We start from the raw sequence: 56,536 nt of genomic DNA, 5'->3' as shown, positions 1-56,536 counted from the left end.
GTGGTTGGTCGGGGCTTTCCACGATGCCCTTATAAAGAACGTTACTGCCGAATAACTCCAAGAAGCGGTCATGTTCTGGGATATCTGCGCCGAGCATTTTCATGCGTGTAAACACCATGTCAGAGACAATATGGGCTTTTTCAATTGCGTCAGGGCCACTAATGCAAAGTGTGGTGAGGATTTTATAGCCTTTTGAGAAGGACATGGAGACCTTGAAACTGTCTGTTGGTGGAAGGCCTTTGACACCATGAACCTTCACTCGGTTGGGCCCATCTTGTGCCATATGGATTGAAGTAAAATCTGCAATGCAATCGGGACTGAGGTAACGCGCCGGATCACCAAGCTCATAAAGTAGCTGCGAGGTGACGCTTTCCACATTTATCAATCCACCTGTGCCGTCATGTTTTGTGACGACAAATGAGCCGTCCTCATATGCCTCGACAACCGGAAAGCCGATATGTGCAAAATCTTGAACATCCCGCCAATCAGTATAATTGCCGCCGGTGCATTGGGGGCCACATTCAATGATATGTCCGAGCACGGTGGCGGATGCGATTTTGTCGAAATCTTCAAAGGACCAGCCAAACTCATAGACTAGCGGGGCTACGGCAAGAGAGGGATCGCTGGCTCGTCCGGTAATAACAATATCTGCCCCTTGCTGAAGCGCTTCAACAATTGATGCCGCACCGATATACACATTGGCGCTGATAATATCGTTTTTAACAGAAGCCAAAGCTGCGCCGGTATCCATGTTTACCAGCTCTTCGCCTGCATTTGTCAGCACATCTAGTTTGTCGAGAATGTCGTCACCCTCAACAATGCCGATGCGGATACCCTCTAGACCAATCTCTGAAAGCGCTTGTTTTGTAGCGGCAAGGCAGGCCGGTGCATTTACGCCCGCCGCATTGGCAATTAATTTGATGCCTTTATCTTTGCATTGCGGCATTATAATTTTAAGCATTTTAATGAAATCACGCGCGTAACCTGACTCTGGGTCGCGCATTCTTTGTTTTTGCATGATGCTCATTGTAATTTCGGAGAGATAGTCGAAAGTCAGGTAATCTACCGGTCCTTCTTCAACCAGCCTTTTGGGGCCGAGCAGACTGTCTCCCCAGAATCCTTGAGCATTTGCTACTCTTATCATTTTTTTAGGTGTATTCACTGATGCCTCCAGCCCTCAATTTAAAAGCCCGCCCCTTAATGTCAATTATAAGTTTACTGAGACGTGGGAGTGTTTTTAAAGTAGGTTGTCTTTCTTATTTAATCGTTGAACGGAAATAAAAAGTGATAGGAACCCCGCCCCGCTTGGGAACGATTTATTCTGGTTGGATTGTTTTATCTGCCTGTTTTGTATCTGCTATGCTGATTGTTGGCTCTACAATTTACAGCTTCCAGCTTTTTGTCATCCCCGTCACTGAAGAGTTTGGTATATCGCGTGCTACCGCTAATAATGCCTATATTTCAATGCTGGTCGGACTTGCTATTTGGTCGCCACTGGTTGGTCGACTGTTGGATAAATTTGATGCGAAATATGTGATCATGTTTGGGTCGCTTAGTTTTGGAGGTGCATTCACGCTTGTTGCTATGGCGCAAAGCTTAATGGTGATGATGGTTGGTATTTTTGTGATGCTCAGTATTTCGGTGTGTTCTTGTGGCGGGCTTGCAGGCAATGCTGTCACAGTGCGCTGGTTTCAAAAACGCCGAGGGCGCGCATTAGGGCTCATGTCTGTGACGTCGTCTGTTGGCGGCGCGCTCATGGTGCCAGTTATATCTTTTTTTATAACCTCTTATGGCTGGCGAATGGCGATGCTCCTCACAGGCTGGTCAGTGGCGATTATTATATTTGTCCTTGTCGGACTTTTTGTTAGGGGGCGTCCAGCACCGGCAGACATTAACGACTTTGATGAATTTGATACGCAAGAGGATGTGTCACGGAAAGAGGCGCCGACAGGTGACAAAACTCTGAGCCTAAAGCAGATTGTGACAACCCGTAATTATTGGCTAGTAGCTATGGGGTGTGGCCTTTTGCTTGCCAGTGATCAAGCAGTTCTCACATCAAAATTCCCGTTTCTGGTAGATAGTGGGTTTACAGTTTTGCAGGCCACGACGATTATTTCTGCTATGACGATTTCCGCAGTCGCTGGAAAACTCATTATTGGCTTTATGGCTGATTATTTTGATGTCAGGCATTTGTTTGCTTTGGTTGCTTTGTTTCATTTTCTTCTTTTGGTTGTTTTTTTAATGCGGCCTGATTACTGGAGTTTGCTGATTTTTGTTTCGATTTTTGGAGCTGCTGTCGGCGGCATTTACCCGGTCTGGTCATCGCTAACGGCTTCTGCATTTGGCCCAGCCAGCATAGGCTCGGTTCTGGGGTTTATGGCCCCGGTTATGCAGGGTCTTTCAATAATTTTTGTAAGTTTTATTGGAGTGATGCATAGTCAGACAGGCGCTTATGATGCTGCATTTCAAGGGTTTATGGTGACAGTCGTGATGTCTGTTTTCTTTATTTATGCGATGAATTTTCGCACTAAAACTTCAGCTGACTCAACAAGAGGGTAGTCAAAGAGGTTGCAATCATTTTTGCTTTGGGGCATAACCCGCTATGATATCTAAAATAGTTGCGGGCGTAGCTCAGGGGTAGAGCGCAACCTTGCCAAGGTTGATGTCGTGAGTTCGAATCTCATCGCCCGCTCCATTTTTTTGGAATTCTTCAAATCATAATAAGCGGTGAGAGAGTTCGGAGATAAAAATTATTAGGGGTATTGAAGTGAAGCCACTTATAATCATTGTTACTTTGGTTTTATCTTCGCTTATGCTGGCGGCGTATAACAGTCCCTCTAATAGGTTATCTGAAAACATAGGGCCGACTAGGCAGGACTGCCAAGAATTGGCCATGGGTGCCGGTGCATTGCTAATTGAAGCTGACAAATTTTGGGATGAACTCAGAAGTATTCCTGAAAATTCTGCCGACACGCTCGAACCTGCTGCTAAAATCAAATGGCTGACTGATATAGCTGCTAGTTATTCTGTTTATTATGAAACATTTTGTAAGTAAGAAAATGTTTAAAGATTATTCAAAAGTTAATGCTTTGCGACCAAACCCAAATTCATCAATGCCGCATTCTTTCCAAGCCAGACGCATTAACCGATTCCATTCTTCATCTGTTTCCCAAAATGATTGATTTGCTTCAAAGGCTTCGTAATTTTCAGTCATAACGAGGCAGCCCTGCCTGCCTTCTAAATCTTTTCCACACCTTACATATGTGCTATTTGGCGCATTAGCTTCAACATAAGCTACAACCTTTTTAAGATATTTCATGGCTTCCTCATGATTATCACATTTACTATCTGTCATCATGGCAAAACCATATTCACGAAAATCTTTAGCAATGCCTGAGCCGCCAAAGATTAATGAAAAAATTAAAATCAAAATTCTCATAACTGCCTCTTAATAGATATTTAATATTAGAACTTGAAAAAATTTATCCAACACTCCTTAATATAATAGTTTTATAATAGATAGGATTTTCTGGGATGAGCTTTTCGAAAGAAGAAATCAAAAATCTAAAGCAACTTCTAGAGGTTGAAAAAATCCGCTTCCTGAGAATGAAATATAATCAATTGATTGACTCCCGCGATTTAAACCAGCTGGTCAATTTATTCACTCCTGATGGTATCTGTGAGTTTGGCCCATATGGGTCATGGAAGGGAAGAGGAGAGATATATAAAAACTATTTTGAGGTTTTTTGAGGATAATTGGATGCATAAATTCAGCTCTATGCATTATAATACTAATCACTTGGTGGATTTAATTGATGATCACAGCGCGCGGGGAACATGTTATCTTTTAAACATTGACGCCAGAAAAAGCCCGAAAGAAAACCCCCTTATTTGGTTGGCCTTTTATGATGAAACTTATGTGAAAGTTGACCAGGAATGGAAAATATCTAAATCAGCGATTAATTTTGTATGGCCAGAAAGAATTTTGAGTTCATTGGAATAGTATTAGTATTAATTTTTTGCGGAATTAGAATTTTTGCAGACACAATTTATGCATAAAAAATTAATGAGGCGTTAAATAATGAAACCACTCCTCCTCGCCACCGCACTGCTTTTCTCGACGCCAGTTTGGGCTGCTGGAGGTTATGGTTATGAACCAAGTGTTAGCAAACTTATCAATGACGCAAAGAAATTAATAAAAAATGATAAATATGTGCGTGCAATTAAAAAGTTAAAAAAAGCAATTCAAGAAGAGCCTGATAATTCCGATATTTACAATTATCTCGGTTTTGCTCATCGCAAAATTGGTGATTATGACAAAAGTAAAATTTATTATGAAGAAGCTCTATCTATTAAGCCTGACCATAAATTAGCCCTAGAATATCAGGGTGAGTTATTTTTAAAACTTGATGATGTGGGTTCCGCTCAATCTAATCTTGTAAAATTGAGAATGCTATGCCCTGAAGGCTGTGATGAGCTTACAGATTTAGATATTGCAATATCTAAATATTTGAGCAGTCAGTAGCAAGTATTATGTGTCATCCAACTCCTGATTACTTAAACTAAGTAAAAATTATAGCTTAACTTTTCTATGGGCATAAAATGTATATTGGTTTGTTTCTAATTTTAAATGCTATGGTTCTGGGCTTTATGTTGCTTTTTCTGACTGTAATAGCCCCATCTGTTTTTGCAGCACTTGATGAAACTAATGCAGGCAAGCTGCTTCGGAAATTATTCCCTAGAATGTTCATATATGGCCTGGTGCTCACACTATTAGCAAGTGTTTTCGCATATCAGGCTGGAAGAGGTGATTTAGTGATACTGACTATGGTTTCAACCTTCGGTTTTGGATTTAACTCCTTTTATTTAACTCCATTAATCAATGAAAAAAGAGATGCATTGCTTCAAGAGCCTAATGCTTCCAGCAGGAGTTTTGATTTATTGCATCGCCTCTCAGTAAGTATTTTTATGGTACAAATGATAATTTCTATTGTTGCCTTAGCTTGGGCTCATCATTGAGACATGGCGCTAATGAAAAATTAATAGAATACTTGAGATGTAAAAAATGAAACTAATAATCCTCACCATTGCAATGCTCTTCTCATTGCCAGCTTGGGCTGAAATTGAGCAGCCAAATTATAAGGTTATTCTTGAAAAGGGTATATTTGCAATCAGAGATTACACTTCTGTGATGGCTGTAGAAACTGAAGTTTTTTCTTCTCGGAAAGAGGCCGCCAGTGATGCGTTCCGCAGATTGTTCAGATACATCAGTGGCGAAAATGAAGATAATTTAGAAATATCGATGACGTCACCTGTAGCACAAACATTAGCCAATCAGAATTATGATGACTCGGCAGAGAGATGGATCGTTCGTTTTTTTCTTCCAAGAAATATGGCTGAAGAAAATATACCTTTACCAAGTGAAAAGGGCGTTACAGTTTCAAAGCTAAAGGCCCAACGATTCGCCAGTGTGTCCTTTCGGGGATCGCAAAGTGATAAGAAGATTGAAGAAAACACAGCCAAGCTTAAGGCGTTTATTGCTCAAAATGGATATGAGGCTTCTGGTCGACCAATTTATGCTTTTTATGACCCGCCATTCATTCCCTGGTTTTTGAGGGATAACGAAATTTTGCTGCCGGTTAAATTAAATCAACAAAATATTGAAAATCCTGGAGGAAATAAAGCAAAATGAAACCACTTCTGCTCACTTTAGCAATTCTTTTTCAACGCTTGCATGGGTCGTGTGTGAGGGTCTTTAGTGTTTAGTGGCCTCAAATGTGGATTTTTGTCTTCAGAAAATTATCTAGAACCAACATGAGGGTAACATGTCTGAAACTCATCGCATTCTTCTATCTGTCAAAGGCCACCCTTATGAGCGTCAGGCGTTCTACGATATTTTTGACAACATGGATAATCTAGACTGGACACTAGTTGAGCAGCCTGCTTCTCAGGCTTTGTTTAATGTCAAACAAGCCGAGGTTTATGATGCTCTGGTGCTATATGATATGCCGGGCATTTCTTTCCATGAAAATGCGCACCCAGATATTATATCTCCATCTGAAGCCTATCAAAAGGATTTCCAACAGCTTGTTGATGCAGGACACGGGTTTGTTTTTTTGCACCATGCAATTGCCGGTTGGCAAGACTGGGAGGCCTATAGCGAGATTATTGGGGGGCGATTCTTCTATCTGCCTCGCGAATTACGCGGCGAGCTGCGCCAAGATAGCGGATATCGCCATGATGTGACGCATCAGGTGGAGGTGCTTGCCGACCACCCTGTTACTGAAGGCCTGCCGCCGAAATTTGAGATTACAGATGAGCTATATCTTTACGAGGTGTTTGAGGATGATGTTAACCCGTTATTACGCAGCGATTTCAGTTTCACGGCAGATAATTTTTACTCAGCCTCCGCTGCAGTTCGTGATGGCAGATTAAATGATAATAGCGGTTGGCAGCATAAACCGGGAAGTTCTCTCGTTGGCTGGACAAAAGAAATCGGTAATAGTCGCATTGTCTATCTACAGTTTGGTGATGGCCCTTCGGCCTATGTAAATCCGTTTTATCGACGGCTTATTGCAAATGCTATTAAATGGGTCAGCCTTAAAAATAGATCTTTTGAGGTTTAGTTTCGCGCGCAAAATAAAAATTTTGTTGATGCCTCAGAAGAAAAATCTATGTAATTATAGATGTAAATATTGGAGGCTCAAATGCTTAAATCCCTTACACCATTTGTTCTAGCGTTTTTGATGATGGGCTTGATTTATGCACCATCAGTTAATGGATATACCACTACCTCAAATCTTGAAACTTCCACGGGATCATTGATGCTTGCCGGGCATTGCAATGGCGATCACGGCGATGGCGATCATGGCGATGAAGAAGAGACAGAAGGGGGTGAAACCAGTAACGCCGGAACAACCTATACGTCATAAAACCAAATAATGATGACCTAATTTTATGCCCCGCCTTTTGGCGGGGCTTTTTTTATGTTTTGGGCATTTAAGGAATTGTTTTAAGCGTCAAAGAAAGTCGTGGGTGTTTTAAATATATTCACAATAATAACGCCAAGCACAATCAGGCTTAATCCAAAAATAACCTGCCAGTTGAGGCTTTGTTTGTAAAAAAAATAGCTGAGAAGTGTCACCGAAAAAACGCCAAGCCCAGCCCAAGATGCATAGACAATAGACAGGGGCAATTTCTGAGAGAGATAGGCAAGTAGATAAAAAGAGATTCCATACGAAACGAGTGTGATAGTACTTGGTATAAGCTTCGTAAAATTTTGCGTGGCGGGAAGTAGCATCGTCCCTATCACTTCAAAGCTGATGGCGGCAAATAATAGAAAATATAAATTCATATGTTCAGTCTACATGATTGCTCAGTATTATTGCCAAGTTTATAGTGTTGTTTATGAGTGATATTTGGATATTTTTGATAAAATTTAATCTCCAATATCTATATTTTCAGTAGCAATTTTGCTCCACGCCTGTTAGCAATATTGTGACGGGTAGTTTAAGGCATGTTTTAGCCCGATCCCAACTCTTGTTTTTCAAGTTTTTGGTAAACTGACAAATTTTGCCTAACTTGGATTTAAGATGATCAAAGGAACTTGTAAGTGGTTTAACGCCACAAAGGGATACGGATTTATCGCCGTTGAAGGTGAAGATGACGTATTTGTGCATATCTCAGAAGTACAAAAATGTGGTATTACTCTTGAAGAAGGTGCCGTTGTTACTTTCGAGAAGCAGGTTGGTAACAACGGTAAGCAATCAGCTTGTAATCTAGCGCTTGCTGAATAGTCGCCTCTAATCAGGCTTTTTAAGACTTGCCCCTTATTAATGCGTACCGTTTAATGGGGTCTTGTTGATTTTGGCTGATTTTATACCTCGAATAATTTAAAACACGCCTTTTTACCGGGGCGTGTTTTTTCGTTCTGAGCCAAATGTATGGGCAACGTAGATCTAGTTGCGAATAGTAATGCTTATCAGTTGCAAGCCATTGTTTTTAAACAATTTTTTCTTTCCTTTTTGCGAATAAGGATTATATATATAAGTATAATTTAAATCTATGTTCTGAAAAGGAAAGCATTATGAAGGGCAGTCAAGAGGTAATTAAGCACCTCAATACTATTTTAAAAAATGAGCTGACAGCAATTAATCAGTACTTCTTACATGCGCGCATGCTCAAGGATTGGGGCTTTAATGTTCTGGGTGATAAGATTTATCACGAAAGTATTGGCGAAATGAAGCATGCAGATATGATAATTGGTCGCGTTCTTATGCTTGAAGGATTGCCAAATCTGCAAGATCTGGGGCTGTTAAAGATTGGACAGAATGTTGAGGAAATATTTTCTGCCGACCTTTCCGTCGAAATGCTTAATCAAGGTTGTCTCAAAGAAGCTATTCTTTTGTGTGAAAACGAACGTGATTATGTGACGCGTGAAATTTTTCAGAATATCCTAGACGACACGGAAGAGCATATTGATTGGATTGAAACACAGCAGGGCTTGATTAAAAAAACCGGCATCCAAAACTACCTGCAAGAACAGATTGGTACTGAGGCGTAAATATTTTGAAGTTTCGGTTTTAAGCGTGTGCGGCAGCCGAGACCGGGGCGTCAGTCGATTCCAGCAACTCTAACATCCGTTCTGCACATCGCCCGCATTGGGGCTTTGTGCCGCATTGGGAGTAAATGTCATCAGGTCGTCTGCACCCGCTGGTGATGGCGGTTTCGACTTGTTTATCAGTTAAGGCGTTGCAAACACAGATGTACATAGTAGCTCCATTAGTTGCTAATGATTATCAAAAACACTTAATGACAGCAAGCATTTTTTTATGTTTGCGGTTTAAATATGTGCATAACCACGTGCAGGTATATTTGTCTTTGGAATTTTGAAAGCGCTTTTAACCTTGTGTTATTTGTAGATAGGTAATCACTATATTGGCCGTCTGCTCGCTGGCAGTCAGTGAAATCTGGTGATACACCTCTCCGCCAGCCACGGGAATAACAGCGTCGTTCAAAATCTCGAAACCATTCTCAAGAAGATAGTCTCGGGTTTCGTTAATATCTTCCACTTCATACACAATAGTCAAAATGCCCTGACCATTTGCCGCTAGAACTGGATCCAGCACACCGCCAGGAACCGGCGCAACCAATTCCGTGCCAAGGTCAATATTCATTAGTGACAGAGAGCCAAATGGGCGCGTTTGCTCTCTGTGGTCGATAAATTTTGTATTAAGCAGTTTTGAGAAGTTAGCCTCGGCTTCTTCAACATCATTAACGAAATATTCCACTCTATGAAGTCTAAGGATTTTCATCACTCCCCCCTAAATGTATTAAGCAATAATTATATTATTAACCTGCAAGTTGCCCGCCATCCATAGTGAAGAGTGACCCTGTGACTTTGCTGGCTTCCTGACTGGCAAGATAGGCGAATAGGCTGGCAATATCTGATGGCTGACACGTGCCGTCGAGAAGCTTAGGCGCGTTTCGCATAATCAAATTAAAATCAATATCGCCATCTGGGATATTTTCCTGTATTTGGGCTGCCATAGGTGTGTCCACGTGACCAGGGCAAATCCCATTAACGCGCACGCCCTTTGCGCCATATTCCAGAGCAAGACCTTTGGTGATTGCGGCGACGGCGTGTTTGGATGCTGAATATGCAATCGTATAAGCAATGCCCTGTAGTGCCGCAGTCGAGGCCGTATTGATAATCGTGCCTTTTGTCTTTTCAAGATGTGGTAGCGCGGCCTGACAAATCGCAAAAACACTTGTCGTGTTTATTTGCATAATTCGTTCAAATTCGTCGAGGGAGAAATTCTCTGAAGGCCCCCACCCAAATGTACCTGAAATATTGCAAACAACATCAAGCCCGCCTTCAGCAGACTCATTTACAAGTCTCTGAGAAGAGGCATTGTCGAGGGCATTATAGGGTTTGACTGTTGGTGCTTGCGCCATGAGTTCAGCTGTCGCCTGAAGACCGGCCTCATTAACATCAGCGATAATGACATGAGCCCCTTCTGCGGCGAAGCGAATAGCTGTTGCTTGCCCAATGCCGGATGCCGCTCCTGTAACTAAAACCTTTTTTCCTTTAAACCTATTCATAATTTCTCCATATTTGTCGAGTTCTTGAAGCTCTATTTAACTGAGATTATTTTGTGATGGGGTGAAAACCATATAGGCGATGTCCATGCCATTTCGTGAATGTAATCCCTAACAGGTAGGTTCTTACATTTTTCTTCCCGTACATTACTGGGCAAACTATCGCAGTAAGTTTTGTGCCAACGCGGTGACATTTGTTCAACAACACGAAGGTAATAATAGCTGTCTGTGTTGGGCATATAATTCGGGTCTGAAAATACGGTGCACAATCTGTTTGCACCATCTGGGGTTTTGGCGGTCATTACATCAATGACGCGGTTATGTTTTTGTCCCGATGCATCAACCCAGCCTTTTACAAGCTGTAGGCGCTCTAGCGGTTTAGACATTGGGTCAGCTTTGGCTTCGAGTATAAAGTTAAAGGGTGCGTCTTGCGGCGGCAAATGGGCGCCCATAGGTGTGCCGTTTGCATATGCCTGATCGAGCCAGTCGGATTGGCTACATATATTTTCATCATACCGTCCGGCAAAAAAACGCGGTGCGATGCGCGAGCCAGAAGTGCCAAACGTTTCGCGCCGCTTCATAGAGTGAAACAGGGCGTCGCGGGAATTTTCAACCGCCCAGACACCTGCCAAACCGCCTGGATTTGTTCGAATAGCATCCGTGTGCCCAACATCCGCAGTGCTGAAACGTCCAGAAAGGCCAAGCTCAGTCTTTTTATGCCCTGGCCAGCGCGCCTCTTCTGTGCTGCCAGAGGTGGATATATGTGTATCAGTGCTGGCGATAAATCCGAATTCATATGGGTTCACGCCATGTTTATTTTTTACTCGGATGCCTTCAAGAAGAGCGCCGCGCGCAAAATCTCGGCTTGACAGGCAGCCGCCATAATAGAAACCTGTTTTAGGGTCACGATGATCTTCGTTGCATTCTGGCGTGTTTGTCATACCGATTTTAGGGACGAGCCTATTTAGCGCAAAATCAAGTTCTTGATTGCCAAATTCGCGGCGTTTTTCAATATCACAGAGCTCGTCAACGTCTCCAAGAATATCCGTTACCCTGTTTAGACACTCCGAAAACCCTTTGTGCTGGGCAATCTCATAGAGCCTTTCATAGCTTCTTCTGAGCGCATAGGCAGCGTAGCGGGAAGTGTCAGACATATTTTCAATTTCACGAGGGTTAAACATATTTCCCCCTGAGATATTTGCGTTATGCGGAATAACAATGACGTCACAGGTATCACGACCGCTCCTACACGCCTCCTCAAGATGATCAAAAAGTTGATAAGGGAATGGGAACATATGGTGTGACGGCGGGAGATCCGGCACGTTTGTATTCCGGAAAATCAGATTACGGTGGGTATGCTTGGCGTCAGGACTTCGTGTGTATTCTAGACCAACAAAAGATGAAAAGCGACAGGCCTCAGTTTTGTCGTTGGCTGTTTCTGCTGCCTGAATAATCTGTTGCCAGACAATTTTATCTGCCGCGATACAATCTTTATTGCCAGCCCCGCAAACAGCTTCGCGTCTTTCGGGAGTTAAATCGGCATTAATCTGATTAAATACACGAACGCCCTCAAAGCCACCGCCACGAAAAGTATCACATGCGCGGCTATCATGCCCGGCAAAAGCGCCGGGATTGCGGCAGATATAGCCCTCACCCAGTGCTTCTGCATGATCGGTAACAGCCGCGAAATCTAGTGGCCGTAAAAGTTGAAATTTTTGCGGTGCATCAGCCGGCGGGTCCGGAAGGTCTATCGCCTCGCCTTTGGCAAATCGATAAGCCGCATCAGGGAATGTTCGTGTGCCTTCGGGAAAGGCATCTGCGGACAAGGCTGTATGGATATGAAGGTCGCCATAATAGGGGTTTTTCAGCCGGTTGTTATTGACGCAATTCTTAATGGGCTCTGTATATTCAGGTAACGGGTCATATCCGAAGGCATATGTTTCGGGTTTGGATTTGGCTGATTGTGGTGGGATAATTACCGTACTAGCGTCAATCTCGTAATCCGGAATGCTGGATAGAATTTTGTACGCTATAAAAAGCAAGACAAGTAGCGCTATTATGATTGCGAAGATACGCCCTATGATTTTAAGCATAATCTCTCCCGATACCCCTCACCTCATACTCGTCGCATTCATTATGGACTGAGTAAAGTTAACAAAATTTAACCATTAATATGGCCTGTTCTAAACAAGTTTTTTTAAGGACTCTTAAAATTGTTAACATCTGCATCTATGCTAGTATGTAGATATTGAGTTGATGTTTAGCGGGGGAGGGTGTCGCGTGAGCTACGAGCATATTTTAACTGATTTGGATAATGATGGAATTTTGACTGTGACGCTTCACCGTCCAGAGGCCATGAATGCCTGGACAATGACTATGACTAAGGAGTTAGTCGATATGGTCGAAAAGGCCGACGCAAATGATGACGTTCGGGCAGTGGTCGTCACTGGTTCGGGAGAGCGGGCATTTTGCGCGGGGGCAGATTTGTCCAGCGGTGTGGATACATTTCAGTCTGCACTGATAGAAGACACAGATGGCCTCAACAATGATGACGGCACCATAAATTGGGGGCACCCTGGCATTAGAGATACGGCAGGTTTATTTAATCTAAAAGTTTATAATTCAGTAAAGCCATATATCTGCGCGATAAATGGCGTTGCTGTTGGCGTCGGTGTCACAATGACCCTGCCGATGGACATTCGAATAGCATCAGATAATGCTCGGTTCGGCTTTGTCTTCAGTAGGCGGGGCATCGTGCCGGAAGGGTGTTCGTCTTGGTTTCTGCCAAGATTGGTTGGCATATCAAAAGCGCTTGAGTGGTGCTATAAGGGTGATGTTTTTCTAGCACAAGAAGCCCTCGATGGCGGTTTGGTTAACGAAGTTGTACCGCAAGAACAGCTACTTAATCGTGCAAAGGAAATTGCACGCTCCTTTACACAAGAAACCGCTCAAGTTTCAATTGCGCTCACGCGTCAGATGATGTGGAAAATGCTGGGGGCAGACCACCCGATGGAAGCACATAAAATTGACAGCCGTGCGGTTTATGCGCAGGGACAGCAGCGTGATGCCAAGGAAGGGATTGACTCTTTCCTAGAAAAGCGCGCTGCCGTGTATACTGATAAGCCTAGCGAACATATGCCGGAATTTTATCCGTGGTGGGATGAGCCGGACTATGGCTAACCTTGATTTTTAGTTATCCGGTCGGCGATTTATCAGGGCGATGCTTCGGAATTCGAAGACTGTTGTGCTGCAGGGTTTTTCAAGTCTGCATATATAGGTAATGACACCTCGCGTAGGGTCAGAGGATGAAGGCCTTTTTTCAACCACCTCACTTGTGGCGCGGAGTGTGTCTCCTGCTCGGACGGCAAGCTTCCACTCAGCTTTTTCCCAACAGACACCACAAATATAGTCAACATCGCCATTTATCTCATGATCAAGTTTGCGCCATAATGCGGCAACATAAATACCACTGGCAATGACCTCGCCAAATCGCATGGAATTAGAATCTTGAACTTCTAAATGAAACCATTGCGGGTCATAATTTTTGGCAAAGGCAATCATGTCTTCACCGTCAACAACCAATTCAGAAGAGGCTAGATATTCACCAACCTCAATATCCTCATAGCAGCGCATATTTTCCATTTTAACTGACCATGAGAATTCTATAGATCCACAACTGTCTTACCGAAATTTTTGCCATCAAACATTTGGCAAAAAGCCACTCCAACATTTTCGATACCGTTAAGTTTGTGCTCAAAGCTTTTAAGCTTGCCTTCGGAGAGCCATGTTTCAAGTTGCTGGCGGACGGTGTCATATTTGTCATGCCTGAAATGCGTCATTAAACCTTGTGCTGTGATTTCTTTAGAAGATAGCTCAAACAAATTATTTGGAGCAGTGGGCGGGCCTTCAGATGTGTAATGCGTCACAGCGCCAATCATTACAATCCTACCGCGATGGTTCATATTTGTGATGGCGGCTTGTAACGTTTCACCACCGACATTATCAAGAAAAACATCAACCCCGTCAGGGCAGACCGCCTTAATCGCTTCTGCTTGACCCTCTGGCGCTTTGCGGTTTACGGCTGCATCATAGCCAAGGTCATTGATAAGAAAGTTACATTTTTCAGGGCTACTAGAAATACCAACAGTACGAGCGCCATAAATTTTAGCGATTTGCCCGGCAATAGACCCTACCGCCCCACCTGCCGCACTTATGAGAACAGTTTGTCCTTCTTTAGGAGGCGCAATTTCAGTGAGCGCGAAGTAAGCAGACATACCGGTATCACCAAGAACTCCAAGATAATAACTATATGGGAAGGATAGGTCTCTGGGCAGTTTGGCAATAAAATCTCCTGGCTTGCCGATTGAGTATTCCTGCCACGCAAAACGGGCCATTAATTTATCACCGACTGCATATTCTGAGTTTTTTGTTTCAATTACTTCACAAAGCGAAAGCCCCATTACAGGCTCACCCAAAGGCATGGCGGGGAGAATTTCATCGCCAGCGTCTTCATTCATCCAATTGCGAAATCCAGCATCAAGAGAAATGGCAAAATTTTTGACAAGAATTTCATTGTCTTGAATATCCGGCAACTCTCCCTCGTGCAAAGCGAAGTCATCGGACTTAGGATTGCCTATAGGTCGTTTCGCTAGAATAATGCTGCGATTTTTCATGCCATACCCCCCAAAAATTCTCTATGACCTTATCAATAGGATAGATGATTAAAACAAGCTTTTTCGATAGGATTAAAAAAGTTTTTTAATGGTTAAAATAACCATTAAATGGAGGGTAATAATATGACAATGTCTCACTTTGGTCGCCACGGCCTAACTCTTATTTTTGTCTTTTTTCTGAGTGTCATTTTGATTGGTTGCGGTGACCAGCAAGAAACTCAAAAAAAAGATAATGGTGGCGTTTCTTCTCTTTCAAATGAGCGGTTAACGTCAGGGTCATCACCTGATGGAGTATATTGGGGTGACCTGCATGTTCACTCAAGATTATCAATGGACTCATTTTCGTTTGGCAATCGGATGATGACCGCGGATGACGCATTTAAGTTTGCAAAGGGAGAGCCCGTTGAAGCGCATACGGGCGACATCGCGCAATTAAAAAAACCTCTCGATTTTTTGTTGGTGTCTGACCATGCAGAATTTTTGGGGGTTATTGCAAGTATCATGGACCAAAAGCATGGCATTGAAAAAACCGAATTAGGTAAGCGTTGGAAAAATTGGCTCGACGATGATGATCTACAAAGTATTATTCAAGAATGGGTAGGCTCATTTGATGCTGATACATCGTCCTCAGACTCTAAACCAAAAATTGAGTATCCGGATGAGGCTTTCTTTAAAGGCGTATGGGCTGAAATGGTTGAGACCGCAGAAAGGCACAATGACCCTGGTAAATTTTCAGCCTTTTCCGGATATGAGTGGACTTCAATGATAGACGGCGACAATATGCACCGTGTGGTTATTTTTAGAGATGGTGCAGAAAAAACACTTGGCGCTATTCCAGTTTCATCAACTGAAAATAACGACCCTGAGTACCTTTGGGAACGTTTAGAGGAATATGAAAAGAAAACAGGCGGTGAGGTGCTCGCAATCCCACATAACAGTAATTTGTCAGAGGGTCGGATGTATTCTAGAGAGCGTGTTTCAGGTGCAGCACTTGACACGCAATACGCCAACACTCGTATCAGATGGGAGCCAGTTCTTGAAATGACACAGGTGAAGGGTGACTCCGAAACTCACCCTCTAGTTTCACCAAATGACCCTTTTGCTGATTTTGAGAGATGGGATGAAACAGATATCAACTCAAATGTGATTCCTAAAGACAAAAAGGTTGTGGCGTATACTGGAAGCTATGCGCGCCCCGCACTTAAAACAGGCCTTGCGCTGGAGGAGAAGTTGGGTGTGAACCCGTTTAAATTTGGCATGATTGGGAGTACGGATTCTCATACAGTTATGGCTACAGCTGACAGTGACAATTATTATGGTAAATTTGTTGATTCCGAGCCGACACCAGAGCGCCTAGAGAGTAAAATGGGTGGTATGCTTTGGAACAACAGGTTGCTCACTGCGGCTGGTTATGCAGCTGTTTGGGCAGAGGAAAACTCTCGCGAAGCGATTTTTGATGCTATCAAACGTAAGGAAGTATACGCGACAACTGGCCCACGCATAGTTTTGCGTTTCTTCGGCGGCTGGGATTTTGATGAGACTGATTTAGAACAACCAGATTATGCAACGCTTGGCTATAAAAAAGGCGTTCCAATGGGCGGTGACCTATTTATTGCAAATGATAAAGAGGCTGCCCCTCGGTTTATGATAACTGCATCTAAAGACCCCGATGGAGCTAATCTTGATAGGGTGCAGGTCGTGAAGGGTTGGTTGGATGCTAACGGTGAATTGAAAGAGCAAGTCTATGATGTTGCTTGGTCAGATGGCCGTGAAGTGGATCCAAAATCTGGTGCACTGCAGCCTGTTGGGTCAACTGTTAATGTCTCTGAGGCTTCTTATACAAATACAATCGGTTCGGAAAATCTGGCAACAGTCTGGACAGACCCATCTTTTGACAAATCTTTGAGGGCTTTTTACTATGTCCGTGTTCTTGAAATACCAACACCGCGTTGGACAACTTATGATGCTCAAAGGTTTAATCTTGATGTGCCTGATGATGTTCCAGTTGCTATTCAAGAAAGAGTATATTCATCGCCAATCTGGTATACGCCAATTGCCGAATGACCGTGTGTTGAATTATGGGGAGCTGAAGACTACCCTAAGTAATCTTTCTTAAAGCTGGCTGTTTTATGTGTGAGTTCCACAATGCAAATCAAGCGTGATGTGCCGCGCTTTATGCGCGAACCTCTATTTATTTTTATTCTTTTTTCAGCGGCTCTGTATGTGATTTTTCTGGCTCAAAAACCTATACCAGAGAATGAGATTATTGTTTCAGAGGCGCGCTTGAAAGAATTTTATCAATACAAAAGTCAGAGTTTTGGCTTACCTGCTATTGCCAACAAGCTGGAAGTCATGTCTACCGATGAACGCAACGCGCTCACAGAAGACTTTATACGCGCGGAAGTATTGGTGCGGGAAGCGCGCCGGATGGGGTTGGACGAGGGCGATTTCATCATTCGCCAGCGCTTAATTCAGAAACTAGAATTTTTGGCTGACACACAGAGAGACATACTCAAAAAAGCCGAGGCATTATTGCCCGATTGGTATGAGACGCATAAAGAGAATTATCGCCTCCCTGCCGAGATAAGTTTTACGCATATTTATTTTGTTCCTGAGGCAAGAGAAAAAGCTCAAGAAGTTTTGTCAGCCCTCAATAATGAAAATTCTCTGGCAATTGCGGAGCAGGGGGATCGATTCATCTATCACAAATCTTACCAGCGCAAGTCACAAGAAGATATTGCCGCACATTTTGGAGAAAATTTTGCCTCTTCTGTGTTTGGCCTTTCATCCGGTTTAGAGTGGCAAGGGCCATTTGCGTCGCGCCACGGGTATCATCTTGTGCGTGTGGTTAATAAAACCGATGCCAAAATACCAATGCTGGCAGATGTCAGGACGAAGGCGCTTTTTGATTTGAAGCTTTCGTTAAACAAGGCGGCACGTCAGGCTCATGCCGATCGCTTGCGAAAAAAATACACTGTTATTTACGACTGATGATGTCTCGGCATATACAGCTTGCTTTTTTTATTATGCTTAGTGTAGGCCTGTTTCAGGCTTTAGGTGCATCTCTTATCTCGCCTGCAGCGGCGCATGATCCGCGTCCGGTATTGATTGATATTTATCAAGATGATTCCCGCCCAGGTGAGTTGAGGCTCGAATGGAAAATTCCCGGCTCCTTATCTCCGCGTAAGCATCCGATAATTAACTTTGCAACTGCCTGTAATTTAATACGCACCTATCCGGAGCGCTTTACGGGCGAGGCTTATTATGGCGGGGCCGATTTTCTTTGTTCAGGTAACACGCCGAATTTAGCGCCTATGTTGACGTTGACATATCCATTGGGCAATCCATCACTCTCAAGTTTTGTGCGCTTGCATAAAAATAATTTGGAGGGCGATGAAAACACAGCCATGTTCCTGCTTAAACCGGATGAGCTTTCCTGGGCGATCCCACAGTCGCTGGCACCGTCATCCAACTCCTCATCTCTCATGGCGAAGGCTTATCTTGAGCTTGGCTTCAGTCACATTTTAAAGGGTTGGGACCATCTTTTATTTCTCATTTGTCTTATGGCGTTAACGACCATGCCTGGGCAAATATTTTTGGCAGTAACCGGCTTCACGATTGGCCATAGTTTCACATTGGCGGCGGCGTCATTGAATTTTCTTACTCTGCCAGTCATTTATGTCGAAACACTTATTTCATTGAGCATTATTCTGGTTTGTGTCGAGTTGTTGCAAACCGAAAGAAAAACCCTGGCGCGAAGCTACCCAGTTTTGATTTCTCTATTTTTCGGACTGGTGCACGGTTTGGGCTTTGCAAATGAACTTATCAGTATTGGGTTTCCTGAGGACGGGCTGGTTGCGGCTTTGCTTTTTTTTAATTTGGGAGTTGAGGCCGGGCAAATTGTATTTGTTATACCAGTGATTCTGCTCGTTTATGCAGCCCAGAAATTTAATGGCTCTGCATATAACTTCTGTATGAACATGGGTTACAAATTTATATTTTACACAATCGGCTTTGTTGCGTGTTTCTGGTTTGTAGAACGCAGCATGCAATTTTAGGCATAAAAAAACCCCCGCCAAAGGCGGGGGTTTCTAACTTGTTTAAACCTATGGTTTAGAATTCATATCCAATTTTCATACCAAAATGCTGTCTCTTAGCAGGGGCAGCAAATGCGAATGCACCGGCGTCAAATGGACGAGCAATACGCCCACCTTCTTCCAGGATATCATTACCAAAGATAATAACTTTGATTTGGTTACCATTTGAGGTTTCAGTTCGGAATGAAGCTGACAAATCAAGTGACTCGTATGAATCTACCTCAATGTTTGGCCCTTGTGCAAAGTTGAAAGTTTTCCAATTCGCCTGACCCCAATAAGAATCACGACCGTTAAAGCTACCTGAAAGAGTCAAGTCACCACCTGGGAGGCTGACGTCATAGTCGAACCCAAGGTTGAACGTCACTTCAGGAGCCATTCTAAGCTTAGCAATATCAGAGATATCTACCCCACCATCATCATATGAGTCATAGTCAGCGTCCAAGATACCAATAGTGGCATTTAGGCTTAAACTTTCACTTGGATAGTAACGACTTTCTAGTTCTAGACCAGAAATTGACACTTCAGCCGCGTTAAGACTAAAAGTACAAGTCGCTTCTGCAGGGTTACCACAAACTAGCCCATTAGTAGTAACCTGCTCTTGCTTGTCTTTATAATCTGCCATAAATGCAGTGACATTAAATACCAGAGCATCGGATGGTTCTAATCGGAGGCCAGCTTCGTAGTTAATTACTTCTTCAGTACCAAATGGTGCGCATGTAACTGGATCAGTACAACGAGCAAAGATACCACCACTTCTAAAGCCATTAGAAATGGATGCGTATGCCATACCGGTGTCGAAGTTTCTTTCAATGATAAATCTGTGTTGGATATAGTCATCCTCATAAATTTGATCCACAGCATTACGAAAACCACCGGCAGGTGTCGCGCCGGTTCGCTGGAAAGCAGTTGCGTCAGCAACACCTTGGGCAAGAGGTGCAAAATTTCTAACAAAGAAATCTTTTTCTTCCTCTGTGTACCTTAGGCCCAAAGTAGCGGTCCACTCATCACTGATGTCATAAGAAACTTCACCAAAAATGGCTGTAGCCTCTAGTTCTTGACCAGAAACAAAGTTCTGTACAGGCCCTGACTTTTGGTCGAAAGTCGCATCGAGATAGTAATAACCTAAAACATAATTTAATGGGCCATCATAATCAGATAAAAGCTGGAACTCCTGAGACGTTTGATCAAATGAGATTTCGCGTGTTACTGGGAATACTGGAGTTGGTGAACCCCAAGAAACAATTGTAAAAAGCTCCTCAGAGTCCTGGTCACCAGTAATCGACTTCAAAGTGTGATTCCCAAGATCAATTTCAAGGTTCATGGTTAGATTTTCAGTTTCATATGTCATGAATTGAGGAATCAAATCATATGTTGTCGAATAATCATTTGCTCTTGAGAGATCCGCAGAGGCGCTTGCACATTTTAATGCGTCAGCTGGTATCGGAGGAGTTGCAACCGGGATACCAGTGCAGAAGGTAAATGGCTGAGTATTAGATGTAATTGCCAAATTGTTTCTTTGAGACTGGTCATCAATGTCGTCATAGATCAAGTCAATTGTAATATTGTCAGTAATATCAGCTTCAAGTCTAATTGAGTGAGATTGGACGTCCTTGAAATCTTTGTCCGTTCTCTGGTTGGTGACATTATACATCCAGTTGTCTGCAGTAAGATCTCTGACAGCAACTTTCAAGCCAGCTCTGTCACCAATTGGAAAATTAACCACCGCTTGTAAATCTTGTGTGTTGTCTTCTTCAACTCCAACTTGGAATTTTGCTCCAAGTTCCCTGGTGGGCTTTGAACGTTTGATGTTAATAACACCACCGATAGTGTTACGACCGTAAAGTGTTCCCTGTGGACCACGAAGAACTTCGATTGACTCAACATCAAACAAGTCGAGGTTCACACCACCATTATTGGCAGCAAACACACCGTCAATAGTTACACCCACTGCAGGATCATTTGATTTTTCAGTGTCATCGTAGTTAAGGCCACGAATTGAAGCTGAAAGACCCGCACCAGCATATGCCATGTCATGAAGCACAACGTTTGGAGTAAGCTTACCCAAATCTTGCGTCATTGGGATATTGCCTTTTTCGAGTTGTGCTGCACTCAGTGCCGATACTGCAACTGGAACATCTTGAATAGACTCTGACCGCTTACGGGCAGTAACGATAATTTCATCTGTCGCCTGGGCTTGCGCCTTGGAGACGATTGACAGGTCGTATTGAGTGCCAACAAATGACAAAACAAACAAACCAGTCACTATCCCTGCCAAGTAATTTGGCAGTTTCTTAGTGAATTGCATAATTTCACCCTCCTAATTAACATTCAGTCAGTTTCTTGAGTATGAAACGACTTGAAATACTTTTCGCAAATAAATGGCCTAAACAAACCTAAATAATTGACTAGTTATGTCTAAAATCAAAATTCCAAACAATGTTGTTGCAAAAATGCATCACAGCCATGCATCATTATAAAGTTTAAATTTTTTGTTAAAAACTCTCTGAGGTAAAAAGCAAATAATCGAGACTAGAAAGGCAAATGAATTATGGGTTTACTGAGCTTTCTTGATTGGATGGTTATCATTACATATCTAATCGGAATTTTATCAATCAGTGCATATTTTTCTTTGTCTCTTAAAAATAAAAGAGAATATTTTGTAACTGCAAATTCCTATAGTGCATGGCCATTGGCTACATCAGTCTTAGCAACACAATGTTCCACTAATAGTATTTTGGGCGCCCCTGCATTTGTGGCGTTTGCTTCAGGTGGTGGGCTTGTGTGGCTTCAATATGAACTTGCATTACCTTTAGCCATGTTAATTTCTATGATTTTCATCATGCCGATAATTTTTAGTTTGAGGGTAATTTCAGTCTATGAATATTTGGAAATAAGGTTTGATGAGAAAACCAGACTATTGCTCAGCGCATTTTTTTTAGTAACAAGATTAGTGGTTGCCTCTATTACAATTTATGGAGTTTCGGTTGTTATTCAATTAATTACAGGTCTTTCATTTTTTACCTCTGTTATGATATTTGGCTTTGTAACAGTGGTTTATGACCTTTTGGGGGGCATAAAGGCTGTTGTATTTAGTGACGTAATACAAATGCTAATTTTAGTTTTTGTCTTGTCTTTAGTCCTAAATATTTTGATAAGTCAGGCTGGAGGGCTAAGCGCTTTATTTTCAGTGCTGCCAGAAAATCGGAATGTAGCTTTAGACTTCAAGAACCATGGATTTGGAGATGGTCACGATTTTTCGTTTTGGCCAATGTTTATTGGTGGAACACTTTTATACATATCATATTACATGTGTGATCAGAGCCAAATCCAAAGAGGCCTTTGTGCTAAAAATCAGGAAGAGGCACAAAAAGTTCTTTTCATAAATGGTTTAATGCGTTTCCCATTGGTCCTGCTTTATTGTTTAATTGGGGTTGGATTGGCTGGTTATGCAATAAGCAACCCCGACTTTATAGATTTCCTCGCTTTAGACGGCTCCAAACCAAATTACAACTTGGCTGTGCCGTTTTTTTTAATAGAGGAACTCCCTAAGGGATTAGTTGGGCTTGCGTTGGTTGCACTATTTGCTGCAGCTATGTCATCCCTTGACTCAGTGATTAACAGTCTCTCGGCAGTATCAATGGAAGACTTCGTGAGAAAATTTTTTTGGTCAGAAAATTGGACTAACTCTCAGGATTTATATTGTTGCAGGCTATTGACTGTTTTTTGGGGAGGCCTTGCCTTAATGGGAAGTTTTTGGGTTGGAGACTTAGCCTCTACAGTTATTATTGCAGTAAATAAAATTGGTTCTTTAGCAAATGGCCCCATTCTTGGTGTCTTTACTCTTGGGCTGTTGAGTAAGAGGACGGATGGCACCACAGTATGCCTCGGATTTATTGCCGGTATTATTTTAAATTCATATCTATGGATTTATGTTAGCGGTATATCTTGGCTATGGTGGAATGTAACAGGCTTTATTTTTACTATTATCGTTGGATATTTAATCTCATATCTAAAACCATCCTCACGGGCACCTATAGAGGCGATCTGGACCTCAAGTGGCTATCTGAAACTAATGTCAAATTCTGTTCCATACGTAAAATTTTGTTTACTTATTTTTTGGACTATCGCTTTAATTTCATTTCTATATTTTATAGGCCCATAAACTCTCGGTTACTTTTAGCTTGGGCTGCTAAAAATTTCAGATAAAAATAATTCAATCTCCTGAGCACTTCGTTTTCCAGGCAACGACTCTGGGGCGATTTTATCAAAACTATGGCATCCACCAGAATAAACATGCAGATCAGTTGGTACCCCTGCATTAATTAGCTCCAATGCATAGGTAATGTCTTCTTGAACAAATAAGTCTAGATCACCAACTATGACTAGCGCCTTAGGAAGGCCTGCCAAATTTTCAGACCTTGCTGCTGCCGCATATGGGGGCACATTTGCTTCGCCAAATAATTTGCCGAGGTAGGACTGCCACCCAAATAGATTGCTTTCACGCGGCCAAATAAGAAAATTATCATCAGGGCCTTTTGCTGCTAAAATATTTTTATCATCTAACATAGGGTAGAGAAGAACTTGCCCACATAAATTATTTACCGCTTCATCTCTATTTAAAAGCGTTAGGCCAGCAGCCAAGCCAGCTCCAGCACTAATGCCTAGAACCGCAATTTTTTTGGCATCTAAATTTAAGCTTTCTGTATTATCAAAAATATAATTTAGCACAGCGTAACAATCTTGCAGAGGGAGCGGGTAAGGGTTTTCTGGCGCAAGACGGTAATCAACAACGGCAACAGCGCAATCTAACACTTTAGCAACTTGTTTTGCCATGAAGGCATCACTTTCAGCTGAACCAATTATATAACCTCCCCCATGTATCCATAATAGGCAAGGTAGCGAATTGTCGACGTTAGTTGGGCGATGAAAAAATAATGGCACCTTGAAATTGTCTTGAGAGTTAGAAGCCGAAAGTTCGAATGTTTCAATCCCCTCAATCGCTGGCTGTTCTCTTGCCATCTCAGCAGCGATCAATCCATAGGCTTCACGCTTCTCGATTAAATTATCTGCCGTTATCGGTTCTTTCATTAGTTCAGGCAGATGATCTAGAATATTTTTAATCTCGTCAATTAGGTGTTTCGTAGAGTTCATTTTATTGGCTTCATAATTTAGTTTAAATTTTTAGGCTGGTGGGTTCCTATCAAAACTGATTAGAGCTGGATCTACAGGTGACCATGAACTTTCCGAGTCGTGCCAACAATTCGCTTCTGGCTTGACCCAAGATGAGTCATCCATTGTGCCAGCCTTAACAAAAACGTGATCGGGGATTTCCTCCACAAAAGTCAGCATTTGCGAACCGCATATCGGGCAAAATCCCCTTGCGACATGCGAGCCATCCGTTCCCCGGCTTTTATAAAGTTTGTGTTCTCCTGAAAGTCTCAAATTCTCGCGGGGTAACATGACAATCGTGGCTTTGCCGGAACCTGTAACTTTCTGGCAATCTCGGCAGTGGCAATGAAGTTGCGCCTCTGTTTTGGTTTCGTCCAATTCATATGATAATTGCCCGCATAGGCATGACCCTGTGATCATATATTCTCCCCCTACTCCATTATACCGTTACTTAATCACAAGCTTCAAAATTTTAAGCTTGCATCGCTACTCCCACAAGTTCTAGGTGTCGTTATAATAATGTTAGATTAAGCTTAAGCCTAATTTGAGGAGGTCACAATGTCACTTACTATGGAAGAACGTAACATTACGCCGTCGGAAGCCTATCCGGGCGATAAAACTACCACCAAAGCCGCCGAGCCGGTGCTTCTCAAGGTTGAGATAACGGGCGACAGATATACCAGTAAGGAATTTAAGGATCAGGAATGGACACATATGTGGCGCAGGGTCTGGATGATTGCTGGCATGGCGGATGACTGCGCGGCGCCCGGCGATTTTTTTACATGTGATCTCGGGCATGAGCCTCTGCTTTTTGTAAGAGGTAAGGACGGCATTAATGGCTTCTACAATATCTGCCAGCATCGCGGCGCCAAGCTCGTTATTCAGGAGAAAGGATCCATGGACAGTTTTTCCTGCATCTATCATGGCTGGAAGTATGGTCTGGAGGGGGAACTTGTCGAAGCCCAGGACAGAGATGATTTTGAAAGAGACCCTTGCGAACATGTCAGACTAGCAGACTTCAGAACCGAAATATTTGCTGGGTTTGTCTGGTACTGTCTGGATGATGATGCTCCAGGACTTGATGACTTCCTCGGTGATATGAAAGAGCAATTAGAAAGCTGGCAGCTTAATGATGGTTTCCGTGTGGAGCATTTTACGGTTGAATTGCCTTGTAATTGGAAAGTCGTGATTGATAATTTTCAGGAGGGCTACCATATCCGCACATTACATCCGCAACTCATGGAAACAGTAAATGAAAATAAAGAGTCCGTTCAATATGATCTTTATAATGGCGGGCACTCAAGAATGATATTGCTGGGGTGCGACCCAAGCCCTAATTTTAAGCCGCAAAATACTTTGCCTGATTCCATAACGCACATGTTGACGAAATGGGATATTGACCCTGAGGCTTATAAAGACAGGCACGGAGAAATCCGCCCCGCCCTACAGAAGTCAAAGCGGGATAAGTCGGCCGAGCGCGGTAAAGATTTTAGCCATTTATCAGATGCTCAGCTAACAGATAATTTCCTTTATGACCTTTTCCCAAGCTGTGCGCTAAGTGTTTACCCTGAGGGTGAATATGTGTGGTTATTGCGCTCACGCCCGCATCCTGATGATCCTGAAAAATGCTTATTTGATTATTGGACCATTGCTAAATTTCCAGAAGGTGAAGACACCTTATATTGGGAGCACATGGATATGACCCTGACCCGAGACGCAGAAATTGAACATAAGCAGTTCAAATGGGGTGAAGAGTCCATCAGTTTTGGTATTGATCAGGATGTGGATATTGCGCCTATCGTCCAGCAGGGTATGCGATCGCATGGTTTTAAGAAGGCCATTCTGTGCCATCAAGAACGCCGCGTTCAATTTTTGCATGACAATATAGACCGCTACATCAAAGGTGAGTTGGGTCGCTGAGACGCAACATCACCGGGTAAAGCAGGAGGGAAGTATGAAAACGCTGGATATGGAATTTATCCAAACCGAAGCCACGTTAAAGAATCTGATTTATTTGTTTGCCAGATCCATTGACAGGGTTGATGAAGAGCTGATGCGCGAATTGTTCTGGCCTGACGCCACGGACGATCATGGACTGTTCACTGGAACGGCTGAAGATTATGTTGCTTGGGTTATTCCTCTGTTGAAGTCAATGAATGGCACGCAGCATACAATTAGCAATATTCTGGTTGAGGTAGAGGGTGATAAAGCAAGTGCAGAGACATATTTCGTTGCCTATCACCAGATTGGCGAGGGCGATGAAGCCATTGATATGATTGCCGCCGGTCGATATTTTGACAAGTTTGAGAAGCGCGGCGATGAATGGAAATTCTCTCATCGCAAAGCTGTGTATGACTGGAACCGTAATGATCCCGCTACGGAGAATTGGAGTTCTCCTGAAATGAAGCCGTTGCTTGAACGGGGTGCGCGCAAGCCCGACGATTACCTCTATGAGAATTAGAGTTTACGAATAGATCTTCCTAGAGGTGCAGAACTTTATCGTAAGCATCCAGCACCGACTCGTGCATCATTTCTGATAAGGTTGGGTGCGGGAAGACGGTTTGCATAAGTTCTTCTTCTGTGGTTTCAAGTCCGATGGCCGTCGCAAATCCCTGAATAAGCTCCGTAACTTCCGCACCAATGAGATGCGCGCCGAGCAGTTCTCCCGTTTCATCACAAAAGACAACTTTCACAAGCCCTTCTGTTTCACCCATGGCGAGGGCTTTACCATTCCCTTGAAACGGGAAGCGCCCGACACGAATTTCATGGCCCTTAGCGAGAGCTTTTTCTTCAGTTAGGCCGATAGATGCAATTTGCGGTGTGCAATAGGTGCAGGCCGGAATTTTATTTTTATCCAGCGCATGCGGTGAGAGGCCGGCAATCGCTTCCACGCAAATAACCGCCTCATGCGATGCCTTATGGGCCAGCCATGGTGGGGCTGTTACATCACCAATTGCATACAGGCCAGGAATATTTGTGGCGCCATAGCTGTCAGTTTTAATGGCACCTTTTTCAAGTTCAACGCCGAGGTCTTCAAGGCCCATACCTTCAGTATTGGCAACCACGCCAATCGCCAGAATAACCTTGTCGAAACTGAGCGTCTGGGAAGCCCCATCTTTAGAGATGGTTGCATCCACCCCTTTTTTAGTTGGCACGACAGATTGTAATTCGGCTGATGTCATAAAATTAACGCTGCGCTTTTCAAAACTTTTTTGGGCGAGCGCAGCAATTTCTGCATCTTCCTGCAGAAGGATGCGATCCATGACTTCAACGACTGTGACGTCTGAGCCAAGTCCATTATAGAAACTTGCAAACTCAAGCCCAATGGCACCCGAACCGACGACCAATAATTTTTTTGGCAATGTTTCCGGCACCATGGCTTCACGCGATGTCCATATGGTTTTGCCATCCGGAACGGCCCCGATGCTTTCAATGGTCCGTGCTCGTGCTCCGGTGGCTAAGATAATGTGGTCGGCACTATAAGTTGCATCTCCAGTTTTGACGGCGGGTGCATTGCCATCAGAAGCTTTCAGGCTCGCGGCGGCTTTAATGACGGTGACTTTGTTTTTTTCATAAGAAAGTCGATGCCGCCTGACAGTTTGGCGGCAATATCGCGGGAACGTTTAACAATGGCTGAAAGGTCGAATTTTGGTTTGGCGGAAAGACCGTAATGTTCGGCATTTTGCATATGCGCATACATTTCGGATGATCTCAGCATGGCCTTGGTCGGGATGCATCCCCAGTTCAGGCAAATGCCGCCCATATCGGCTTTCTCAAAAATGGCAGTCTTCATGCCAAGTTGGGAAGCTCTGATGGCGGCAACATAACCACCGGGTCCGGCGCCGATTACAATAATGTCAAAATGATCCGTTGTTTTTTCCGTCATGAATTGATCTTTCAGCTATAGATTTGAACTAGCATTTTTATACAGAAGTAAAGCCACCATCAATATTAAGCTCCGCACCGGTCACAAATGCCGCAGAGTCGGAACATAGATAAACGACGCCGCCGCCCAAATCTTCAGGCACGCCGAGCCTTCCAATCGGGTGGTCAGCAATAATGCCGGCTTCTGCGATCTCATGGGATGGCACAACCCCTTTATCTATATAGGTATCAATAATTGATTTCAGCATTGGGGTCTCGACGCCGCCGGGGTGAATCGAGTTCACACGGATATTATAGCCGAGGGCGGCAAATTCTATCGCTGCGCATTTTGTGAAAATTTTCACAGCACCTTTGCTGGCGCAATAGGCGGCGTTAAACGCTGCGCCTCTTTGTCCAGCGATGGATGAGAAATTGACCACTGAAGCGCCGCCTTTTCGAGTCTCACCACTTTTTTTCAACAATGGCAGCATGGCGTGAAAGGACAAAAGAATTGAGTCAACATTAATACCGTTTACACGCTGCCATTCTGAGAGACTGGTTTCTTCAATAGATGCAACAATCGAAAGTCCGGCAACATTTACAAGTGCATCAAGCTGCCCGTAATAACTTTCAATCTTATCTGCGATTTTTTGCCAATCCTCTTGTGACGTCACATCATGCTTGTAATAGGCTTCGGCGACGAGGTCGTCGGGTCTGTCGGCAATATCGGTTGCGATAACTTTGGCGCCTGCGTCGGTCATGGTTGCGCAAACGGCACGGCCAATGCCGCCAGCTGCTCCGGTAACCAGAGCAATTGTATTTTCCAGATTGATTGTCATTATTCGCCCTTTCTTTTTGTCTTGCAGTGATTATTTATCATTGTGCGGTCCAGCCGCCATCAATTACCAATTCAGCGCCTGTCATATAACCGCTATCATCTGAAGTTAGGAACCATGCGCCAGATGCGATTTCTGACGTATCCGCAATCCGCCCCATTGGGGTAGCCTGCGCAATCATGCCTTTAAGGTCTTCGGGTTTTTCCGCTAGGCCTTCTGCGACCATGCGGTTCATACCCGTATCTAACAACGGTGTTTGCACAAAGCCGGGATGGAGGGAATTCACACGTATGGGTGTCCGTTTGGTCGCAAACTCAACACCGACGGCTTTGCTCATCAGGGTTACGGCACCCTTGCTGGTATTATAGGCTGAGGTGTCGATATAGCCGACCTTACCCATAACTGAGCTTATATTAATAATCGAACTGCCTGCAGGCGTGGTTTGACCTGTTTCAGCAAGTAAGGGTGCAGATGTTTTAATGCCGAGAAAAACACCGTCGACATTAATTGACATAATACGCCGCCAGCTTTCATAGGTTAGTTCTTCAACTGGGCCAACGCAGTCAACGCCCGCATTATTTACAAGACAATCCAATCGTCCTTTTGCGGATTTAATTTCGCCAATCACTGATTGCCATTGCGTTTCTTCAATGACATTTAGCTTCAGATAAGATGCTTTGCCTTCAACCCCCTGCATAAGGTCTGCAGCCGTTTCATCACTTTCAATATCTACGAGATAAACCTGCATGCCTTCAGCGAGTAGGCGTTCGGCGATACCACGACCGATACCACGCAGGCCACCTGTCACAAGGGCAATGCGTTCACCATAATCTGTCACGATTAAACTCCCATCATTCCCGAAGTTGTTGCGCCGTCAATTTTGTAATCCGCGCCAGAAATAAATGCCGCCTCATCCGATACGAGATAGGCGACCAGTGCGGCAACTTCGTCAACATGCGCCATACGCTTAAGCGGTGCCATCCCTTCAAACTGAGCACGGGCTGCTGCCGGGTCTGGTGCGCCATTAATTACATCGCTAATCATTTCTGTTTCCACCACGCCGGGGTGAATGGAATTACATCTGATGGGAAGGCTCTGATTGGCGCAATGCATCGCAACAGATTTTGCCATGGCAATGAGCGCGCCTTTGGTCGTCGAATAGGTGACATAATTTCCCATGGGAATATAGGCATTCATCGAGCTGTTCAAAATAATCGCCCCGGATGGCCCTTCGGGATTTTTGCGCATGGCGCGTACGGCGTGCTGTGCGCTTAGCATCACCCCGGTCAAATTAATATCGAGAAGGTTCTGCCAGTTCTCCAGAGGGACATCTTCAATGCTTGCATCGCCGGACTCTGTGCCTGCATTGGCGAACATAATATCCAGCCGCCCATATTTTGCGCTTACATGTTCCATCAGCTTATTCCAGCCTGTGGCGTCTTGAACTTGATGCTTAACGAATTCGGCACCTGTTTCAGAAACAACTTTTTCGGCTTTACTCTCATTCGAGCCGGTAAAAACAACTTGCGCTCCCTCTTGCATAAATCTTCTCACCGTACCGGCACCGATACCCGATGTGCCGCCTGTGATGATGGCAACTTTATTTGCGAGACGTGTCATTATATCCCCCTAATTTATCTATCCAGGACTAACTATCCTGCTTAATGAACAAAAATTAAACCTATGCTTTGGTTAAGGTTGTGGGTTTAGTTATTTTTAGGCAGTATGATTAACAAGTACGCGGAATATTTCGCAACGCATCAACCGAAATATGCAGGGGGATATGATGTCAGAGAAAACTTCACATCCGTCAGGCGAGGATCTGACAAGACAAGCTAAGGGAGTCAACTGGGTTGATTTGATGGAGGAGGACGCGCGTCCCGTTCCGGATTTCCTGAAAGAGCCAAGTTATGAGTATCTGGGGTCAGACCCTATACCGGCCAGCCGTTACACATCTGTCGAGTTTGAAAAGCTCGAAAAAGAAAAAATGTGGCCGAACATCTGGCAATTCGCCGCGCGAGAAGAAGATTTGCTTGAGCCGGGCGATTATGTGGTGTTTGACAATGCAGACCGCACTTTTTTGATTGTCCGTCAGGATGATGGTGGTGTCAGAGCGTTTCACAATGTCTGCCTGCATCGTGGTCGTAAACTTAGAACCGAAGATGGCTGTGCCGATAAATTCCAATGTCCTTTCCATGGGTATACCTGGAATAAAGATGGCAGCCTAAACGAAATTCCCAATCGCTGGGACTTCGGGCATTTGACAGATGAGAAAATGAAACTGCCGGAGGCTGAAGTCGGACGCTGGGGCGGCTATATTTTTATCAAAGAAAATCCGGGTGGGCCTTCGTTAGAAGAGTTTCTCGCACCGTTGCCAGAGCATTTTAAGCGCTGGCGGCACGAGGAATGTGCAACCGTTCTTTGGGTTGGTAAGGTCGTTCCCGCCAATTGGAAAGTTACAGCCGAAGCCTTTATGGAAGCTTGGCATACTCTGGTCACACACCCTCAAATTTTGCCTTTTACGGGGGATGAAAACAGCGCCTACTGGTTCTGGGGTGACAATGTAAATGTTAATCTTGTGCCATTTGGCGTTATTTCACCGCACATTGACCCGACTGACAAGAAGCAGCAATGGATTGTGGATGAGTTCGTGAAATATAATGGCCGTTCTGCTGAAAATTATGACCCGGATAGTGACCCGTTTAAAATTGAAGTACCTGAGGGCGTTTCGGCGCGTCGCGCTTTAGGGGCGAACTTCAGGGAATATTATACTGAAATTTTTGGTCATGATCACAGCGATGCAACGGATGCCGAGCTTCTTGATGCTATTGTTTACAATGTATTTCCTAATTTCGCTCCATGGGGTGGCTTCATGCCGAACATTGTTTACCGCTGGAAGCCTTGGCAAGATCCGGATCACTGCCTGATGGAAGTGCGGATTTTATCCCGTATACCACCCGATCAGCCTATGCCTGCTAGTCCGCCCATGAAGTTCCTTTCTGTTGATCAGAAATGGACCGAAGCACCTGAGCTAGGGGCGCTTGGCGAGGTGTTTGAACAGGATATGGAAAATCTACCTTATGTTCAGGAAGGGCTTAAAGCCTCTAAAACCGGTGAGGTGCAACTTGGTGATTATCAGGAAATTCGTATTCGCCAGTTTCATCAAACATTAGAAAAATACCTGGAGAAATAGTCCAATGAACGACGTAGCTGAAGAACACCCAAAACGCATTGATTGCATTCTCGTCGCTGCAGGAAAATATCATGATATTGATTTTGCTCGCCTCGAATTGCTTAAACTTCTAGGCGAGGATATGCGTTTTAGAGTCAGGGTTTTTGAAGATTATGAAAATCTTGAGGCGATTCAGGCGGCAGATTGCATCGTGACATATACATGTGATGTTGTGCCGTCTCTTGCCGCGCAAGAAGTGTTAAAGGAATGGTTGAATGCTGGGGGGCGTTGGTATGCGCTCCACGGAACCAACTCCATTCTTAGAATGTTAGATGATGGTCTCTGGGATGCGCCACGCTGGGCGCCAGCTTTTATGGATTTGCTCGGTTCGCAATTTATTTCGCACCCACCGATTGAGCCTTACAAAGTGACGGTCACACAGCCTGACCACCCGCTTGTTAAGGATGTTGACGCTTTTGAAACAACTGACGAGTTGTATCATCTCGAGACGCATGGCGACTTAGATGTTTTAATGGAAGCTGAATGTGACCAGCCCGGTACTGGCTTTGTTGAAGCTGATGATGCACATGGCATGCACCCTGTCTTCTATATCAAAGAGCATGGCAAAGGTGCCGTTTTGTATCTGACGCTGGGTCATTGTCGTGGGCATTATGATTTGCAGCCTGCGTTAGATTGGTGGCCGACAGTTGATAGATGCGCTTGGGACTTGCCGGTTTTTTACAAGCTACTGAGGCGCGGCATCAACTGGATGGTTCGGGAAGAAATTCAGGCTTAACAGAACATTTGAGCTTTAGATCTTAAGCACGTGCGCCGGCATAGATATCCATGGCTCTTTCTGCCGAATAGGGATAACGCGCAAGCATCATAAGTCTTTTATGCCCGGTTGCGACAATAACCTCTTCTGACACACCCATGCCACCATGAAGCTGAATAGCCTCATGTCCCAAAGCTGTTCCGGCTTCAGCAGCAAAGGCACGCACGCCAGCAATCATCTTGCCAAGCTCTTCAGTCGCATCATTGTTTAAAAGCGTAAGGCGCATAATGAGAGACCGCAACTGGTCAATGGCAACATATTGTTCAACCATACGATGCTGAAGTGCCTGAAAACTGCCTAGAGGTTTTCCAAACTGTTTGCGTGTCTTTAAGTATTCAAGGGTCGCCTCAAACATAGTTTCCATCAGCCCCAGCGTTTCGGCGCAACGGGCAATATCGGACATTTGTTGTACCTCTGTAAGAGCCTGAAACCCTCCATCGAGCTTGTAGGATGCAGGAACTTGAATGGAGTCAAAATCAAGTTTTACAGCGACGCGCCCATCAACAAGTCTGTAAGGCACTATTTGAAGGCCTGGCGTTTCTGCAGGCACGAAAAATAGCGACACCTCACCTTGTGTGCCATCAACAGATTTTGAAGAGATGATATAGCCATCAACCCCGACCCCGCTCGGCACCAGTGACTTCGAGCCGGTCAGACTAAACCCGTCATCTTTTGGCGTGGCGGTCACTTCAACCCATAGAGGATTATCGCGCGCGCGTTGTTCGGTGTGTGCAAGCGCGAGGCGCTTCTCGCCGGTGATGAGGTGATCTATCCAGGCAGATTTTAGTTCCGGTGAAGCGGTGGCGGCAAAGAGCGCACCAGACTCATAAGCATACTCAATAAGTGGTTCAGTTGTGATGCCCCGCCCTAAAGCTTCGAAAATCACTGTTAATGTTTTGATATCTGTTTCAATACCACCATCGGCCTCATCAAAGGCGGTGGCAATAATCCCCAGTTCACCCAAAAGACACCAATTCTCAGGGCTAAATCCATAGGGTGTTGCCAGATATGTGTTTCTTTGCCCGTCGGCATAATGATCTTGAACAAAACGCTCTACGAGCGATTTGAGCATTTGTTGATCATCTGACAGTTGGAAATGCACAGTGGGAACCTTCTATAATTTCTGTTGGGCACTATCTACTCTTATGGTTAGAACATTCTATTGCGTTTAATTGATACTAAATAATTTGTCAGGGTGAAGTAAAAAGGTTAGTTTCCGGCTATGGAAGTGGATAAAAACCTCAAAAACATTCGTATCAAAAGCCCGGAAGACATTCGTAGTTCCGCCGAGGCTTTCCGTGATATTGTTAAAAAACTCGTTAATATGCGCATTGCCGCAAGTCATAACATTGCAAAGAATGAGGCGCTGGTTGATGTTGAAGGTCAGCTAATTGCGACTGAGGTTTTTGGCTGGGAAGGAAAAAATGACTGGCTTGGAAGTGCTTATCTGGCACTAGAGTCGCCGATAACTATGGCCTGCCGCTATGAGAGCGAGCCCTTCTGGATTAATGAAAAAGGCGTCTATACCCAGCATCCCAATACGTTTCTGGATGAAATTGATCTTTCGAAATTCCGCGAGAGAGCCAAAACCACTGCGGCGATTGTTGTGCCGGTTCATATGCCTTTCAGTCAGATTGGCGCAGTCAGCTTCAATCCTTTTGATGAGAAAATGACAGACTTATCAGAGGCTTATGATAATTTTGGCATGGAATTGGGACTTTATGCGCGCGCCTTTATTCGTTCATATATGCATGTTTTGCCGCGTGTTCAGATATTGCCAAGCAGTTCGAAACTCTCTAAGCGCGAAGTGGAGTGCTTGCGTTGGGCTGCAATGGGTAAAACCGATATTGAAATCAGCATGATTATCAAACGTAGTCGTGCGACAGTTCGCTTTCATATTCATAATGCTTCGATGAAGCTTGATGCTGTCAATCGCAGTCAGGCGGTTTTTAAAGCTACTCAGCTTGGGTATATCAGCAATATGAGTTCCAAAATACTGATTTAATATTCTTCTTAACAACCTAGTTATTTAGGGAGTGCCGCTGGCTTTTTTTAAAAGCTAGTAGTGAAGAATATATATTTCTGTAGATTTCAAAATATTCTTAAAGACAATGGATCAAGACATAACAGGCGACCCCCCCCACCTTTTAGTAGCTGAGGATGGAAGCTATTATTTGCAGGGCGGTCATAATGAAGCTTCAGGTAAATATGTGTTTCCGCTCATGGGTGGAGATAGGGAATTTTTCCAACCCGTGCCATTGAAGCGCGAGGGGACAATATGGTCGTTTACGGTTCAGCGGTTTCGCCCGAAGACCCCACCATATGCTGGCCCTGATGATTTTACGCCCTATCTTGTCGCATATGTCGATTTACCCGGGCAATTAAAAGTAGAAGCGCGTCTTGTGGACATAGAGGAAGACGAAGTAGAGATTGGTCTACCGGTAGAACTTACGGTTGTTCCAGATATTAATGGTGCGCCGGGCAGTGTGATGCATGCCTTCAGGCCGATGGCAAAGGTGGCTGCATGACTGACGTAGGTATTATCGGAGTGGGCATTCATCCTTTCGGCAGAACAGAGGGCCGTAGCGGGATTGATATGGGCATTTATGCGGTGCGCGAGGCGTTGTCGGATTGCAATCTTAACTGGGAGGATGTGCAGTTTGCCTATGGCGGTTCTGACGCATCAGGCAATGCCGATACCATGGTCAAACAGCTTGGCTTGTCCGGCGTGCAATTCGTTAATGTTAAGAATGGCTGTGCGACTGGCGGTTCGGCACTTTATGCAGTAGCAAGCACCATCAAGGCCGGTGAATATGATATTGGTCTGGCGGTTGGTTTTGATAAACACCCACGCGGGGCGTTCAACCCGTTGCCTGAAGAATGGGGTCTGCCAGACTGGTATGGCGCGCAGGGCTATATGCTCACCACACAATTTTTTGCCATGAAAATTAAACGCTATATGTTTGATTTCAATATTTCGGACCTATCTCTCGGTCGTGTTTCTGAAAAGTCATTTGCCAATGCCGAACATGCCGAGCATGCCTGGCGGCGCAATCCTGTTGCACTTGAAGAAATCATGGAAAGCCCGATGGTTAATGACCCATTACGCAAATATATGTTCTGTTCTCCTGCTGAGGGTGGCGTGGCGCTTATTTTGGCTTCTGAGAAAAAGGCACGTGAAATTGGCGCGCCATTTATCAAGCTTGATGCGGCTATTATGCGTACGCGCCCACAGGGTAGTTTTGAAGTTTTCGCGCCGTCTATCGATAACGACATTGATGGTTCTGCTACGCGGCTCGCTTCGCAAGCGGCTTTTGAGCTCGCTGGTATTGGCCCAGAGGATTTTGATCTTGCCCAGATTCAAGATACTGATGCGGGGACAGAAATTATCCATATGGCTGAGAATGGTCTGTGCGCCGATGGTGAGCAGGAGCAATGGCTCGCAGAAGGCAAAACATTGCTGAATGGGCAATTACCCATTAACACAGATGGCGGGTGTATTGCTTGTGGCGAGCCTATTGGCGCCTCCGGTTTACGTCAGGTATATGAAAATGTGGTTCAACTTAGAGGACAGGCTGGGGCGCGGCAGGTTCAAAATGATCCGCGTGTCGCTTACAGTCATGTTTATGGTGCGCCCGGCGTTTCAGCTGTAACAATTTTGAGAAAATAAAAATTATGGATTTTGAATTTCTGGAAAGTGAATCTGAATTTCGTGATGAAGTGAAAAGCTTTCTAGCTGAAGCGCTAGATGCGGATGTGCAATCGGCTTCGGCATCATCGCCGGGTGTGTTTGCCGAGCCGGATATTGGTCTCGGCTGGCATCAGAAGCTTTATGAAAGAGGCTGGATTGCCCCCGACTGGCCTGTCGAATATGGCGGTACAGGCTGGACAGCCTTACAGAAATATATTTTTGAAAAAGAATGTTCATTAGTTGGTGCGCCAAAACTCCCCGTAATGGGCATGCAGTTGCTCGGCCCGAGCATTTACACATTTGGTACTGATGCACAAAAAGAAAACTTATTGCCGCGTATTTTATCGGGCGAAGATTATTGGTGTCAGGGGTTTTCGGAGCCAAATTCCGGGTCAGACCTTGCAAGCTTGCAGGCGACAGCTGTTCGTGATGGTGACAATTATATCGTCAATGGCAGTAAGATTTGGACAACGCATGGACACCACGCGAATAAAATTTTCTGTTTGCTCCGCACTGAAAAAGCGGAGCGCCCGCAACAAGGTATCAGCTTCATTTTACTCGATCTTGACCAGCCGGGTATTTCGGTAAAACCGATTATAACGCTGGCAGGTGATCATGAGGTCAATCAGGTGTTTTTTGATGATGCCGTCACGCCTGTTGAAAACCTTGTCGGTGAAGAAGGCCAGGGTTGGGAGATTGCCAAATTTCTGCTTGAAAACGAACGCGGTGGTTCTTGTCATGCACCGGAATTGCTTGCTGATTTGGAAAGATTGGACCTAGCAGCTTCGCAGGAAATTTTTGAGGATGATTGCAAAGTGTCCGAAACCAGCACTTGGCGTCGGAAGCTGGCAGGTATTCGTTTACGCGCGCAGGCGCTTGAAGTGACGGAGTTGCAGGTGCTGGCCAATATCATGGAAGGGCTTGAGCCTGGGCCACAAACTTCGCTTATTAAATTTGTCGCGTCAAAAGTTCGCCAGGAAGTTGACAGTCTTGCTGTTGATCTTTTCGGTCATGCAGCTTTGCAACTTGAAACGCAACGTCCGCTTTATGGCGGTAATGCCCCCCAACCAATTTTCTCGCAAGGGGCGCAGATTGCGACACCGCGTTACTTAAACAGTCGCGCGTGGACTATTTTTGGCGGGACAAATGAAGTTCAGGCGAATATCATATCCAAGACCGTGCTTGGCCTGTAGTATGGCCTTCATGTTAGAGACAAACAGTACGTTTAAAAACGGAGGGAACAATGCAAATCAGTGAAGATGCGCTAAAGCAGGCATACCGGCAGATGAAAACCATCCGCATGTTTGAAGAGCGCTTGCATGATGAGATTATGACAGGTGAGATTGCAGGATTTACTCATCTTTATGCAGGTCAAGAAGCGGTTGCTGTCGGGGTTTGCGAACATCTCGATTATAATGACACGATTGCTTCCACCCATAGAGGTCATGGTCACTGCATCGCTAAAGGCTGTGACGTTAAGGGCATGATGTTAGAGATTTACGGACGTGCTAATGGAATCTGTAAAGGTAAGGGCGGCTCCATGCATATCGCCGATATTGAAAAAGGTATGCTGGGCGCGAATGGCATAGTTGGTGGCGGCCCCCCAATTGTTGTCGGCGCGGCGCTTGCTGCCAAGTTATATGGCGATGGTCGCCTGGCTGTGGCTTTTTCGGGTGACGGAGCCTGTAACCAAGGCACAACCTTTGAGGCCATGAATTTGGCAGTTGTAACCAACGCCCCGGCAATTTTTGCTTTTGAAAATAATCATTATTCCGAACATACTGGGGTGTCATACGCTGTCGGTAGTGAGGATATTGCAGGCCGAGCTGAAAGTTTTGGCATGAAAGCCTGGCGGGTTGATGGGTGTGACTTTTTCAAAGTTTATGAAACTATGGGCGAAGTTGTAGACCATGTCCGCGCTGGCAAGGGGCCTGCAGCTGTTGAATTTGATACGGAAAGATTTTTCGGTCACTTTGAAGGCGATCCGCAAAACTATCGCGGCGAAGGCGAGATTGCACGCATCAGAAAAGAACGCGATTGCATCACAATCTTTAGAGAGCATGCGGCGAAGAAAAAGCTTGTGAGCAAGAAAGATTTAGATGCCATCGATAAAGAAGTCTCCGATCTGATTGATAAGTCAGTTGAAGAGTCCCGGGCTGCTGCGCCGCCTACGGCTGAGGATGTTCTAACCGATGTCTATATTGACTATATCTAAGAAGGGACAAGAAGATGGCTGAATTAATGTTGCGTGAAGCAATTTTACAAACCCTGTTTTCCGAAATGGAGCGGGATGAAAATGTCGTTGTTCTTGGCGAGGACATTGTAGGTGGTATGGGCACGGATGGTGGCCCAGAGGCAATCGGCGGTATTTGGGGAACCTCTACTGGTCTTTATGACAAGTTTGGTGGAGATCGCGTCATCGACACGCCAATTTCCGAAAGTGCGATTATTGGTGCTGCAGGCGGACTCGGTCTTACCGGGAAACGTCCTGTCGCAGAAATTATGTTCGCGGACTTCCTTGGCGTTTGTATGGATCAGATTTGGAACCAGATGGCAAAATTCCGTTACATGTTTGGCGGAAAGACCGAATGTCCTGCTGTTGTCCGTATGATTTACGGTGCAGGGTTGAACGCCGCCGCTCAACACAGTCAGGCACCACATGGCATTTTGACATCCATGCCGGGGCTGAAAGTCGTTATGCCGTCAACACCTGCCGATGCCAAGGGTCTGTTGTCCACGGCCATTCGCGACCAGGACCCGGTTATTTTTTTGGAACATAAAGCCCTTTATGCTGAAAAAGGGGAAGTGCCTGAAGGTGATTATACAATTCCTTTCGGTCATGCGCGTTTAGCCCATGCTGGTGAGGATGTTACGATTGTTGCCGCAGGTCTTATGGTTAAATTTGCAACCAAAGCAGCCAAAACTCTCTCCGAGCAGGGCATTGGATGCGATGTTATTGATTTACGTACCACCAGCCCGTTGGACGAAGAGGCCATTCTCGACTCGGTAGAAAATACCGGTCGGTTGGTCGTTGTTGACGAGTCGCCACCACGTTGTGGTTTGGCAACTGATATTGTGTCACTGGTCACCAACAAGGCTTATGCGAGCTTGAAGGCGCCGCCCGAAATGGTTACGTCTCCTCATACACCCGTGCCTTTTGCACGTGAGCTTGAAAAGGCCTATCTGCCATCTCCGGATAAAATTGCAGATGCCGTTCAACGAACTTTAGCCTGGAAATAGCGCGAGGCAACGATGAAAAATATCAAAGCATTCACCATGCCCAAATGGGGTATCGAGATGCAAGAAGGCACAATCTCGGAATGGGTTGTGAAGGAAGGCCAGTCTTTCAAAAAGGGTGAAATTATTGCTCTAATTGAAACCGACAAAATTTCAAATGAGGTAGAGGCTGAATTTGATGGCGTTCTTCGCAAAATCGTAACACCCTCCGGTCAGACTGAACCTGTTGGCGCTTTACTTGGCGTTTTTGGGGATACAGATGTGCCGGATGATGAGATTGAAACTTTCGCTCAAAGTTTTGAAGCAGCTGATACTGGTACGGCTGTCGGGCGTAATTCTGACACAAAGGCCTATGCGCCAGCTGAAACGGCTTCACCTCAAGCGCCTGAACCTGCCCCGCCCGCTATTAGCGATACGAGTTTCGATAATCTGAACATCAGTCCGAAAGCGCGAGAGCTGGCAATAGAATTGCAAGTAGACGCTACCCAGATAAGCGGGTCAGGTCGTAATGGTCGCATCACCTATCAGGATGTGCATCAAGCTTCACGGCCTGAGGCGAAGGTTGATCTGGGCGGGGCCTTGCCTATGCCTGTTGATGACGAGTCAATTTTTGCTTCACCGCTTGCGAAACGGCTTGCCGCTATGAATGGCATTGACCTAAAAGGTGTTGCTGGAACGGGTGCGCGGGGTCGTATTCGAAAAGAAGATGTCTTTGCATTGTTGCCGGATGCGAGCGCGAGACCACAAGCATCGCTTGCGCAAAATACTGACAACAAACCGCAAATTGTTGAGATGGATAAAATTCGTAAGGTTATCGCCAAGCGTTTGACTGAGGCCAAATCAACCATTCCACATTTTTATATTCGCAGTGATTTTGATGTTGAGAATCTATTGGAATTCCGTCGCATCGGTAACAAGGTGCTCAATACCAAAGCATCCTTAAACGATTATCTGATCAAGGCTGTCGGACGGGCGCTGGTGGAGCATCGCGATGTCAATGTTCAGGTGCATGATGATAAAATTCACTATTATCCACATGCTAATGTGGGGGTTGCGATTGCGGCGAAGTCTGGTCTCATCACACCCGTTGTCAAAAATGTTGATCTCATGGATATTAGCGATATTTCGCGGGCAACAACCCAGCTTATTAAGAAAGCAAATAGTGGCAAACTCGGCCTCGCAGATTTGGAGGGAGGTACACTTACTATCTCCAATCTCGGTATGATGGGTGTTGACCAGTTCGATGCGATTATCAACCCACCGCAAGGGTCAATATTGGCGATTGGTGGTATTAGCCGTGTGATGACGGAAATGGAAGATGGCTCAGGCGAATTCCGCAGCAAGCTTTCGGTCGCGATGTCATGCGATCACCGCGCGATTGATGGTGCTGCTGGTGCGAAATTCATGGCGACACTCAAGTCAATGATTGAAGAGCCAGAACTGTTTTTCTAGGAGGCGTTGGCCTTAGCTACGGCATGAACCTGGTCATGATTATAGTAGAATGGTTTAATCATGCACAGCTTATCGCCTCGGAAGACATACATTTCCATGAGTTCAATGACTTCGTCTGAGCCTTCGGGAATAAGTTCTACCTCGCAGCAAACCGAGCTTTCGCCAAGCATTAGATTGAATTGACGCACTTCAGAAATCCGAAGCATGGGCATGATTTTAGTGTAGAGGTTTTGCAGGGCTTTTTTGCCTGTATATCTTCCTGCAAACGGAAGGCTTTCGGACTCGATAATTTCGATATCATCTGTCATCATGGCTTCAAGTTCGACGAAGTTTCCTTCGCGGGCATATTGAAAAAAGATGTTTACCAAATTGACTAAATCAGGCTTGTCGGACATTTTCTCTCCCTCACATTTGTTTCATTTAGCATGGAAAATTAGCATGCAGATAAATACTCCCCAAAAAGCTAGTGGTATGCAGTCTGGTCAGGGTCTTTTATGAATTTACGAAATTGCGAAAACAACAGGTCATGGCATTTGAGGGGACTGATATGATTTTTGTAGCTGGAACGATGACAATGAATCCTGAAATCATTGATGATTTTAAAGCCGAGGTTGCCGCTATGGTAGATAAGGTGCGCGCCGAAGATGGATGTTTGCATTACTCCTTGCTGGTAGAGGATGCGGATAAAGGGCTGGTGAATGTCTTAGAGAAATGGCGTGATGATGACGCATTGCTCGTGCATTTCGGGCAACCATGGATTATGGCATTTTTCGAAAAATTCTTTCCACATATGCAGGATACGACTGTGAAAGTTTTTGATATTTCCGGCGAACGTCCGCTCCCCGGGTCTGAGTAAAACTCAATATCTGGAACTTTAAACTGGAGATAAGCCGTGGTTGAAAATCTCACCAATCGCTTCTGGAAATTCATCAAGCGACCTGAAGGCAATGCCTATGATGAGGCCTTTACGCTGGAGGAAACACCACTCGTCGCCCCTGTGGATGGGCAAGTTATTGTCAAAAACCAATATCTTTCTCTCGATGCCGGAACGCGTATGTGGATTACCGGGCGTGAAGACGGCTACCAGCCGCCGCTTGATTTGAACATACCTATGGTGGGGCTGGGCGTTGGGGAAGTGATTGCTTCGTCTGATCCAAACTTTGTGGAAGGCGATTTAGTGCGTGGCTTTGGACAATGGGCTGATTATTCTGTGGTAACGGCGGAACTTTCTGGGCTTATGAAACTGGATAAATCCATCGATGATATTCGTCAGCATTTGGGTGTCCTTGGCTTTACGGGCTGGACTGGCATGTGGGGCATTATGGAAACCGGCGAAGCCAAAGCGGGTGAAAATGTGCTTGTATCTGCTGCCGGCGGGGCTGCTGGCATGGTGGCATGCCAGATTGCCAAAAATCTTGGGTGTCATGTTTACGGCACGGCAGGCGGTGCAAATAAATGTGCTTTTCTGGAAAAAGAATTCGGCATTACTGCCATTGACTATAAATCTGAAAATGTGGAGGAGCGTCTTGCCCAGATTGAAGGCGGTATTGATGTTTATTTCGATAATGTCGGTGGGCCACAACTGGATGCGGTTTTCCCGAATATGGCGAATTATGGACGGATTGCGATTAGCGGCTTGATCGCTGAATATTCTGGTCAGCCGACACACCCTGCCAGATTTGATCAGATTTTGATGAAGCGATTGACGGTCAAAGGCTTCTTCTCCCCGGATTTTGCAGATCAAGGCCCACGGCTGACCGAGGCGCTGAAGGAACAATATCTTGCCGGCAAGCTAAACATGCCATTCGATGTGACGGATGGATTGGATAATATGCTGGCTGCTTATACGAAGCTGTTCACCGGCGGTAATATCGGCAAGACACTGGTTAAACTTTTTTAAAGCTTAACCATAGTCACGCCCATAAAGGCTTACATTGCTGTAACGCCACCATCCACGATAAGCTCTGCGCCGGTAATATATTTTCCCTGATCACTCGCAAGAAACAATGCGCAATTTGCGACATCTTCCGGCTCGCCCAATCGACCCATTGGAATAGCTTGGACAAACATATCCCAGTTTTCAGCATTTTCCTGTTTTGCGCCGGCAAGCAAATTTGTGTCAATCAGTCCGGGGTGAATGGAGTTCACACGTATATTTTCTTTTGCGGTTTCCATGGCAACAGTTTTTGTCATAAGCCTTACCCCAGCTTTGGCGGCACTATAAGCCACATTGCCAGGGATGCCGACTATGCCTGAGATTGAAGAAATATTGATAATATTCCCGCCATTACCGGTTTCACGCATCATCGCGACAGCTCTTTTGGTGCCGTAGAATACGCTGTGCATATTGGTGTCCATGACACGCAAATATTCTTCTGAAGTCGCTGAATCAATCGTGCCAAGTTGTGAGATGCCGGCATTATTAACCAGAATATCGAGTTGGCCTTTTTGTTCCTTGATGGCTGCGAAAACATTGTCCCAGTCTTTTTCGTCTGTAACGTTGTGTTTAAGCGCTGCGCCTTGCCCGCCATTATTCTTAATCACATCAAGCGAGGCGTCACATCCACTTTCATCAATATCTGTCAGAAACACAAAAGCACCTTCTGCTGCAAATTTGTCTGCTATGGCACTCCCCAATCCAGGGCGGGATGCGCCACCGGTAATCAAGGCTACTTTATTTTCAAGTTGGTTCATCATCATCTCCCTTTATCCCAAAAATTTAAATCAGATTTTTAAAATCTGTTTCCCTTTATTTAATCCCTTATAAAGGCGGTTAAGTGTTTCTGGTGCTGCTTCAAACCCAGATTGGCAATCTTCCTGCCATGTTAATTTACCGTCTTTAATCAGTTGCACCATGCGTTTCCGGATAGTCGGAAACTCGCTTATATAGTCAAGAACAATAAACCCCGCCATGGTGGCACGTCGGAAGATTAAATTAAAATAATTCTGTGGTCCGGCGGGCATGTCGCCCGTCTCATAACGGCTAATCCCGCCACACACAACGATGCGCGCATGGGTGGCAATATTTGCCAGCATATCGTCTAAAATCTTTCCGCCCACATTGTCGTAGACAATATTCGCGCCTTTCGGTGCAAGTTCGCGCAAGCGCTCTTTGACATTTTCGTTTTTATAATCAATGGCTGCGTCGAAACCTGCTTCTTCCTGAAGCCAAGCACATTTTTCTGCGCCACCGGCAATGCCTATCACACGGCACTGCATTAATTTTGCTAGTTGTCCAACAATCGAACCGGTTGCGCCTGCGGCGCCGGAAACTACAATTGTATCTCCTGCGATAGGCTTGCCAATCTTGAACAGGCCACACCAAGCGGTCATGCCTGTTAGACCCAAAACAGAAAGACTGGCGGTTGGCTCCAACTCGCTCTCGACAGCATCGAATCCCTTCCCGTCAGTAACAAAATGTTCCGTCCAACCGGTCATACCTGACCATAGGCTGCCAACCGGCATATCGGGATTATTGCTTTCAATAACCTCGCCAATACCTGTGCCGCGCATAATATCGCCGATTTGCATGGGTGCGACGTAATCCGCGACATTCTCCATCCAACCCTTTTGGGCGGGATCAAAACCAAGCCAGAGCGTTTTAAGCAAAGCCTCACCTGCGCCGGGCTGGGGTTGGCCTATTTCAACTAATTCGAAGTCGCTATTCTCCAGAGGTCGACCCCTTGGATGGGCCGTTATTTGCCAACACCGTGTCATAATTGAAATACCTGTAACGTCGTTTTCTTTATTTTCATAACCATAGCATAACTGCCAATTTGGAATGGCATACTCTGTTAATTGTTAGTTGCGACAAGGGTGGTCTATGCGATTATGGCGACTGATACGAGGAGACACAGAGATGACGAACCGAAGATTTATTCTCAAAAAACGCCCTATTGGGGAACCAAAACTGGATGATTTTGAGTTGCTGGAAACCCCTATTCCCGAGCCTGAGGAAGGGGCGTTTGTTGTCCGCAATCATTTTATTTCCATAGACCCCGCAATGCGGGGCTGGCTAGATGATGCCCCGTCATACATGCCACCGGTTGAATTGGATGATGCCGTCCGCGCCACAACTGTAGGCAGGGTTTATAAGTCAAAGAATCCGGAATTTACCGAAGGGCAATGGGTGCTTGGGCTTAACAAAGTAGAGGAATATTCGTTGGTTCTCCCTGGCGGTTTTACGTCGCCGATTGATGTCGATATTGTTCCCTCGCCCAGCATTTTTCTTTCTGCCCTGGGTGCGGTTGGTCTGACAGCTTATTTCGGTTTGCAGGATGCAGGGCAACCCAAAGAGGGTGAAACAGTTCTGGTGTCTGGCGCGGCGGGCGCTGTTGGCTCCATGGTCGGGCAGATTGCAAAAATTAAAGGCTGCCGCGCTGTAGGCATTGCGGGCGGGGCTGAAAAATGCCGTCGCCTCATTGAGGATTATGGTTTTGACGCGGCGGTGGATTACCGCGGCAAGGATGTCGATACACTAACAAAAGAGATTGGCGAAGCCGCCCCGGATGGCGTGGATATTATTTTTGAAAATGTCGGGGGTGATATTCTCGATGCTGGATTGATGAATCTGAACGAATATTCGCGTGTTATTTTATGTGGGCTTATCAGTGAATATAATACTGAACCAAAAGGTGCGCGTAATTTGTGGCAGACCATTGTCAAACAGACAACCGTTAAAGGGTTTCTTATCAGGGACTATGCCCCGCGATTTGCGGAAGGTGGTGCGGAAGTCGCAAGCTGGATTGCAGACGGTAAGGTGAAGTTTGATGAGCATATAGAAAGCGGCATTGAAAATTCATATGAGGTCTTCATGAAATTATTCAGTGGTCAAAATACGGGCAAGCTTATTTTGGACGTTAGCCCCGACTAGCAGGCCTGACTAAGGCGCAAGACCAAATACAGCAGGAGCAGATTTTTGAGCGCACAGACTTCAGATAGGTTGAATGGACGCATTGCTGTCGTGACCGGTGGTGCATCGGGCATTGGCGCGCAAACGGCGGCGCGGTTAGCAGCAGACGGCGCGAAGGTTTTGCGGGTTGACCGGAAAGGCGATGCTGACCTTCTGCTTGATGTCACAGCCGACGGTGCAAACACAGAAATTCTTGATGCAGTTCGGCACAAATATGGGAAATTGGATATTCTTGTTACCTGTGCTGGCATAAGTAAGTTTTTGTCGCTTGAAGAAACCAGTGATGAGGTCTGGGACAATAATCTTGCTGTGAATTTGACAGCTGTGTTCCGACTGGTGCGCGATGCCACGTCATTATTGAAGGAGTCTCAAGCCGGACGGGTTGTCACCATCGGGTCGGTCATGTCTGAATTTGCAGGCCCTGGGCTCACGGCATATACCGCATCGAAACACGGCCTGCTCGGATTAAGTCGTGCGCTGGCAACTGAATTGGGGGGGTATGGCATTACCGTAAATTGTGTTCAGCCTGGCGCGATTGAAACCCCGATGACCGCACCGGCGTTTAACGATATGCCGGAATATAAAACCTTCTGGTCTGAAAAAGCGCCACTCGGCAGACTCGGCCAACCGCAGGATATAGCCGATGTCATTGCCTTTTTGGTGAGCGATGATGCGCGCTTTATGAGTGGTCACGGCATCTATGTCGATGGTGGTGCAATGGTGCAACCCTGAATACAGACTAGAATTGTACTCTTTTAGTGTAACCGCCATCCACGACAATATTTGTTCCGGTTGTATAGGATGAGGCCGGACTGGCGAGAAACACGACAGCTTTTGCAACATCTTCGGGGCTACCGAAGCGACCAAGCGCCATTTGCCCGACGGTTGCGTCATAAAGCTCCGGCATAGCTGTTTCAATCGTTTCCCAATTACCGCCGGGGAATTTAATTGGTCCAGGAGAGACTGCATTTACGCGAATATGCTTCGGCCCCAAATGCTGTGACAGCTGTTTTGTGTAAGTCATCAAAGCACCCTTAATGGCATTATAAGGTTGTGGCACGAGGAATGTTTCTGCGCCTGCAGTGCTAGACATCACCACAATAGAGCCATTATCGGATTTTTCCAGATATGGTTCGAGTGCCCCTGCGCCAATGGCAGTACCTTTGAGGTCATATTGCACACATTTGTCCCAGTCGTCGGTAGCCCCCGCGCCTGATGCGCTGACATTGGGAATGAAAATATCACATCCGCCTAATGCATCAGCGGTCTTCGTCAGCCAAGCCGGATAGTCGTCGAAATTATCCATGTCAAAGGTTTCGCCAATAACTTTGCCACCATGCTTTGAAAGGCTTTCGACTGTCTCGGCAACTTGCTCTGCATTTCGGGAAAAGAACCCGATATCACAGCCCTCAGCTGCAAAAATTTCCAGCGCGGCACGCCCGATACCGCGGCTGCCGCCAGTAAGAATAACTTTCATTCCTTTAAGACCAAGATCCATGTTAACCCCCGTATTTGTTTGGGACAGGCTAACCTCTTGCTATGAATTTTATACCTAGTAATCACGCTAGTTGTTGATAGCCAGCCGACACCGCCATGCTATTGATATGATATAAATGAAAGATGAAGTTTTTCAGGAGGGGATTATGGGCAGACTAGATGGAAAATGCGCCGTTATACTTGGCGCTGCCAGCAAGGATAATATGGGTCAGGTCATGGCGCGCCGCTTTGTTGCTGAAGGTGCCAAGGTTTTAGTGGCTGGTAGAAATGAAGACATTCTTCAAGATATTTCAGTCGAGATTGGCGGGCATTACGCGCTGTGTGATATTACCAACCGTGAGCAAGTTTTTGCCCTCGCTGCAAGCGCTGTTGAGAAAATGGGTAAGGTTGATATTGCCATTAATTCTACCGGCTGGGGATTGTTGAAACCCTTCCTCGAAAATACTGAAGAAGATCTCGAAAAAATGACAAAACTGCAATATATCGGGCCGTTTTTCTTCTATCAGGCCATGCTAGAAGTAATGGGTAAAGGTGGGTCGCTTATCCAGATTAGCTCTGCAACGGCAAAAATTATGCTCAATGACCATGCGGCCTATATGGGGACGAAAGCCGGCACCGATCATGTGATCAGATGTATCGCGCATGAATTTGGGGAAAAAGGCATAAGAGCCAATTCTATCTCACCGGGTCTCACTGACACGCCCATGACGGCGGCTGCCAAGGAAACCCCGGGTATTTTTGAAGCCTTTGATAAAGGGTATCCGCTGGGGCGTATTAATACGTCTGAAGATATTGCCGCCGCGGCTGTCTGGCTGTCGAGTGATGAATGTTACATGACCGGTGAAAACCTTCAGGTTAATGGCGGTCTATGTTTGCGAGGTAACCCGACGAGCAAGGACATTCAAGAGAGCGTCGCCAAACATATGCAGTCCTAATCATTCGCTTTAGCCTTTTCTCTGAGCATATCTTTTCTGATTTTGCCGGAAGCTGTCCTTGGGAAGTCATCAACAAAGATGAATTTCTCAGGACGCTTTTGTTTGGCAAGGCCGGACTCGGCCATCTGTTCCAGCAATTTTTCTATAACGTCATCGGAATCATCTGGTGCAGTGTCTGTCAAAATCACAAAGGCGCAAACACCTTCACCTAGTCTCTCGTGAGGCATAGATACGACGGCAGCTTCCTGCACGGCGGCACTGAGATGTAATACATCCTCAATTTCTTTGGCGCTGATATTCTCTCCGCCGCGAATAATGAGATCTTTCTTACGCCCTGAAATACAGAGTGCGCCTTTACTATTAATAAAGCCGATATCGCCGGTTTTAAAAAACCCATCCGGTGTGATTGCACCTGCCGTATCACCAGCATCAGCGTAGCCAATCATCATAGCTGGACCTCTGACTTCAATCTCGCCATCCGTTACTTCCCCATCTGCGTTAGGCGCGATAGCGTTCCCATTATCGTCAACAATCCGAATTTCATAATCCACTGCTTCGCCATCGGTTGTTGCGGCAAGATCTGCATTGGCTTCACCCTGATAGCCGAGTGTCACCAGCGGGGCTTCGGAACTGCCAAACACCCTAAAACAGCAAGTTTCAGCGAATTGACGATTGGCAGAATAAACAATCTCTGACGGCACCGCTGCCCCGCCACAGGCAAAATATTTCAGACTGGGCAAATTGGTACCCTTTTCCTCCGAGAGACGGGATAATTCTTGCAGGAAAGGCGTGGCGGCAACTGTGCCGGCAACACCAAAAGTTTCGATGAGCTCGACTGCTTTTTCAGCGTTCCAGCTTTCCATGAGCACAGTTCGTGTGTCACATAGAAAAGGGAGCTCCAGCCCATTGGCATAGCCGCTAACATGTGAAACGGGGGATGGCATTAAAATATGTGCACCGGGTTTCATGCCCCAGTGATCGCGTGCACAAAATGAAGCCCGTGCTAGAGTATTATGGCTGTGTAAAACCGCTTTTGGTCGGCCTGTTGTGCCTGAGGTATACAGCAGTAATTTAACATCATCAGGGTCTGGGGTTTGCAGAACTGTATCGAGGTCACGACCAGCCTCAATCATCTCCTGCAGATTTCCGGGTTTATCGGAGCGCACATGGGATACATGGAGCAGATCAGGACATTCTGAACGAATATCTTCCATCATGCCCGCGAAGTCATATTTATTGAAGCTTTCACAAATAAACATCACTTTAGAACGGCTGTCTTGCAACATGTGGCGGACTTCCGCATGCCGGTAAATAATCACAATCGGACTGATAACGAATCCACCAAGCGCGGCAGCGACATTAATGATTGCCGCCTCAGGCCAGTTGGGTGTCTGAAAGCTGATCACATCATCCGGTTTAACGCCTGCTTTATTAAGGCCACGGGCAAGAGCAAGTGCATCTTCATAAATGCGTTTATATGACCAGTCGCCGTCAATATTGGGAAAAACAGAGGTGCCGGGGTTTTCTTCCGCTAGTCGTTTTGCCATTTGCCCGATGGTTTCATCGCACCACACTGAACTGCCTTTATATTTTTGTAGATGACTTGCGCGCTCTTTGGCTTCACGCCAGCGGGTGGAATTGTCCATTATTTTGACCCTATCTTCCTTGAATTTCTGTATACATATTTTGCTTTAAGGTTAAATTATGAAAACCTATTAATAGTCTCAGTTTGATGAATTAATCCAGAATGGTTGGATAATGCAAATAGGGAGGGTTATCTATGCGCGAAGATCTGGCTCAAATTGCCGAAACTTTACTTGATTACGCTGAAAACGGGGAAACTTTTCAGACGGACAAAATCACGACTGTCCCCTCTGGTGTCTATACAGATGCAGATTTGTGGCAAAAAGAAATGGATGCGGTTTTCAAAAAACTCCCGCTTGCACTAGCCGCAAGTGCTGAACTGCCCAAACCGGGGAATTATAAAGCAATGGAAGCTGTTGGGCTTCCAATTCTGATTACACGTGACAAAGAGGGTCAAGTGCATGCGTTTTTGAATGTTTGTGCGCATCGTGGCGCCCCTGTTGCTGAAGAGGGGTGTGGGCATAAATCCCGCTTTACCTGTAAATACCATGGTTGGACCTACACGAATGACGGTAAATTGATGGGTGTCGCAGAGGCGCACACATTTGGCGATATTGATAAATCAACACGTGGCTTGACCGCCCTGCCTTGTGAAGAAAAATCTGGGCTCATTTTTGTGTCTTTAACGCCGGGTGCTGAAATGAATCTTGACGGGTTCTTAGATGGCATGCTGGATGATCTTGAATATTATAATTTTAAGGACTGGGCCTATATCGGACAAAGAGTCATTACCGGTGCGAATTGGAAGATTGCTTTTGACGGTTATTTGGAGGGGTATCATTTCTCCTCACTTCATCCAGAAAGTATACACCCACGCACCTATTCCAATTTGACACATTATGAGAATTTTGGACCGCATATGCGCATTGGTTTTGCACAAACGGGAATTAAAGAAAAGCTCGGCGCAGCGCCGAAAGAAAAATGGGGCGAGATGGAAAATAATGGGTATGACTTTGTACGTATCCTGTTCCCGAATGTGTCGATATTTCTAGCGCCTGAAATTACGCAGGTTGCACAACTCTTTCCCGGGCCGACCGTTGACCAGAACCGAACGGTGCTGATGTTTTTCAGAAATGAGCCGCCCAAAGATGATGCGGACCGTGAAGGCCTTGAGGGTATGATGGACTGGCTTCGTCAGGTGGTGGAAGAAGAGGATTATATGATTGGCGATCTCATTCAAAAAGGTCTTCAATCCGGCGCGCATAGCGAGATTGTTCTAGGTAAAAACGAAAGAGGAAATCAGTTTTTTCATGAATGTCTGGCATGGTATATGGCGAATGACTCTTCAAAACCAATGCCTAAAATTTAAATAACTGGCAGGATATAGAGTATGGAAAGACTGAAAGATAAAGTTGCAATAGTTTCGGGTGCAGCAGACGGAATGGGTGAGGCGATTGTAAAACTCTTCGCTGCCGAAGGTGCGCAAGTTCTTGGTGTCGATTTGAATGCCGAGAAGTTGAAAGAAGCCCATGGTAGCGGGACGAACTCCATCAAGCTGTTGGATATTGATGTTACCGATGATGATGCGGATGAAAAAATTATCGGCGAGACGCTTTCGGCTTTTGGCGCCGCAGATATCCTTGTCAATTGCGCGGGTGTTGTAGAATATGAGAACACTGAAATTATGCGGGATGATAATTGGGAACGCACTCTAGATGTGAATCTCAATGCGGTGTTCCGACTTTGTCGACGTGTTATTCCTGAAATGCGAAAGCGGGGCGGCGGTAGAATCATCAATATTGCATCTATTAATGCTTATGTCGTGGCTCCAGGACTCTCTGCTTACGCGGCCTCTAAACACGCCATTGCGGGTCTGACAAAAACTATGGCTGTTGAACTCGGCCCAGACGAAATTACAGCAAATTATATTAGCCCCGGCGCGATTCTGACGGGTATGACGCGTCCGCTTATGGATGACCCGGAGACGAAAGAGTTGTTTGAAAGTTTTTCAGTTCTTCCTCGCATGGGCATGCCTGAAGATATTGCAAATGGAGCGCTGTTTTTAGCATCTGAAGAAGCGTCATTTATAACCGGTCAAGGTATTACCATTGACGGTGGTTTCTTAGCGAAAGTCTAGCGCCTGTCGTGTCTCAAAGTTTATCTGTAAAAACAGATGATGTTTTAACGGCCAGCATGGTCGCGCGCATGTATACAACTATGGACTGGGCCGTTCCCGAAAATGGGCTCGAGACTGGCGCACCGTCCCCATTAAATAGTTATCTCATGCTTTGTCTTGATCTTATAAGGAACGACCAGCTTCGCCCGGATGGCTTGGCTTATGAAGATGAGGCACTGCCATTTATTGACTTACCTCGACGGGTTTGGGGCGGTGGGAGCCTAAAATTTATCAATCCACTGCGTATTGGTGACAAGGTCAGCAGGACTACCAAAATCATCGATCAGAAAAATAAATCAGGCTCCTTGGGGGAGATGACATTAGTTGATTTGGTGAATGATTATTATGTTGATGGGGTGCATTGTTTGAGTGAGGCGCTTACGCTTATATATTTACCTGAGCGGTCAGAGTCGGCAGATGTTTCAGAGAAATCCTTAGCGTCGCGTCCGCCATGTGATTACGCACAGAGCGTCAGTTTTTCTCCGCATCAGCTGTTCAGATTTTCTGCGATTACCTTTAACGCACACCGGATTCATTTTGATCCGCAACATGCCCAACAAGTTGAAGCCTATCCGGATCAAGTCGTTCATGGGCCTATTCAAACCAGCATCGTTCTTAATTGCTGGCAACAGAATAATCCTGGTAAAACACTCAAACATATTAATTTACGGTGTAATGGCTCAGCTACGGTCAACCAGACACTCCATGTTCAAGGTGTCAGAGATGATGACGGGGACCGCTTGGCGGTTTATAACGATCACGGAGAAGAGCTTTATACAGCTCAGGTGTTAGAGGCTTATTAATAAATGTCTGATATGGATAACGTCAAAATTAAAACGAGAAAATCCTATGCCGAGTCTGCGAAGGCCATGCTTGATTATGTTGAGAATGGTAAAACGTTTCAGACGGATAAAATCATTACCCTGCCGACGTCAATATTTACGGATGCCGATAGGTGGGAAAATGAAATGTCAGAAATTTTTGAGAAGCTCCCACTATGTCTTGCCACGACTGCGGAACTGAAAGAGATTGGTGCCTATAAGGCTGCGGATATGCTCGGCAAGCCGGTGCTAATGGTGCGCGGTAAGGATAATATAGTGCGCGCCTTCTTGAATGTATGCGCACATCGCGGTGCTCCGATTGTTGCAGAGGGGTGCGGGCATGTGCGGCGCATGAGTTGTAAATATCACGGATGGACTTATGACCTTGATGGCAAGCTGATCGGTGTGGCTGATGCTCACACTTTTGGGGATATAGACAAATCTGCTAAGGGGCTAACAGAGCTTTCTTGTGAAGAAAAGAATGGGCTGATATTTGTCTGCCTTACGCCCGGACAGGCATTTAATCTTGATGATTTTTTTAAAGGTTTTCTAGATGATTTTGAGGAACTTGGATTTGCTGGCTGGCATTTTCTCGGTAGCCGTGTTCTCACTGGTGCGAATTGGAAAATTGCCTTTGATGGTTATATGGAGGCCTATCATTTTGCGGCTTTGCACCCCAAAACAGTTGCCCCGCGTACGCCTTCAAATATCGCGCATTACCAGGCATTTGGCCCTCATCTGCGGATTGGGTTCCCGCAAGTAAATATTAGTAAGCATTTAAACCCTGTTTCGCCTGAAAAATGGGGGGATATGGAACATAAGGGTTATGATTTTATCCGTATACTTTTTCCAAATGTATCAGTTTTTGTAGCCAATAAGATCACCCAACTGGCCCAGCTTTTCCCGGGCCCAACACCAGATCAAAATATTACTATTTTAAATTACTTTACGCGTCAGCCCCCACCAGACGCTGAGTCACAACACGCGCTGGAAGGGATGATGGAATTTCTCTACAAGGTTGTGCGTGATGAAGATTATTGGATAGGTAATCACATACAAACTGGCTTGGAGTCTGGAGCGCATGACACCATCATTTTTGGCCAAAATGAAAGGGGCAACCAATATTTCCATGAATATGTGGATTGGTATTTGGGTTTACGTCCAGACGAACCTACTCTGTATTGATATATCTGTTATTAGTATGTAAAGGGCTTATCAGGCTCAACGAATGGTGTATCATTTCCCCATAAAGCACGATCTGCCAAAGCTGTATCCTGAAACTCGATAAGCCGCCTGATTTTTTCATCCTGAAAACTAAACAAATGTGCGTAGGTTTGGTCATAACGCTCACCACTGATAGATGTGCCTTCAGCTTCGCAGATCACGACAATCCAGTTCTCGTCTTCACACATGATTTTAAAATTTTTACAGAAGGTGAAATCTTCAAGGTTAAGTTTGCCGACAACAGTTGGGAAGACTTCATTTAAAACTTTCTCACGTCCATAAGTGCCGCTGAGGACTCCTCTGTTCGCTGGAACTGATACTTCATAATCATCATGAATAATGGATTGGTATAATTCCATGTCCCCCTTAATGATTGACTCGTAAAAACTGTTAACCAATTCTCTAGGTGTCGTCATTTTATCCTCCCAAATTAATTCTGCTCACGCAGAATACGTTTTAAAATTTTCCCAGTAGGCGCTTTAGGGAGTTCATCTATAAACTCCACAAATTTAGGTTTCTGGTATGAGGCCAAGTTCTTTTTAGCCTCATCAATTATTTCCTGCTCGGTAGCTTTTGTATCTGGTTTCAACACAACATAAGCTTTAACTGACTCGCCCCACTCATCATCGGGTATACCGATCACAGCTGTTTCGAGAACTGCGGGATGTTTACAAATTGCCTCCTCGACCTGAACAGAATAAATATTTTCACCGCCTGAGATAATCATATCTTTAGCCCGGTCTTTTATAAATACATAATGCTCACCATCCATGGTCGCAATATCGCCGGTCCACATCCAGCCATCTTTGATTGTATTGGCGGTTAGGTCATCGCGTTGATAATATCCAAGCATATTTGCTGGCGATCTAACGATAATCTCTCCGGGTGTTTCCCCGTCTAGCGGTACATCATTTCCTAGTTCGTCAACCACACGCACTGTTGTTACAAACCCTTCGCGTCCACAAGACAGCAAGCGTTCTGAATTTTCACCATTCACAACTGCCTTAATGTGATCTTCATGAGAGAGGAAGGTCATTGTCGTCCCTTCCGTTTGACCATAACCCTGAATGATGCGACAAGGCAGTTTCTCAACCACTTCCTTGATGACACGTGACGGCATGGGGCCGCCGCCATATTGCACACATTGTAGGCTCGACAAATCGTATTTCTCGAAGCCTTCAACCGCCATCATCCAGTTCAGCATTGTTGTAATGCCAAGAAAGCCGGAAACACGCTCAGTCTCAATCAGGCGCAACGCAAGTTCGGCATCGAAATTCATTAACACGACTGGGCATCCATGCGCGGTGTAATTTACAGCAAGCAAAACGGGAATATGGAACATCTGACCGGTGAGCATGTAAACGCTATTAGGGCCAATGCCTTCGGCAACAGTCTGGTTTAGCATGCCGAAATAGGCAGAGAGATGCGAATGAAGCGCGCCTTTCGACTCGCCTGTTGTGCCACCAGTATAAAGAATAAAAAGTGGGTCTTCGCCACCGACGGTCCAGTCAGGCTTTGGTTCATGAGTGCTGGCTGGTTCGATTGTTGTATAGAACGAATTGTCTGACTCCGGACCAAATCCCAGCCAATGCGTCACATTATTTTCTGTGCTTTTGAGATACTCAGCGGTGTCAGAAAACTGTCCCTGATAGATAAAGACTTTCGGGTCACCATTAGACATGATTTTTGAAATTTCCTGATCCGCTAACCGCCAGTTGAGCGTTTGCAGAATGGCGCCGGTTTTGGCGCAAGCAAAAAAAAGTGCAAAATATTCAACGCAGTTTTGTGATAGAATGGAGACCCTGTCCCCTTTACCAACAGCTGATGCGAGGAAGGTATTGGCAATTTTATTGACCATATTATTGAGTTCAGAGAAGGAAACTCTTTTGTCATTAGGTTGGTCGTAAACCGCCAGTTTATTGGCTTTTAAATTTGCCTGTTTGGTAACGATATTCCCGATATTAATCATCTGTTTCCCAGTCTACTTTTTGTATCCACTCTGAAAAATAAGTTAACTCAATATCCAATTTATCAATTAGTGGTTGCATGTCTACCTTGAAAGGTTCAAGTGGAGATGAGTTATACCAAGTGTATACTTTCACCAATTCATCGGATATTTTCTTTGCATCAAAAGAGTTCTTATCAGCGAATAAACCAGCCATAATTTTTCCAAATTCTGGAATAGGCATGGATTGAAACTCAATGTTAAGACTTAGCGATTTTGAAAGATGTCGCGCAATATCGTGCCCTTTGAGAGCTT

The 56,536-nt window shown here is 45.2% G+C and carries 60 protein-coding genes, 1 tRNA gene and 1 pseudogene (2 of these 62 only partly in view); 37 read left to right on the top strand and 25 right to left on the bottom strand.

From position 1 onward, the window contains the following. Positions 1–1,162 carry the 5' portion of an acyclic terpene utilization AtuA family protein gene (locus RS24_RS07390; protein ID WP_021777581.1) on the bottom strand. It extends 212 nt beyond the left edge of the window, so the window shows 1,162 of its 1,374 coding nt (coding positions 1–1,162); it begins with the start codon at positions 1,160–1,162; its stop codon lies beyond the left edge, outside the window. A gap of 122 nt (positions 1,163–1,284) precedes the next feature. On the opposite strand from RS24_RS07390, the gene RS24_RS07385 reads away from it, so the two are divergent. The 3 genes from RS24_RS07385 to RS24_RS09945 all read left to right on the top strand — a co-directional run bounded on the left by RS24_RS07385 (position 1,285) and on the right by RS24_RS09945 (position 3,055). Beyond that, a complete protein-coding gene (locus RS24_RS07385; RefSeq protein ID WP_021777580.1) occupies positions 1,285–2,559 on the top strand; it encodes an MFS transporter in 1,275 nt (424 codons plus the stop codon). 61 nt (positions 2,560–2,620) lie between these two features. After that, positions 2,621–2,695, top strand: a tRNA-Gly gene (locus RS24_RS07380). Between the two features lie 72 nt (positions 2,696–2,767). Continuing rightward, positions 2,768–3,055: a hypothetical protein gene (locus RS24_RS09945; RefSeq protein ID WP_021777579.1), complete on the top strand. Its 288-nt coding sequence runs from the start codon at positions 2,768–2,770 to the stop codon at positions 3,053–3,055. Positions 3,056–3,070: 15 nt separating this feature from the next. Here RS24_RS09945 and RS24_RS07375 read toward each other — a convergent pair whose 3' ends face one another. Next, positions 3,071–3,439, bottom strand: coding sequence for a hypothetical protein (locus RS24_RS07375; RefSeq protein ID WP_021777578.1), 369 nt, complete (start codon positions 3,437–3,439; stop codon positions 3,071–3,073). Positions 3,440–3,534: 95 nt separating this feature from the next. Here RS24_RS07375 and RS24_RS07370 point away from each other — a divergent pair, with 95 nt between their 5' ends. The 7 genes from RS24_RS07370 to RS24_RS07340 all read left to right on the top strand — a co-directional run bounded on the left by RS24_RS07370 (position 3,535) and on the right by RS24_RS07340 (position 6,932). Beyond that, on the top strand, positions 3,535–3,750 hold the full coding sequence (locus RS24_RS07370) for a nuclear transport factor 2 family protein (protein WP_021777577.1): 216 nt from the start codon (positions 3,535–3,537) through the stop codon (positions 3,748–3,750). A gap of 10 nt (positions 3,751–3,760) precedes the next feature. Then, the gene (locus RS24_RS07365) at positions 3,761–4,003 is read left to right on the top strand and encodes a nuclear transport factor 2 family protein (RefSeq protein ID WP_021777576.1); all 243 of its coding nucleotides are present in this window, start codon (positions 3,761–3,763) and stop codon (positions 4,001–4,003) included. 78 nt (positions 4,004–4,081) lie between these two features. Continuing rightward, entirely contained in the window at positions 4,082–4,525 is a 444-nt protein-coding gene (locus tag RS24_RS07360; RefSeq protein ID WP_021777575.1) for a tetratricopeptide repeat protein, read from the top strand. Positions 4,526–4,602: 77 nt separating this feature from the next. Beyond that, on the top strand, positions 4,603–5,019 hold the full coding sequence (locus RS24_RS07355) for a DUF4149 domain-containing protein (protein WP_021777574.1): 417 nt from the start codon (positions 4,603–4,605) through the stop codon (positions 5,017–5,019). A gap of 46 nt (positions 5,020–5,065) precedes the next feature. Further along, positions 5,066–5,692 (top strand): SOUL family heme-binding protein, encoded by a 627-nt coding sequence (locus RS24_RS07350; RefSeq protein WP_021777573.1) that lies wholly within the window; start codon positions 5,066–5,068, stop codon positions 5,690–5,692. A 133-nt stretch (positions 5,693–5,825) separates the two neighbouring features. Then, on the top strand, positions 5,826–6,626 hold the full coding sequence (locus RS24_RS07345) for a ThuA domain-containing protein (RefSeq protein ID WP_021777572.1): 801 nt from the start codon (positions 5,826–5,828) through the stop codon (positions 6,624–6,626). A gap of 81 nt (positions 6,627–6,707) precedes the next feature. Next, positions 6,708–6,932, top strand: coding sequence for a hypothetical protein (locus RS24_RS07340; RefSeq protein ID WP_021777571.1), 225 nt, complete (start codon positions 6,708–6,710; stop codon positions 6,930–6,932). Positions 6,933–7,012: 80 nt separating this feature from the next. On the opposite strand, the gene RS24_RS07335 is transcribed toward RS24_RS07340, so the two are convergent. Further along, positions 7,013–7,354, bottom strand: coding sequence for a DMT family transporter (locus tag RS24_RS07335; RefSeq protein ID WP_021777570.1), 342 nt, complete (start codon positions 7,352–7,354; stop codon positions 7,013–7,015). 238 nt (positions 7,355–7,592) lie between these two features. Here RS24_RS07335 and RS24_RS07330 point away from each other — a divergent pair, with 238 nt between their 5' ends. Next, complete coding sequence (locus RS24_RS07330) at positions 7,593–7,796, top strand: cold-shock protein (protein WP_021777569.1); 204 nt, start codon at positions 7,593–7,595, stop codon at positions 7,794–7,796. 290 nt (positions 7,797–8,086) lie between these two features. Beyond that, complete coding sequence (bfr, locus tag RS24_RS07325) at positions 8,087–8,563, top strand: bacterioferritin (protein WP_021777568.1); 477 nt, start codon at positions 8,087–8,089, stop codon at positions 8,561–8,563. A 19-nt stretch (positions 8,564–8,582) separates the two neighbouring features. On the opposite strand, the gene RS24_RS09880 is transcribed toward bfr, so the two are convergent. The 4 genes from RS24_RS09880 to RS24_RS07310 form a co-directional block, all read right to left on the bottom strand. Beyond that, a complete protein-coding gene (locus tag RS24_RS09880; RefSeq protein WP_081696249.1) occupies positions 8,583–8,771 on the bottom strand; it encodes a (2Fe-2S)-binding protein in 189 nt (62 codons plus the stop codon). Between the two features lie 129 nt (positions 8,772–8,900). Beyond that, on the bottom strand, positions 8,901–9,314 hold the full coding sequence (locus RS24_RS07320) for a VOC family protein (protein WP_021777567.1): 414 nt from the start codon (positions 9,312–9,314) through the stop codon (positions 8,901–8,903). A gap of 37 nt (positions 9,315–9,351) precedes the next feature. Continuing rightward, positions 9,352–10,104 carry an SDR family NAD(P)-dependent oxidoreductase gene (locus tag RS24_RS07315; RefSeq protein ID WP_021777566.1) on the bottom strand — a complete coding sequence of 251 codons (753 nt, stop codon included), beginning with the start codon at positions 10,102–10,104 and terminating at the stop codon, positions 9,352–9,354. A 32-nt stretch (positions 10,105–10,136) separates the two neighbouring features. Continuing rightward, entirely contained in the window at positions 10,137–12,194 is a 2,058-nt protein-coding gene (locus RS24_RS07310; protein ID WP_021777565.1) for a DUF3604 domain-containing protein, read from the bottom strand. A gap of 187 nt (positions 12,195–12,381) precedes the next feature. Between RS24_RS07310 and RS24_RS07305 the strand changes: the two genes are divergently transcribed. Continuing rightward, positions 12,382–13,281 (top strand): crotonase/enoyl-CoA hydratase family protein, encoded by a 900-nt coding sequence (locus RS24_RS07305; protein ID WP_021777564.1) that lies wholly within the window; start codon positions 12,382–12,384, stop codon positions 13,279–13,281. A 9-nt stretch (positions 13,282–13,290) separates the two neighbouring features. Here RS24_RS07305 and RS24_RS07300 read toward each other — a convergent pair whose 3' ends face one another. Both RS24_RS07300 and RS24_RS07295 read right to left on the bottom strand, forming a co-directional pair. Then, positions 13,291–13,743 (bottom strand): MaoC/PaaZ C-terminal domain-containing protein, encoded by a 453-nt coding sequence (locus tag RS24_RS07300; RefSeq protein WP_021777563.1) that lies wholly within the window; start codon positions 13,741–13,743, stop codon positions 13,291–13,293. A gap of 20 nt (positions 13,744–13,763) precedes the next feature. Beyond that, positions 13,764–14,774, bottom strand: coding sequence for an NADP-dependent oxidoreductase (locus RS24_RS07295; RefSeq protein WP_021777562.1), 1,011 nt, complete (start codon positions 14,772–14,774; stop codon positions 13,764–13,766). A gap of 123 nt (positions 14,775–14,897) precedes the next feature. Between RS24_RS07295 and RS24_RS07290 the strand changes: the two genes are divergently transcribed. The 3 genes from RS24_RS07290 to RS24_RS09790 all read left to right on the top strand — a co-directional run bounded on the left by RS24_RS07290 (position 14,898) and on the right by RS24_RS09790 (position 18,832). Further along, the gene (locus RS24_RS07290) at positions 14,898–16,838 is read left to right on the top strand and encodes a DUF3604 domain-containing protein (protein ID WP_021777561.1); all 1,941 of its coding nucleotides are present in this window, start codon (positions 14,898–14,900) and stop codon (positions 16,836–16,838) included. Positions 16,839–16,919: 81 nt separating this feature from the next. Continuing rightward, positions 16,920–17,765 carry a peptidyl-prolyl cis-trans isomerase gene (locus tag RS24_RS07285; protein ID WP_021777560.1) on the top strand — a complete coding sequence of 282 codons (846 nt, stop codon included), beginning with the start codon at positions 16,920–16,922 and terminating at the stop codon, positions 17,763–17,765. Positions 17,766–17,767: 2 nt separating this feature from the next. After that, positions 17,768–18,832, top strand: coding sequence for a HupE/UreJ family protein (locus RS24_RS09790; protein ID WP_157833794.1), 1,065 nt, complete (start codon positions 17,768–17,770; stop codon positions 18,830–18,832). Between the two features lie 55 nt (positions 18,833–18,887). On the opposite strand, the gene RS24_RS07275 is transcribed toward RS24_RS09790, so the two are convergent. Beyond that, a complete protein-coding gene (locus tag RS24_RS07275; protein WP_021777558.1) occupies positions 18,888–21,176 on the bottom strand; it encodes a TonB-dependent receptor in 2,289 nt (762 codons plus the stop codon). A 243-nt stretch (positions 21,177–21,419) separates the two neighbouring features. Here RS24_RS07275 and RS24_RS07270 point away from each other — a divergent pair, with 243 nt between their 5' ends. Beyond that, on the top strand, positions 21,420–23,033 hold the full coding sequence (locus RS24_RS07270; RefSeq protein ID WP_021777557.1) for a sodium:solute symporter family transporter: 1,614 nt from the start codon (positions 21,420–21,422) through the stop codon (positions 23,031–23,033). A 14-nt stretch (positions 23,034–23,047) separates the two neighbouring features. On the opposite strand, the gene RS24_RS07265 is transcribed toward RS24_RS07270, so the two are convergent. Beyond that, a complete protein-coding gene (locus tag RS24_RS07265; protein WP_021777556.1) occupies positions 23,048–24,022 on the bottom strand; it encodes an alpha/beta hydrolase in 975 nt (324 codons plus the stop codon). Between the two features lie 30 nt (positions 24,023–24,052). Next, positions 24,053–24,460: a GFA family protein gene (locus RS24_RS07260; protein WP_021777555.1), complete on the bottom strand. Its 408-nt coding sequence runs from the start codon at positions 24,458–24,460 to the stop codon at positions 24,053–24,055. A 138-nt stretch (positions 24,461–24,598) separates the two neighbouring features. Between RS24_RS07260 and RS24_RS07255 the strand changes: the two genes are divergently transcribed. Then, entirely contained in the window at positions 24,599–25,960 is a 1,362-nt protein-coding gene (locus RS24_RS07255) for an aromatic ring-hydroxylating oxygenase subunit alpha (protein WP_021777554.1), read from the top strand. 34 nt (positions 25,961–25,994) lie between these two features. Beyond that, positions 25,995–26,501, top strand: coding sequence for a nuclear transport factor 2 family protein (locus tag RS24_RS07250; RefSeq protein WP_021777553.1), 507 nt, complete (start codon positions 25,995–25,997; stop codon positions 26,499–26,501). A gap of 19 nt (positions 26,502–26,520) precedes the next feature. On the opposite strand, the pseudogene lpdA reads toward RS24_RS07250, so the two are convergent. From lpdA to RS24_RS07230, 4 genes and pseudogenes are all read right to left on the bottom strand, one after another. Beyond that, a pseudogene (lpdA, locus tag RS24_RS07245) lies at positions 26,521–27,926 on the bottom strand (dihydrolipoyl dehydrogenase). 37 nt (positions 27,927–27,963) lie between these two features. Then, positions 27,964–28,743 (bottom strand): SDR family NAD(P)-dependent oxidoreductase, encoded by a 780-nt coding sequence (locus RS24_RS07240; protein WP_021777550.1) that lies wholly within the window; start codon positions 28,741–28,743, stop codon positions 27,964–27,966. A gap of 37 nt (positions 28,744–28,780) precedes the next feature. Beyond that, entirely contained in the window at positions 28,781–29,578 is a 798-nt protein-coding gene (locus RS24_RS07235) for an SDR family oxidoreductase (RefSeq protein WP_021777549.1), read from the bottom strand. Between the two features lie 2 nt (positions 29,579–29,580). Next, positions 29,581–30,360: an SDR family NAD(P)-dependent oxidoreductase gene (locus RS24_RS07230; RefSeq protein ID WP_021777548.1), complete on the bottom strand. Its 780-nt coding sequence runs from the start codon at positions 30,358–30,360 to the stop codon at positions 29,581–29,583. 166 nt (positions 30,361–30,526) lie between these two features. Between RS24_RS07230 and RS24_RS07225 the strand changes: the two genes are divergently transcribed. Then, a complete protein-coding gene (locus RS24_RS07225; protein ID WP_021777547.1) occupies positions 30,527–31,933 on the top strand; it encodes an aromatic ring-hydroxylating oxygenase subunit alpha in 1,407 nt (468 codons plus the stop codon). Between the two features lie 4 nt (positions 31,934–31,937). Then, positions 31,938–32,708: a ThuA domain-containing protein gene (locus RS24_RS07220; RefSeq protein ID WP_021777546.1), complete on the top strand. Its 771-nt coding sequence runs from the start codon at positions 31,938–31,940 to the stop codon at positions 32,706–32,708. A gap of 22 nt (positions 32,709–32,730) precedes the next feature. Here RS24_RS07220 and RS24_RS07215 read toward each other — a convergent pair whose 3' ends face one another. Beyond that, the gene (locus RS24_RS07215) at positions 32,731–33,849 is read right to left on the bottom strand and encodes an acyl-CoA dehydrogenase family protein (protein WP_021777545.1); all 1,119 of its coding nucleotides are present in this window, start codon (positions 33,847–33,849) and stop codon (positions 32,731–32,733) included. 120 nt (positions 33,850–33,969) lie between these two features. Between RS24_RS07215 and RS24_RS07210 the strand changes: the two genes are divergently transcribed. The 7 genes from RS24_RS07210 (at position 33,970) to RS24_RS07180 (ending at position 41,127) form a co-directional block, all read left to right on the top strand. Continuing rightward, positions 33,970–34,752 (top strand): helix-turn-helix transcriptional regulator, encoded by a 783-nt coding sequence (locus tag RS24_RS07210; RefSeq protein WP_021777544.1) that lies wholly within the window; start codon positions 33,970–33,972, stop codon positions 34,750–34,752. A gap of 106 nt (positions 34,753–34,858) precedes the next feature. After that, positions 34,859–35,275 carry a Zn-ribbon domain-containing OB-fold protein gene (locus tag RS24_RS07205; protein ID WP_021777543.1) on the top strand — a complete coding sequence of 139 codons (417 nt, stop codon included), beginning with the start codon at positions 34,859–34,861 and terminating at the stop codon, positions 35,273–35,275. Continuing rightward, on the top strand, positions 35,272–36,417 hold the full coding sequence (locus RS24_RS07200; RefSeq protein ID WP_021777542.1) for a thiolase family protein: 1,146 nt from the start codon (positions 35,272–35,274) through the stop codon (positions 36,415–36,417). The genes RS24_RS07205 and RS24_RS07200 overlap by 4 nt, the downstream gene beginning before the upstream one ends. 5 nt (positions 36,418–36,422) lie before the next feature. Then, on the top strand, positions 36,423–37,631 hold the full coding sequence (locus RS24_RS07195) for an acyl-CoA dehydrogenase family protein (RefSeq protein ID WP_021777541.1): 1,209 nt from the start codon (positions 36,423–36,425) through the stop codon (positions 37,629–37,631). A 50-nt stretch (positions 37,632–37,681) separates the two neighbouring features. After that, on the top strand, positions 37,682–38,653 hold the full coding sequence (locus RS24_RS07190; RefSeq protein ID WP_021777540.1) for a thiamine pyrophosphate-dependent dehydrogenase E1 component subunit alpha: 972 nt from the start codon (positions 37,682–37,684) through the stop codon (positions 38,651–38,653). 14 nt (positions 38,654–38,667) lie between these two features. After that, positions 38,668–39,678: an alpha-ketoacid dehydrogenase subunit beta gene (locus RS24_RS07185; protein WP_021777539.1), complete on the top strand. Its 1,011-nt coding sequence runs from the start codon at positions 38,668–38,670 to the stop codon at positions 39,676–39,678. Positions 39,679–39,690: 12 nt separating this feature from the next. Continuing rightward, positions 39,691–41,127 carry a 2-oxo acid dehydrogenase subunit E2 gene (locus RS24_RS07180; protein WP_021777538.1) on the top strand — a complete coding sequence of 479 codons (1,437 nt, stop codon included), beginning with the start codon at positions 39,691–39,693 and terminating at the stop codon, positions 41,125–41,127. Here RS24_RS07180 and RS24_RS07175 read toward each other — a convergent pair. After that, positions 41,124–41,522: a nuclear transport factor 2-like protein gene (locus tag RS24_RS07175; protein ID WP_021777537.1), complete on the bottom strand. Its 399-nt coding sequence runs from the start codon at positions 41,520–41,522 to the stop codon at positions 41,124–41,126. The two genes, RS24_RS07180 and RS24_RS07175, sit on opposite strands and share 4 nt — an antisense overlap. 152 nt (positions 41,523–41,674) lie before the next feature. Here RS24_RS07175 and RS24_RS07170 point away from each other — a divergent pair, with 152 nt between their 5' ends. Continuing rightward, on the top strand, positions 41,675–41,983 hold the full coding sequence (locus RS24_RS07170) for a putative quinol monooxygenase (RefSeq protein ID WP_021777536.1): 309 nt from the start codon (positions 41,675–41,677) through the stop codon (positions 41,981–41,983). A 36-nt stretch (positions 41,984–42,019) separates the two neighbouring features. Beyond that, entirely contained in the window at positions 42,020–43,027 is a 1,008-nt protein-coding gene (locus tag RS24_RS07165; RefSeq protein ID WP_021777535.1) for an NADP-dependent oxidoreductase, read from the top strand. Between the two features lie 29 nt (positions 43,028–43,056). On the opposite strand, the gene RS24_RS07160 is transcribed toward RS24_RS07165, so the two are convergent. Next, a complete protein-coding gene (locus RS24_RS07160; RefSeq protein WP_021777534.1) occupies positions 43,057–43,821 on the bottom strand; it encodes an SDR family NAD(P)-dependent oxidoreductase in 765 nt (254 codons plus the stop codon). A 30-nt stretch (positions 43,822–43,851) separates the two neighbouring features. Further along, a complete protein-coding gene (locus RS24_RS07155) occupies positions 43,852–44,844 on the bottom strand; it encodes an NADP-dependent oxidoreductase (protein WP_021777533.1) in 993 nt (330 codons plus the stop codon). A 142-nt stretch (positions 44,845–44,986) separates the two neighbouring features. Between RS24_RS07155 and RS24_RS07150 the strand changes: the two genes are divergently transcribed. Beyond that, positions 44,987–46,000 carry an NADP-dependent oxidoreductase gene (locus RS24_RS07150; protein WP_021777532.1) on the top strand — a complete coding sequence of 338 codons (1,014 nt, stop codon included), beginning with the start codon at positions 44,987–44,989 and terminating at the stop codon, positions 45,998–46,000. A 45-nt stretch (positions 46,001–46,045) separates the two neighbouring features. Further along, the gene (locus RS24_RS07145) at positions 46,046–46,771 is read left to right on the top strand and encodes an SDR family NAD(P)-dependent oxidoreductase (RefSeq protein ID WP_021777531.1); all 726 of its coding nucleotides are present in this window, start codon (positions 46,046–46,048) and stop codon (positions 46,769–46,771) included. A gap of 7 nt (positions 46,772–46,778) precedes the next feature. On the opposite strand, the gene RS24_RS07140 is transcribed toward RS24_RS07145, so the two are convergent. After that, positions 46,779–47,537, bottom strand: coding sequence for an SDR family NAD(P)-dependent oxidoreductase (locus RS24_RS07140; RefSeq protein ID WP_021777530.1), 759 nt, complete (start codon positions 47,535–47,537; stop codon positions 46,779–46,781). Positions 47,538–47,682: 145 nt separating this feature from the next. On the opposite strand from RS24_RS07140, the gene RS24_RS07135 reads away from it, so the two are divergent. Continuing rightward, a complete protein-coding gene (locus RS24_RS07135; RefSeq protein WP_021777529.1) occupies positions 47,683–48,471 on the top strand; it encodes an SDR family oxidoreductase in 789 nt (262 codons plus the stop codon). Here RS24_RS07135 and RS24_RS07130 read toward each other — a convergent pair. Further along, entirely contained in the window at positions 48,468–50,117 is a 1,650-nt protein-coding gene (locus tag RS24_RS07130; protein WP_021777528.1) for an AMP-binding protein, read from the bottom strand. The genes RS24_RS07135 and RS24_RS07130 overlap by 4 nt on opposite strands. Positions 50,118–50,251: 134 nt before the next feature. Here RS24_RS07130 and RS24_RS07125 point away from each other — a divergent pair, with 134 nt between their 5' ends. Genes RS24_RS07125 through RS24_RS07110 form a run of 4 tightly spaced genes read left to right on the top strand, consistent with a single transcriptional unit; the run spans position 50,252 to position 54,237 of the window. Beyond that, entirely contained in the window at positions 50,252–51,424 is a 1,173-nt protein-coding gene (locus RS24_RS07125) for an aromatic ring-hydroxylating oxygenase subunit alpha (RefSeq protein WP_021777527.1), read from the top strand. Positions 51,425–51,445: 21 nt separating this feature from the next. Beyond that, entirely contained in the window at positions 51,446–52,192 is a 747-nt protein-coding gene (locus RS24_RS07120; RefSeq protein ID WP_021777526.1) for an SDR family NAD(P)-dependent oxidoreductase, read from the top strand. 8 nt (positions 52,193–52,200) lie between these two features. Next, a complete protein-coding gene (locus RS24_RS07115; protein ID WP_038300795.1) occupies positions 52,201–53,034 on the top strand; it encodes an FAS1-like dehydratase domain-containing protein in 834 nt (277 codons plus the stop codon). A 3-nt stretch (positions 53,035–53,037) separates the two neighbouring features. Continuing rightward, a complete protein-coding gene (locus tag RS24_RS07110) occupies positions 53,038–54,237 on the top strand; it encodes an aromatic ring-hydroxylating oxygenase subunit alpha (RefSeq protein ID WP_021777524.1) in 1,200 nt (399 codons plus the stop codon). 11 nt (positions 54,238–54,248) lie between these two features. Here RS24_RS07110 and RS24_RS07105 read toward each other — a convergent pair whose 3' ends face one another. The 3 genes in view from RS24_RS07105 to RS24_RS07095 are tightly spaced (at most 14 nt apart) and all read right to left on the bottom strand, a layout consistent with a single transcriptional unit that may run on beyond the window. Continuing rightward, positions 54,249–54,692 carry a nuclear transport factor 2 family protein gene (locus RS24_RS07105; protein ID WP_021777523.1) on the bottom strand — a complete coding sequence of 148 codons (444 nt, stop codon included), beginning with the start codon at positions 54,690–54,692 and terminating at the stop codon, positions 54,249–54,251. A 14-nt stretch (positions 54,693–54,706) separates the two neighbouring features. Further along, positions 54,707–56,245, bottom strand: coding sequence for an AMP-binding protein (locus tag RS24_RS07100; protein WP_021777522.1), 1,539 nt, complete (start codon positions 56,243–56,245; stop codon positions 54,707–54,709). Then, on the bottom strand, positions 56,238–56,536 hold the 3' end of the coding sequence (locus tag RS24_RS07095; RefSeq protein ID WP_021777521.1) for an SDR family oxidoreductase. Its footprint extends 625 nt past the window's final position; 299 of the gene's 924 nt are visible here — the last part of the coding sequence; its start codon lies beyond the right edge, outside the window; the stop codon is at positions 56,238–56,240. The genes RS24_RS07100 and RS24_RS07095 overlap by 8 nt, the downstream gene beginning before the upstream one ends.

It is taken from the genome of Candidatus Micropelagos thuwalensis, from assembly GCF_000469155.1.
Lineage (GTDB): Bacteria > Pseudomonadota > Alphaproteobacteria > RS24 > RS24 > Micropelagius > Micropelagius thuwalensis.
This window is presented reverse-complemented; position numbering and strand designations above follow the sequence as displayed.

Excerpts from the sequence above, each read along its gene's own strand:
- RS24_RS07375 (WP_021777578.1), bottom strand. The coding sequence starts at position 3,439 with ATGAGAATTTTGATTTTAATTTTTTCATTAATCTTTGGCGGCTCAGGC.
- RS24_RS07370 (WP_021777577.1), top strand. The coding sequence starts at position 3,535 with ATGAGCTTTTCGAAAGAAGAAATCAAAAATCTAAAGCAACTTCTAGAG.
- RS24_RS07365 (WP_021777576.1), top strand. The coding sequence starts at position 3,761 with ATGCATAAATTCAGCTCTATGCATTATAATACTAATCACTTGGTGGAT.
- RS24_RS07360 (WP_021777575.1), top strand. The coding sequence starts at position 4,082 with ATGAAACCACTCCTCCTCGCCACCGCACTGCTTTTCTCGACGCCAGTT.
- RS24_RS07355 (WP_021777574.1), top strand. The coding sequence starts at position 4,603 with ATGTATATTGGTTTGTTTCTAATTTTAAATGCTATGGTTCTGGGCTTT.
- RS24_RS07350 (WP_021777573.1), top strand. The coding sequence starts at position 5,066 with ATGAAACTAATAATCCTCACCATTGCAATGCTCTTCTCATTGCCAGCT.
- RS24_RS07345 (WP_021777572.1), top strand. The coding sequence starts at position 5,826 with ATGTCTGAAACTCATCGCATTCTTCTATCTGTCAAAGGCCACCCTTAT.
- RS24_RS07340 (WP_021777571.1), top strand. The coding sequence starts at position 6,708 with ATGCTTAAATCCCTTACACCATTTGTTCTAGCGTTTTTGATGATGGGC.
- RS24_RS07335 (WP_021777570.1), bottom strand. The coding sequence starts at position 7,354 with ATGAATTTATATTTTCTATTATTTGCCGCCATCAGCTTTGAAGTGATA.
- RS24_RS07330 (WP_021777569.1), top strand. The coding sequence starts at position 7,593 with ATGATCAAAGGAACTTGTAAGTGGTTTAACGCCACAAAGGGATACGGA.
- bfr (WP_021777568.1), top strand. The coding sequence starts at position 8,087 with ATGAAGGGCAGTCAAGAGGTAATTAAGCACCTCAATACTATTTTAAAA.
- RS24_RS09880 (WP_081696249.1), bottom strand. The coding sequence starts at position 8,771 with ATGTACATCTGTGTTTGCAACGCCTTAACTGATAAACAAGTCGAAACC.
- RS24_RS07320 (WP_021777567.1), bottom strand. The coding sequence starts at position 9,314 with ATGAAAATCCTTAGACTTCATAGAGTGGAATATTTCGTTAATGATGTT.
- RS24_RS07315 (WP_021777566.1), bottom strand. The coding sequence starts at position 10,104 with ATGAATAGGTTTAAAGGAAAAAAGGTTTTAGTTACAGGAGCGGCATCC.
- RS24_RS07310 (WP_021777565.1), bottom strand. The coding sequence starts at position 12,194 with ATGCTTAAAATCATAGGGCGTATCTTCGCAATCATAATAGCGCTACTT.
- RS24_RS07300 (WP_021777563.1), bottom strand. The coding sequence starts at position 13,743 with ATGGAAAATATGCGCTGCTATGAGGATATTGAGGTTGGTGAATATCTA.
- RS24_RS07295 (WP_021777562.1), bottom strand. The coding sequence starts at position 14,774 with ATGAAAAATCGCAGCATTATTCTAGCGAAACGACCTATAGGCAATCCT.
- RS24_RS07290 (WP_021777561.1), top strand. The coding sequence starts at position 14,898 with ATGACAATGTCTCACTTTGGTCGCCACGGCCTAACTCTTATTTTTGTC.
- RS24_RS07285 (WP_021777560.1), top strand. The coding sequence starts at position 16,920 with ATGCAAATCAAGCGTGATGTGCCGCGCTTTATGCGCGAACCTCTATTT.
- RS24_RS09790 (WP_157833794.1), top strand. The coding sequence starts at position 17,768 with ATGTCTCGGCATATACAGCTTGCTTTTTTTATTATGCTTAGTGTAGGC.
- RS24_RS07275 (WP_021777558.1), bottom strand. The coding sequence starts at position 21,176 with ATGCAATTCACTAAGAAACTGCCAAATTACTTGGCAGGGATAGTGACT.
- RS24_RS07270 (WP_021777557.1), top strand. The coding sequence starts at position 21,420 with ATGGGTTTACTGAGCTTTCTTGATTGGATGGTTATCATTACATATCTA.
- RS24_RS07265 (WP_021777556.1), bottom strand. The coding sequence starts at position 24,022 with ATGAACTCTACGAAACACCTAATTGACGAGATTAAAAATATTCTAGAT.
- RS24_RS07260 (WP_021777555.1), bottom strand. The coding sequence starts at position 24,460 with ATGATCACAGGGTCATGCCTATGCGGGCAATTATCATATGAATTGGAC.
- RS24_RS07255 (WP_021777554.1), top strand. The coding sequence starts at position 24,599 with ATGTCACTTACTATGGAAGAACGTAACATTACGCCGTCGGAAGCCTAT.
- RS24_RS07250 (WP_021777553.1), top strand. The coding sequence starts at position 25,995 with ATGAAAACGCTGGATATGGAATTTATCCAAACCGAAGCCACGTTAAAG.
- RS24_RS07240 (WP_021777550.1), bottom strand. The coding sequence starts at position 28,743 with ATGACAATCAATCTGGAAAATACAATTGCTCTGGTTACCGGAGCAGCT.
- RS24_RS07230 (WP_021777548.1), bottom strand. The coding sequence starts at position 30,360 with ATGACACGTCTCGCAAATAAAGTTGCCATCATCACAGGCGGCACATCG.
- RS24_RS07225 (WP_021777547.1), top strand. The coding sequence starts at position 30,527 with ATGTCAGAGAAAACTTCACATCCGTCAGGCGAGGATCTGACAAGACAA.
- RS24_RS07220 (WP_021777546.1), top strand. The coding sequence starts at position 31,938 with ATGAACGACGTAGCTGAAGAACACCCAAAACGCATTGATTGCATTCTC.
- RS24_RS07210 (WP_021777544.1), top strand. The coding sequence starts at position 33,970 with ATGGAAGTGGATAAAAACCTCAAAAACATTCGTATCAAAAGCCCGGAA.
- RS24_RS07205 (WP_021777543.1), top strand. The coding sequence starts at position 34,859 with ATGGATCAAGACATAACAGGCGACCCCCCCCACCTTTTAGTAGCTGAG.
- RS24_RS07200 (WP_021777542.1), top strand. The coding sequence starts at position 35,272 with ATGACTGACGTAGGTATTATCGGAGTGGGCATTCATCCTTTCGGCAGA.
- RS24_RS07195 (WP_021777541.1), top strand. The coding sequence starts at position 36,423 with ATGGATTTTGAATTTCTGGAAAGTGAATCTGAATTTCGTGATGAAGTG.
- RS24_RS07190 (WP_021777540.1), top strand. The coding sequence starts at position 37,682 with ATGCAAATCAGTGAAGATGCGCTAAAGCAGGCATACCGGCAGATGAAA.
- RS24_RS07185 (WP_021777539.1), top strand. The coding sequence starts at position 38,668 with ATGGCTGAATTAATGTTGCGTGAAGCAATTTTACAAACCCTGTTTTCC.
- RS24_RS07180 (WP_021777538.1), top strand. The coding sequence starts at position 39,691 with ATGAAAAATATCAAAGCATTCACCATGCCCAAATGGGGTATCGAGATG.
- RS24_RS07175 (WP_021777537.1), bottom strand. The coding sequence starts at position 41,522 with ATGTCCGACAAGCCTGATTTAGTCAATTTGGTAAACATCTTTTTTCAA.
- RS24_RS07170 (WP_021777536.1), top strand. The coding sequence starts at position 41,675 with ATGATTTTTGTAGCTGGAACGATGACAATGAATCCTGAAATCATTGAT.
- RS24_RS07160 (WP_021777534.1), bottom strand. The coding sequence starts at position 43,821 with ATGAACCAACTTGAAAATAAAGTAGCCTTGATTACCGGTGGCGCATCC.
- RS24_RS07155 (WP_021777533.1), bottom strand. The coding sequence starts at position 44,844 with ATGACACGGTGTTGGCAAATAACGGCCCATCCAAGGGGTCGACCTCTG.
- RS24_RS07150 (WP_021777532.1), top strand. The coding sequence starts at position 44,987 with ATGACGAACCGAAGATTTATTCTCAAAAAACGCCCTATTGGGGAACCA.
- RS24_RS07140 (WP_021777530.1), bottom strand. The coding sequence starts at position 47,537 with ATGGATCTTGGTCTTAAAGGAATGAAAGTTATTCTTACTGGCGGCAGC.
- RS24_RS07135 (WP_021777529.1), top strand. The coding sequence starts at position 47,683 with ATGGGCAGACTAGATGGAAAATGCGCCGTTATACTTGGCGCTGCCAGC.
- RS24_RS07130 (WP_021777528.1), bottom strand. The coding sequence starts at position 50,117 with ATGGACAATTCCACCCGCTGGCGTGAAGCCAAAGAGCGCGCAAGTCAT.
- RS24_RS07125 (WP_021777527.1), top strand. The coding sequence starts at position 50,252 with ATGCGCGAAGATCTGGCTCAAATTGCCGAAACTTTACTTGATTACGCT.
- RS24_RS07120 (WP_021777526.1), top strand. The coding sequence starts at position 51,446 with ATGGAAAGACTGAAAGATAAAGTTGCAATAGTTTCGGGTGCAGCAGAC.
- RS24_RS07110 (WP_021777524.1), top strand. The coding sequence starts at position 53,038 with ATGTCTGATATGGATAACGTCAAAATTAAAACGAGAAAATCCTATGCC.
- RS24_RS07105 (WP_021777523.1), bottom strand. The coding sequence starts at position 54,692 with ATGACGACACCTAGAGAATTGGTTAACAGTTTTTACGAGTCAATCATT.
- RS24_RS07100 (WP_021777522.1), bottom strand. The coding sequence starts at position 56,245 with ATGATTAATATCGGGAATATCGTTACCAAACAGGCAAATTTAAAAGCC.